This is a genomic window from Mucilaginibacter rubeus (assembly GCF_003286415.2).
Classification (GTDB): domain Bacteria; phylum Bacteroidota; class Bacteroidia; order Sphingobacteriales; family Sphingobacteriaceae; genus Mucilaginibacter; species Mucilaginibacter rubeus_A.
The window spans coordinates 2479875-2537545 of record NZ_CP043450.1 but is presented as its reverse complement, the minus strand read 5'-3'; the positions used below and the strand labels follow the sequence as shown (position 1 = coordinate 2537545).

Here is a 57671-nt window from a genome sequence, read left to right as displayed (position 1 = left end):
TACTGCTATCTCGTTAACAGACCGCGATTCTTTCGAACAGTTGATGTATAAAGCCGAGTTGCCTGACACCGCCGGTCAGCAAACTCCTAACTATAGGTATTACGAATTATTGCTATACCACCATAAACTTTCAGCGCACCAAACAGCGATGATCGCATCTGCCTTGGGCGACTATAACCAGGGCGGGAAGCGTATGGAATTGTTATTGATAGCGGCAATCAACGACATCAGATCCTCTACAAAGGAAACCAACGCAATTTTTAAAGTAGGGTGTGAGCTATACAAAGGCAGGAGGGTAAAAGACGCTTATTTATTTATGCAGGAGGCGCTTAACAATGCAGAATTTTACGGTTCACGGCTCCATAAAATCGAAATATCCTCGGTATTGGCAGATATAGCTGCTAACAAGATACTGTTGGCCGAGAATGAGAAGAATAAATTTCTGGTTTATCTGCTCTCCAGTTTAACGGCCATAGTAGTCATCACTTCAATTTCATTTATAGTTTTTATTCAACTTAAACGCTTGCGCGTAAAAGAGCTTATCATAGCCGATAAAAATAAGCAGTTAGAAAAAAACAATTTGCGTTTAGCCGAAGATGCTCGTATCAAAGAGGTTTATATTGGTTACTTTTTTAATGTATACGCTGAATATATTGTTAAACTTGAAAAGCTAAAACGGAATGTCGAACGGAAAATAAAGACTGAAAAATATGGCGATATCCTGAAGCTTTTAGGTAACGTGGATATTAAAAAGGAACGGGATGAGCTTTTCCGCACTTTCGACCGCGTTTTTCTCCTGATGTTTCCTGATTTCATAACGCTGTTTAACGCGCTTTTGAAACCCGAGGATCAGATATGGCCGAAAGGGGATGAAGTGCTGAATCCGCATTTAAGGATATTCGCATTGCTTCGGCTTGGTATCAGTGATAATGAGACCATAGCCAAAATACTTGAATACACGGTGAGCACCATTTACACTTATAAGATACGTATCAAATCAAAAGCTATCGTCGGTCCAGACGAATTTATAAACCGGATTATGGGTATACAAGTGATCGACAATACATCAACTACTTCAACTGGTGCAGGCGCTCGTTAATGCTCGTAGTATTGTAATACTTTATTCAGGATATTTCCCGGCAGCTTTTAAAGCTTTCCAAACGATGTGCAGGTATGAGATCCTTGTTACCAGCTGTTGAGTGGGAAATAAAAATTTTCGTAGAGATTAGAAGGTTTGGGGCGATAATTATATGGGCGGCGGCTTCTTAGTTATTCTTTTTTTGCTGTGTTTTCTTGACCAAAAGACTCCAACTCGAATTCTCTTTAGATAATATGGTTTCTACTCTTTCTGCAAGTTCCTTTACCGTAGCAGTAGTTGAGTAAGGACCCGCCTTAGAAAGAAACAGAAATTTTTCCTGTTTTAAAGCCTCTGATGTATTCCGGTCTCTGATCCATTTTTCATTAAATTGAAATATGGTCTCTAATCCAGCTAAAAGTGCCAGCATTAAACTGAGAATACTGATTATATATTTTATACTATCATTTTCTTTCAGATATCCGGACATAACCGGAATAGTCAATGCTATTATGATCGTAGTTGTTTTTAATGAATAGAAGTATCTTTTATTCTTTCCGCTTTTACGGCTGAAATATTTTTGCTGCGGATCGAGGCGTAATTCCAGATATTCAGCATCAGTGATATGATCAGGCATGATATTTATGGCTTAAGGTTTAAGAATTGCAGGTATTTCTAACAATGCCGACTAACATGCTCCTTACCCTTGAGTAAATATAGTTATATGTCAGATTAATCCGAAAAGTTTAAAATATATAATTAATTATTTTTTGATTTTTATGATTAATAAACTCTTTCCCTGAAGTATATAGCAATGATCTCATGCTATATAAAATTATTTAAGCTGGTTTCAAATAACCTGTGTTTGACTGTCGTTGAATCGGTAGGGAAGGTAACAGTTTTAAATTTCCATGAAATGGTTCGACCCCAACAAGGTTTAGTCGCAGTGAACAAACACGGAAATTCGGTTGCGCGTTTTTTCTTGTGTCTTTTAACCACTGTCTGTCATTTAGAAAAAGTTAAATGATTTGCTCGTTTTAGCGGTACAGTATGAAAAAACGCCTGCTGAATTTAAGGAGTAGTTAAAAACGTCCTCAAACAACTACAGATAGCCATTCGCATCAAAGTTTTAATTTGCTGAAAACGTTGTGCTCTTCAGTTACGCAAACGTTTGTTTGAAGTTTGGGCCTCACGTTACCGGCAAACTCGAATATAGCTATGATAGCATGAAGTACTAAGCTTTACCGGTTGCCTTAATACTCCATAGTTGCAGGATTTTTGCGGCGTTAAACAAATAACAGACATTTTATGATATTTATTTACTCCAACCCGGCAGCAATCGACTTCCATTAATCAAACGTTTGCGTAGTGTTTGCACTGCTCCTCATGCTCAAAACAGGTGTCTGATAACCTAACTTCCAGTATTCTTAAAGATTTGTTTATGAATCCTTAAGGATTTGATCATGTTTAATTTTATGAAAACGCCTTTGGTTACCTGTTCCGGGGCGTGCCGTCTTTTGGGATACTGAAATAATGGAACATTACAGCAAATTAACTGATGAGAAATTGATACTGCTTTTAAAGGGGAGCGATCATAAAGCTTATGCCCAAATTTATGACCGCTATAAATTTATCCTTCATGCGCACGCAATTAATAAATTGCGCGACCGCGAAGAAGCCAGAGATATTATCCAGGAAGTTTTTACCTATTTGTGGGCTAAGCGTGAACAGATCGAGTTTACCGGAAGCTTGTCGGGCTATTTATATGGCGCTGTCAGGAACGCCATCCTGAATAAAATGTCCCGTAACCGGGTTCATGAAAAATATCATGACGCTATGAAAGCATTTGCATTACATGAACAGGTAGTAACTGACCATCGTGTTAGAGAAAACCTGCTACGGGAAAGTATTGAACGGGAAATTGCTATGCTTCCACCTAAAATGAAAGCGATATTTATAATGAGCAGAAAAGAGTATCTAAGCCACAGGGAAATTGCCTGGAAATTGGAGATATCAGAACAAACCGTAAGTAAACAAATTACCAATGCATTAAAAATTTTAAAAGTAAAATTGGGAATAGTTGTATACCTGTTGGTGTTCTTGCATTTATAAACCAAACAATAAAATATTTTTTTATTTCATCTACCTGTATAGCCCCCTGATCTTTCCTTACCATTAATTAAAGCATCAATAAGCCTTTAGTATAATGGAAGATAAAGAACTAAATGAATTATGGGAACGTTTCAGATCCGGCCAGGCTACTCCGGAAGATAAAGCGTTTTTAGAAAGCTGGTACTTAAAACATAATCAGCAGGCTCCATTTGAGGTAAATGACCATGAACGGGTGGAAGATGTTGACCAGGTTTGGGATAATATTAAAAAGAAACAATCTTCTAAATTCCAGAATGGAAGATATCGGTTAACCGCGGCGGCCATATTGCTGTTTGTATTTACAGGTACTTATTACCTGTTGCACCGAAACGAACAGGATGCAGCACCTCGTATTAGTAAAACTGATGTAAAACCGGGTAGAAACCAGGCCACGCTTACCCTGGCCAGTGGTAAAAAGCTAATATTAAATAATACACTTAGCGGACAGCTTGCCAATGAGGCGGGGGTTACTGTTAGTAAAAACGCTAAAGGTGAACTTATTTATACAACTCAGGCATCCGGCAACGCCAACCAGTCTGCCGGCCGGATCAATACCCTTGCTACTTCCAAAGGCGAACAATACCAGGTGATATTGCCTGATGGGTCACATGTATGGTTAAACGCGGCTTCTACGCTTAAATACCCGGTGGTGTTTACAGGTAAAGAACGGCTGGTGGAGCTGACGGGCGAAGCATATTTTGAGGTAGCGCACAATAAAGCAATGCCCTTTAAAGTAAAGACAAGGCTGCAGCAGGTAGAAGTGTTAGGGACTCATTTTAACATTAATGCTTATGCTGACGAAAAAACAACTGCCACTACTTTGCTTGAGGGATCCGTTAAGGTCACATCAGCGTTAACTAATCAAAAAAGGATCATTAAGCCGGGGGAGCAATCCACCATTAATGGTGATGCCATGAATGTTGAGGAGGTTGACATAGATGAGGCTGTAGCCTGGAAAAACGGCTATTTTCTTTTTAATGATGAAAACCTGGCAAGTATCATGAAAAAGGTATCCAGGTGGTACAATGTGGAAGTGGAGTACAAAGATGCCTCACTACAATCCCTGGTTTTTAGTGGTACGGTATCTAAATACCAAAATGTGTCGCAGGTTATTAAAACGCTGGAACTAACCAATGCAGTTCATTTTACAGTTTTAGATAACAGGATAACTGTATCCAATTAAATCAGCCGAAAATTTATAAAAACTCTGATTAATAAACTAAACCAACCCGAAATGAAACCCCATAAAAAATATCCGTAGTGGAACTGTCAAAACCGGTGATCGGGTAAAAAATACCAGGAGTGTTGGAAGCACTCCCGGTAATGTTATCTGATCAAACCGAACGAGTGTGTTGAATACCATTTCTAACTTAAACAGATACCCAAATGTATAAATTTTACATCGAGATTTTACGTTGGCCGAAGCGCCGCGTGCCCAAATTACTGTTGATGATGAAACTCACCATCCTTTTACTAACCGTTACCATGTTACAAGTAAGCGCCTCAACGTTTGGGCAAAAGCTTAACTTAACGCAGAAGAATGTAACGTTAAAGCAGGTTTTTAAAGCCATTAAGAAACAAACCGGCTATGATGTACTTTATCAGCCCGGCAGGCTTAATGCTTCAGTAAAGATCAATGCCAACTTTGTCAATACCCCTTTGGATGAAGTAATAAAGAACTGCATTGACGGCAAGGCCCTAAGCTATATTTTTTTTGAAAAAACAATTGTTATAAAGGCTGCCGAAAAACAGGCGGGCAATAACTCTACTACCGGTGCAGGCAGTGTGGAGGTTTCGATAATCACTGTTAAAGGCATCGTTATTGATTCAACCGGGCGACCTATACCCGGAGCAACAGTAAAGCTAAAGGACGGCAGCAAAGGAACAATGTCTGATGCTGATGGTAAATTTGAATTGAAAGATGTTCCATCTGCCGGGGTGCTGCTCGTTACATCAATAGGTTATCTTCAGCAGGAAATTGGGGTAAATAACCAAACAACGCTGCGTGTCGTATTAAAAGAGACTTCAAGAGAGTTGTCGCAGGTTGTTGTGATAGGTTACGGAAGCCAGAAAAAAAGCGACGTTACAGGGGCTATTATCTCGGTTTCTAAACAGCGGCTGGAAAATTTGCCGGTCACCAATATCCTGCAGTCAATTGAAGGCGCGGTCCCGGGTATCAATATAACATCCGGTTCATCGGCACCAGGTTCGGTAAGCTCAATTTATGTTCGTGGGCTGCATTCCATTACGGCCAGTAATTCTCCTTTGGTTGTGTTGGACGGAGTGCCTTATAATGGCTCCTATAATGATATCAATACCAATGATGTGGAGTCAGTCCAGGTGCTGAAAGATGCATCGGCTACAGCTATTTATGGTACAAGAGGATCAAACGGGGTAATTATCGTTACCACTAAAAAGGGCAAAACGGGTAAGCCATCGGTTCAGTACAACGCCTGGGCAGGCCCCGAATACATGTCGCACGAGGTGAAACCTATGGGCGGGGCCGAATATGTGCAAAAAAATCTTGATTATGATGAACAGGCTGGTAAAACAGCCGCTCCGGTACCAAACCTGTATGAGCAGGACAATTATAAAAATGGTAAGGAAACCGATTGGATAAAAGCGATATCACAGCAGGGTTTCATTCAAAATCATTCTTTAAACGTATCTGGCGGCACAGCTGATGTTAAGTATTATGTTTCGGGAGATTATACCAAAGAAAAAGGCATCCTGAAAGGATATCAGTTCAATCGCTTTAATGTTCGCGGAAACCTTGATGCTAAAATTACCGACTGGCTGAACGCCGGTACTAATATGTTTTTTAATAATAACAATTATGACGGCGGCAAAAGTAATTTATATATGGCTACCGTGATGAGCCCCTATGGCCAGGAATATAACGCACAGGGAGATTACCAGATCTACCCGATGTATCCGGACGCGCTCTATACCAACCCGTTATTAGGCCTTTACCAACCCACCGTTAGCAAAAACAGAACCTGGAACGGCAATTTTTATGCAGAAATTAAGCCTGCGTTTATTAAAGGATTTAAATACAGGCTAAATACTGGTTATGCTTATAACCCGGCCATGACAGGTGATTATACCGGCAGGAACACGGGCGACGCCATTGGTCACGCTACAATGACCAATGCCGAAAGTAACCATTGGCTTATAGAAAATATTGTGAACTACAGCCGTAGCTTTGGCAAACACAGCATTGATTTTACGGGGTTATACAGCTCACAAAAGGATTATACTTTGAGCAATGCCTTAAACGCTAATACCTTTATCAATGACCTTACCAACTTTTACAATTTAGGTTCGGCACAAATACAGCAAACCACTTCAAGTTATACGCAAAGTACCCTGCTGTCGCAGATGGCACGGATCAATTATTCTTACGCCGGGAAGTATCTGTTTACCGCTACCGCTCGTCGTGACGGTTTTTCGGGATTTAGCGCCGCCAATAAATATGGCACATTCCCATCGGTCGCGGTAGCCTGGAATTTAACCGAAGAATCGTTTATGAAAGGCGTATCAGCAATATCAGCACTGAAATTACGGGCTTCTTATGGTATTTCGGGTAACCAGGAGGTATCATCATACAATACCTTAACAACGCTGGCCTCAACGCAATACATCTATGGTAGTACTACAACTATAGGGTTAAACCCGAGTGCTATAGGTAACGGCAATTTAAAATGGGAGAGTACCAAAGGATTTAACTTTGGTATCGATTTTTCCATTTTAAAAGACCGGATCAGTGGTTCTGTTGATGCTTATGATACTAAAACGTACAATTTGCTATTGTCGCGTAAAATACCTTACATCACCGGTTATACCACTATTTTAGATAATATAGGCCGAACAGCTAACAAGGGGATCGAATTTTCCATCACCAGCCGCAATATTCAAAATAGCGACTTCAGCTGGGAAACTAATGTCAACTTCTCTGCCAACCGCAATAAACTGGTACAACTTTATGGTGATAATAAGGATGATATCACCAATAACCTGTTCCTGGGTAAACAGCTGCAGGCCGTATATGATTATAAGCTGATTGGTGTTTGGCAAAAAGGTGATGACTTTACTGTTGACCCAAGCGCCAAGCCCGGCGATCTGAAATTCGCCGATTTAAATGGCGACGGTAAGATCAACACCGCCGACAAAACCTACCTGGGTTCACGTTTGCCCAAATACATTGCCGGTATGACCAATACTTTCAGGTATAAAAGCTTTTCGCTAAGCGCGTTTGTACAAACGTTTCAGGGCGCGCTTAAACCTAATCCTATTTATGATTATCGGGATCAGGCCGGTCGTATCAATCTGCCGGCCGGGATAGGTTACTGGACCGCGGCCAATCAAAGTAACACCAGGCCATCGTTAAGTTATACCAACTCAAGGCAATACACGTACCCCGTTTCAGGTTCGTACACCCGCATTAAGGATGTTACTTTAAGCTACAGCTTTTCCAAAGAGGTACTGCGAGATTTAAAGATCTCTAACTTACAGGTTTATGCCAGCGGTCGAAATATCGCAACGTTCTCGAAATGGTTAGGCTGGGACCCCGAAACCGATTTTTATAACTATGCAGGCAACCAAAGCAGTTCATTTTACCCGCTGGTAGCCACCGTAGTGCTGGGTGTTAACATTACTTTACAATAATTAGAAATTAGAATCATGAAAAGTATTTATTCATTACTCTTTATAAGTCTGATAGCTGTACTCACATTTAATTCTTGTAAAAAGAGTTTTCTGGATGAGGATGTCAGAACACAGTTTACACCGTCCACCTTAAAAGATGCCCTGAGTTTTGAAGCCGCAGTTGCAGGTTTGCAAAAAACGGTCCGAGATCAGTATGAAGGTGATCAGGGAATTATAGCGCTGATGCAAACCGGTACCGATGTGGCCCGTAACGGGCAAACCACGGCGGCCATGGCGCCATATGAAACCTATTCGCAATTAAATTCGCAGGATGTTGCTGCCCTTGGTTTTTGGCGCTGGGGCTACCAGGTTATCAATGCCTCTAACGTAATAATACAAGCGGCTCAATCCGGCAATACAAGTTTAACACCGGCCCAGGTTAATGGTTATGTGGCCGAAGCCAGGTTTTTCAGGGCATATGCTTATAATTTTCTATCTACTTTGTTTGGCGGTGTGCCGCTTATTACGGTGCCCGTTACCGCACCTAAAACAGATTATGTGAGGACACCCTTAGATACGATCATAAATTTGCAGGTCAGCGACCTTACATTCGCTGCAACAAACCTACCCGATGCAGCGCATGTTGTCGCCGAAGGAAGAATAAATAGTGCTGCGGCCATGCAACTATTGGCGGTAACCTATTTAAGGGCCAACAAACCTGATCTTGCCGAAGCTCAGTTGAATAAGATCATAGCAGGCGGCCTGTATAAGTTAGTCAATAACCGGTATGGGATCAATTCCCTGAAACCTGGTGATGCTTTTTCTGATATGTTTATTTACGGCAATATGCGCCGGAGCCAGGGCAATACCGAAGCTATTTGGGTGATTGAAGAGGCTAATATACCGGGCGGATATAGTCCAACTGACCAGCACCGCAGGGTTTGGGTGCCGTTCTACGTAAACATACCAGGCATGATCGTAGCAGATTCATTAGGCGGGCGTGGAATAGGTAGGATAAGGCCGACCAACTGGTGGACATATAACCTGAACCTGAGCAACGATATGCGTAATTCCAGTTATAATATCAGGCGTAAATATTACTATAACGACCCCTCATCTGCCAATTATGGAAAACTGGCGGTAGTAACTTCCAATACTGATACCATTCAAAATATGTATGCGCACACCACCAAGTGGTACTCGTATACCAATGCCGACCCTTTTGGCACAATTACTTATAAAGACAGGATTTATATGCGTCTTGCTGAAACCTACCTTCTGTTGGCCGAAGCACAATTTAAGCAGGGTAATTTAACAGCGGCAGCCAGCAATATCAACATGCTTCGTACAAGGGCAAATGCCCCGCAGGTACAGACATCAGATATTAATATGGATTTTATTCTGGATGAGCGCGCCCGTGAGCTTATTGGCGAAGAAGATAGGCGCATTACTTTAATGCGAACCGGGACCCTGGTTGAGCGGGTGAAAAAATACAACCCAACCTCGGCCGGCTCGATCAAGGATATCAACATGCTGTTGCCCATTCCGCAATCAGAAATTGATGTGAATAAAGGCGCAGCCCTAACACAAAACCCCGGATATTAAAACTTACATAAGCTGCTGCATTTTGCGGCGGCTTATGTTGATGTATTACAAAGAGAACTAAGTATGATAAAAAAAGCGATCCTGGTTATAGCAATTGCATGGAACTGTGTAAATGCAGCCCATGTAAACGCACAGCAAACGGCAACTACGACACAAAAGCCTATTGCCCTGCAGCATGGCGCGCACCGCATTGGCCGCAGAACAGACGCCGACATGGAAAAATGGCGGGCTTACGGTTTAGGGCAATTTATACATTGGGGCTTGTATTCCATCCCCGCAGGTGAATGGAACGGTAAACAATATAGCGGCGCTGCCGAATGGTTAAAGTCATGGAAGGAAGTTTCTGCCACGGCCTATGATTCATTGATGTATCAATTTAACCCAACCAAATTCAATGCTGAATCATGGGCTGAAACAGCTAAGCAAATGGGGGTAAAGTACGTAACCATTACAACAAAACATCATGACGGCTTTTGTCTGTGGCCAAGTAAGTATACCAATTTTACTGTTGCTAACTCTCCATATAAAAAAGATATTATAGGGCCGCTGGTAAAGGCTTATGACAAGCGGGGTATCGATGTGATATTATACTTCTCTATTATGGACTGGCACAATCCCGACTGGCGGTATGATATTAAAACCCGGGAAGACAGCATAGCTTTTGACCGTTTTAAACAGTTTACCCGCAACCAGCTACTGGAACTGCTTACCCTGTATCCCACAGCCAAAGGTTTATGGTTTGATGGCACCTGGGATAAATCATGGGTGAAACAAGCCGCCTTTGCCGATTCGCTTGAAAAAGAGATGAGGGCAATGCGTCCTGGATTGATCATTGGCAGCCGTTTCAGGGCCGATGAATATGGTAAACGGCATTTTGACTCTAATGGAAATATGATGGGGGATTATGAGCAGGGCTGGGAGCGCAAAATACCGGAGAAGATAGCGGATGTACACGGAAACGACTGGGATTGTGTAATGACCGTGCCTGAAAACCAGTGGGGATATAGCAAGGTATGGAAAGGCCACATTAAAACTACTGATGAATTACTGGAGATGCTGGCCAAATGCGTTTCGCTCGACGGTAATTTCGTGCTCAACTTTGGGCCGAAGCCCGATGGTACTTTAAGAACAGAAGAGCTGGACCTTGCAAAGGGAATAGGTGAGTGGATGGGCATCAATAGTGAAGCTATTTACAACGGTGAATACGCCGGTCTTGTTAAACAGGATTGGGGGTATTACGTTAAAAAAACAGGTACTAATAAAATTTATATGCTGGTATTTAATGTGCCTGTTTCCGGCGCGTTAAATGTTGTATTGCCATCACGTACAGCTATTAGTAAGGTGTATGATCTTGGGAACCCCGGGCAAAATTATGCGCCTGAAGAAATCGGTACTTCAGCTTATTTCATTCACCTGAAGCAGCAAACATTCAAGCGACCTTTTGTAATTGTTTTAGAAACCGCAGATAACAGTAAAAACAGCGGTGCCCAGTATCAAAAGGCCAAAACATAGACTATACATTATATCAAGTTTACATTTATGCGTACTACAAACATCATCCTGTTTTTATTAATAAACCTGTGTTGGGGTTTAAAAGTGAATGCATTTCAAAATGCACAGGATGTTAACAGTTCAAACTCCCCCCGGCAGGTTATACCCTTTAACCAGGATTGGCAGTTTAAAAAGGCAACTTATAAAACCAACATTGCTATTGCAGGCAGCGACTGGGAAAGCGTCAACGTACCCCACACCTGGAATAACAAGGATATTCAGAAAGGGAAAAACTTTTATACCGGCGATGCATTTTACCGCAAAAACCTTGTAGCCCGGCCGGAATGGAAGGACAAACGGGTGTTCATTCGTTTTGAAGGTGTGGGAACTGTTGCCGACGTGTATATTAATAATAAACTGGTAGGTACGCATAAAGGCGCTTATTCAGCATTTTGTTTTGAGATCAGCAACTCGTTAAGATACGATACTACCAATACCGTTTTGGTCAAAGTAAATAACGAGGAGCGGCCGGATATCATCCCTATCAACAACAAACTGTTTGGTGTTTATGGTGGCATTTACCGCCCGGTAAGTCTTATTGTTACCAGTAAAATTAATGTAACCACTACAGATTACGCATCGCCCGGTATTTATATTAAACAGGATGTAAATAATAAAAAGGCGGCCATCTCGGTAACGGCTAAAATTGAGAATAAAGAAAGGCAGGTACAGCAAATTACTGTAAAAACCACCATCCGCGATAAAAGCGGCATCATCATTAAGCAGGTACAGCAACAGCAAAATGTACAGCCTCAGGGAATAAATGTCGTTAATCAGCAACTACAAGTAAATAATCCGCACTTGTGGAATGGCCGGAAAGATCCCTATCTGTATTCGCTTACTACCGCTGTTGTTAAAGATGGTAAAACAATAGATGAGGTGACACAACCCCTTGGTCTCCGCTATTTTTCGATAGTTCCGGGCAAAGGTTTTTACCTGAACGGGCAGCCGTACCGCTTGTATGGTGTTTGTCGTCACCAGGAATGGCAGGACTATGGAAGCGCCCTGAGCAATGCCCAGCATCAAAGCGATCTTGATATGATCTACGAAATTGGAGCCACCTCCATACGTTTTGCGCACTACCAGCAAGCCGAATATATTTATGCTAAATGCGACAGTATGGGTTTTGTGATATGGGCCGAAATCCCATTTGTAAACGCGGTTTCTACGCAGGAGGGGGATAATGCCAAACAGCAGTTAACCGAACTCATCAGGCAGAACTATAATCATCCGTCCATATATAACTGGGGTTTGCATAACGAGGTGTACTCAGGTTCGCCAGATGGTTTTGTGCCGGTTTTAACAAGAGAACTGAACGATATTGCCAAAACAGAAGATCCAGGCAGATTTACGGCCAGCGTAAGCGGTTACGGCGAAATAAACCGGCCCTCAAACCTGGCTGCTGATATACAAGGCATGAACCGGTATTATGGCTGGTACGAAGGGAAGATCCCCGATTTAGAAGATTGGGTTACCGGGCTGGAAAAAGATTATCCAAATTATAAAGTTGTACTTTCGGAGTACGGCACCGAGGCCAATGTTAATCAGCAGCAGGAAAATGTAGGCGATAGCGGTGATCCGTCGAGCCAGTTTTGGCCCGAAACATTTCAAACAAAATTTCACGAGGTACAATGGGGCATTATCGAAAAGCACCCGTACCTGGTAGCCTCATATGTGTGGAATATGTTTGATTTCTCGGTACCATCGGCCAATGGTGGCGGCGTACCAGCCCGTAATATGAAAGGTTTGGTTGCCTATGACCGTAAAATCAAAAAGGATGCGTTTTATTGGTATAAAGCAAATTGGAGCCAGGAGCCTGTACTCTACATCAGCGGCCGCAGAAATACGGACAGGGCAGAGGCGGTAACCACCGTGAAAGTATTTGCCAATACTTCAAACGTTACACTTTATCTCAACGGTAAAAAATTGGATGAGGCAGAAATGGGTACAACTAAATACGATTTTGTATTTAAAAACGTCAACCTGGTTAAGGGCGTAAATAAGCTCAGGGCCGAAGGGTATTTTAAGGGGAAATTGCAAAGTGATTCAATTCAAATAAAGTATAAATTCCCGGATCGCAAATAACAGCCAAAGAAATTTGTTTAGAAGTGCGCCCTGATCTGTTCTTCGGTAAGTGATTCGATCAGACCGATCAGGTCGTACCTCTTGTTATTGGATACCACGTCGATATCCCCCTGCTTCAAGGCGACTTTCACTGTAGCGACTATTTGCTTGTTATTTAACCTGGTACGCTACCGACCAAAAGGTTGCCAATCTTGACGGTGGCGTTTTGATCCCTACCAATAATCTTGTATAATGCCAGCGCAGGGGCGAATTGCAAGCCTCCCAAAATTACCGGGGTACATGGTGCTTACCACCGGTATCGACATCCGGTACGAAACCATGACCAATAACTTAACCAGCGCCATTCTATTTTGAACATGATGTTCAAACGTGGTCCCACATTGCAAAATGATGGATGTAGAATATCCTTGCTAACCCCTCAAGTCGGTCATAGTTACAATGATCATCAACGAAAAAAGGTCGCTCTTTTCAGAACAACCTTTGTCGGATTTTGATATAATCTCATTCAGCGGAGAGTTAGGGATTCGAACCCCAGGAACCTTTCACAGTTCAACAGTTTTCAAGACTGCCGCAATCGACCACTCTGCCAACTCTCCGGCGACAAAAGTACAAATCTGAACCGAATTGCCAAATTTGAATTGCACTTTTTTTGATTTAGTTAAATAATCTATATAAATTACTGATTAACAGAAAGTTAATTTTTAATCTGAGTGACTTTTTTCGTCCGAAAAGTATTAAAACGAGGTTTTACGATGCGAATTGTACGCTTGGAAAGCTCCACGGACGCGTTTAATTCGAATCCGATGATCAAAATTAATGAGTTTATATACATCCAGATCATCACTACGATAAGTGTTCCTATCGATCCATAAACTTTATTATATGACGAGAAATTATTGATGTAGTACGAGAAGCCGAGGGAAGTTAAAACCGCCAACGCTGTAGCCAATATAGAACCGGGGTTTACGAAGTTCCACTTCTTTTTGTGTGCAGGCGCATAACGGTACAAGCAACCTATAGTAACAAAAATAATCACCACGATAATCACCCATCTAAACAGCATCACGGGATATACCCAGAAGTGATTTTCGGAGGCCACGTGAGATTGAATAAACTTAATAATAGATTGTCCCAATATGAGGATAGAAATTGCCAGTAGTAATGCAAAACTTATAGCAACAGTAATACCGGTGGCTACTAAACGGCGTCGGAGCCAGGTCCGCTTATCTTCAATTAACGAAGATTTGTTAAACGCCTTCATCAAGTTGATAACCCCGTTGGTTGCAAAATACAGGGTAGACAGGAAACCGAATGAAAGCAATTTGCCGTTTTGATTGCTCACGATATCAAAAAGGGTTTCCCTGAAGGCCATATAAGCGTTTGTAGGCATTACAGAGGCCAGAACCATCATCAGGTTACCCCTGAAATGCTTAATGGGCACGTAGGGTATAAGCGTAAACAAAAAGATGGTGGCCGGAAAAATGGCCAGCATAAAACTATAAGCCAACGCGTAAGCGCGGTTAATGAGCGAATTATTGGTAATCTCCTTAACAAAGAAATCAATAACAGTATAAAGCGGCAACGGCCTGAAACCGGGGATGATTACAGATTTTGTCCACTCGATGATGTACCTGTAGAACCTAAACCGGAGTAAAAAGCGGTGCAGCCATTTCATTTACCCAAATTTACTTAAAAAAGGGCATTAATCTATCTGTAAAATCTTGCGGCGGCAAACACGGGCGATTGGTTTTCATGTTGATGAATACCAGCAGTGTTTCACCGGTATTAATGAGCTCGCCTTTCGGGTTTGAAAGCTCATACCTGAAATGAATACGAATGCCCGGCAATTTATCCATGATTACCCTGATGCTGATCTCCTCGTCGTACAAAGCAGGTTTCAGGTATTTGCAGTTCAGTTCAAGTACGGGCATCATAATGCCCGACTCTTCCATACCCTTGTAGGTAAGCCCAAGACTCCGGAGCATTTCTACACGGCCAACTTCATAAAACTCGGCATAATTACCGTAGTACATATAACCCATCTGATCGGTTTCGCCATAACGCACCCGTATTTTGGTGGTGTGCTCAAACATTACCTAAGGATGTTACGTTCGTTAAGGGCTTGTTGAAATTTATGCGCGTTAACCAAATGGTCGGCCACATTGGTAGCAAAGGCATGGTAACCCGAAAAATCAGCTTTGGCGCACATATAAATGTAATCGTTCTTTTGATAGTTGAGCACTGCCTTTACAGCATTAACTGATGGCATCATGATAGGCCCCGGAGGTAAACCTTTATGGAGATAAGTATTGTATGGCGAATTGTATGAAAGGTAACGGGTGAGTACACGTTTTATAGTAAAATCGTTCATCGCGAAGATCACTGTAGGATCAGCGTCCAGTGTCATACCTCTTTTTAAACGGTTAAGATATAAACCCGCTACGGCAGGCATTTCATCATCATGCAGCGCCTCGGCATCAACTATTGAGGCCAGGATAGATACTTCCTGCGGAGTCAGATTTATAGCAGTCGCTTTCTGCTTCCGTTCAGCAGTCCAAAAGGCTTCGTAATGATCATACATCCTTTTAAAGAATTTCTCCGGACTTGTGTTCCAGTACATCTGGTACGAATCGGGCATGATCACGGTATACACGTTATCAGTAGTAAAGCCATATTTACTTACAAAACTTGCCGAATCAAGCAGGCGGATAATTGCCATTGAATCGGGTTCTATCTTTTTGGAAATAAAACCGGCAAATTGCTCCTTAAGCCTTAAACCATGAAATTCAACCTTAACAGGCTCCTGAGTACCCGATGCCAGCATATTGATAAGTTTACGGTTACCCAAACCTTCATGCAAACGGTATTTACCCGGCTTTACACGGGTAGTATAATTCATATTACGGGCTGCCCAGGCAAATGATGCCGTGTCTTTAACAATACCCTCATCCTGGATAGTTTTAAATACATCGTTAAAAGTAGCGCCGGTGTGGATATATAAATATTCCTGCTTGCCGGTAACGTTAGGGCCAAAGTACTTAAGATAGTAATTAAAACCTGTAAAACCCAAAAGCACTACGATAACGACTACCAGTGCTATGATAAATTTTTTGAGCATGCCTGATCCTTGTTTTTTCGCGGTCATGATATTGAATAGATAGTGTGTTTTCTTGTATTTATTTTAGTTTTTGAACAGCTATTAATCCGCCGCTTAAATTGCGCACATTACTATAGCCATGCTGTTCTAATATAGCTTGTGCTGTCTCGCTTCTTAAACCAACTTTGCAGATAACGATTATCTCATCGGTTTTGTTGTAGCTTAAACTGTTAAGTGCGCTTTCCAGTTTTGGCAAAGGGATGTTGTTACCTCCTATATTATAAGTGAGATATTCAATAACCTCGCGCACATCAATCAGGTTAAGGTTTTCACCTTTATTTAAGCGCTCAATCAGTTCTGTTGCTTTAATTTGCCGGTGGGGCTGCATCTGTTTTTGTACCTTGTGAAACAGTAAGGTTAATACGTGTACCAATACTTGTTTTGCTCAACGAATCGGTTTTCATTGGGTATTGCGATACAACTACTACGTTGGTCGAGTCGGTAATAGTACCCTGATAAGTAATGATACCTACGGTTAATCCGGCGCCTTTAATAGCAAAACGCGCGGCATCAAGGTCAAGGTTTACCAATTCCGGAATTTCCACTTCGCTTGCGCCTTCGCCATCACCCAAAACGAGGTCAATTCTTGAGCCTTTTGGAATTTTGGTGCCCGGTTTTATAACCTGGCCGCCAAAACGCACTTCAAGGATCCTGTCGCGGGCAATATCCGAGCGGTAAGTAGTATCACCAACTTTTAATCCGTAGTTTGATATCGTGGCGATAGCTTCGCGGTAATTGCTTTGTTCAAGATCAGGCAGTGCTACATTTGGTGCCTGTAGGGTAACCATAGTAAGGTAAATCACACGGTTTTCCTTAACGTTGGTTCCCGGGTCGGGATCCTGCTCAACAATAGTACCGGGGGCTACATCCTGTACATAAACAGAATCTATTTTATAGCCAAATCCCTGCTCTTTTAATATGTCCATAGCCTTATCAATGGTAAGGCCCTTAAGCTTTGGTACGGGTATGCCCGAACCATGGCGGGTATAATAACCAAGACTAAAAAATGCTATTAAAACAACAGCTATCACCGTAACAATAGCCATTAATAAGTTATTCCGGAATGATTTTGATTTTAAGTAAGCCCCAAATTTGCTCATCAGTATATGTAAGGATAAACCTTTTAATTAAGTATCAAACATAGGAATTATTTTGGACATGGGTATCAGGATGTCGGATTTCGGATGTTCGATTTCGGAATTAAAAATTTCAGTATTTTAGAAATTTAGAACTCAAAATTTGAACTTTGGTGTTACTTGCAATGATATTTATTCTAAATTCGGCATCGAAAACAGGTCGCCCTTAACGGCTGCCGATGATAAATCCGAAATCGAACATTCGAAATCCAAAATAGTATGAGTGTAAAAAATATAGCCCTTTTGGCCGGAGGTTTTACCGGCGAATATGAAGTATCCCTTAACAGTGCAAAAAACATTGCCGCTAACCTGGCGTCAAATAGTAACTATAAAGTTTATACCATATTAGTTACCCGCGACAGGTGGTTTTTTGAAGCCAATGACACTACGGTTGATGTAGACAAGAATGACTTCACCATCACCCTTAACCAGGAAAAGATAAAGTTTGATTTCGCTTTCATCACTATTCACGGTACTCCCGGCGAGGATGGTAAGCTACAGGGCTATTTTGATATGCTTGGCATTCCATATAATACCTGCGATGCTACTACATCGGCCATTACCATGAACAAGGCTTATACAAAAGCTATTGTAAATGGCATTCATGGCTTACACACCGCCCATTCTATGCGTTTATTTGAGCGCGATGTACATGATGTTGCCACTATTGCCGCCAATTTGAAATTTCCGCTATTTGTTAAGCCAAACAATGGTGGCAGCAGCGTGGGTATGAGCAAAGTACAAAACATTGCAGGCTTACCCGAGGCATTGAACAGGGCATTTCAGGAAGATGCACAGGTACTGGTTGAAGAATTTATAAAAGGCCGCGAGTTTAGCATTGGCATAGCCCGTTTGCACGGCAAAATAAAAGTTTTGCCTGCTACCGAGATCATTACTTCAAAAGATTTTTTTGATTACGAGGCAAAGTATACCTCGGGCGTAACCCAGGAGATAACCCCTGCAGATCTGTCCCCAGAAAAAGTTCAGGAAATTGCCGGTATAGTTACCGAGGTATACACAAGGCTTAACTGCCGAGGCATGGCGAGGATTGATTTTATTTTGCTGGAAGGCAGTAACGATTTTTATTTCATCGAGATTAACACAACACCTGGCCAATCGGCTGCCAGCTTGATCCCGCAACAAGTTCGGGCTGCCGGCATGGACGTTGGCGAGTTTTATAGCGCGCTGATTGAAGGAGCAGCCTTGTAATTTTGGAATTGGGATTTTCGATTTCGGATTTATTTAGAATTCAAATTAAAGAAGACGCTTTTGATGCGTCTTTTTTAATGTAACAACGTATTCATTTTTTTATCAAAACCCACGATGCTGCAATTTCAAAACTTTAAAAAATCATACGGCAATTATCCTGCCTTAAAAGTTGAGGACCTTAGGCTTGAAGCCGGTATTTATTGGATAAAGGGAGTCAATGGATCGGGTAAAAGCACCTTGCTGAAATCAATTGCAGGTATACTGGCATTTGATGGTGATATTTTGCTTGCCGACCATATCAGCATTAAAAAGCAGCCGGTACCTTACCGTAAACTTGTGAATTTTGCCGAAGCCGAACCAGTGTTTCCCGATTTTTTAACCGGCACAGAAATGATAGCCCTGTTTGCTGATGCTAAAGATGCACCGACAGGCCAGCAAGATCACTATATTAAAAGTATGGGTATGCAAAGTTTTGTTGATCGGCCGGTTGGTACCTACAGCAGCGGCATGATGAAAAAAATATCGCTGTTATTGGCCTTTTTGGGTAAACCGAAGCTGATCCTGCTTGATGAACCTTTAATCACCATTGACACAGCTTCATTAGCCATACTAAACAATTGGATACGGGAAAAACATGAACAGGAGGGAACCAGCTTTCTACTATCCTCACATCAAATATTGGAAGACGGTTCACTGCCAGTATCCGGTGAACTTTTAGTTGAGGATCAAACCCTAAAGTTTATCAGTTAATGAAGCCACTAACCAACATATTGTTAAAAATATTTGCCGGTGGCTTTTTCCGTGTACATGCGGGGATCCTGCTGTTTGTGTTCCTGGCGATGGTTGGTGTGGTGCCACCTCAATACCTGATAGGTTATCACAAAACATTAATGCTGGCTATGGATAGCAGTTCGGCAGTAATGGCAATTGTATTTGTAATCTGGCTTATCTACGCCATCAAAAGCTGGCATTATGTATCCGGGCAGATCTTTGCCGCCGAGCAACACTTCTTGTTTTACAGCAGTAACTCATTAAGTAAACAAAAGCAATTAAAAAGTTGGTTTTGGGCACAGGCGGCGATACTGTCACCAATAATAGTTTATGCATTCATAACAATTGGTGTTGGTTTTGCCAACCATTATTATGTGTTGCCCGTTTGTATTTTCTTATACCTTTTGATACTTAGCTATTTGAGCGCGGTTATTTATGTAAAACAGATCAATAGGCTGATTGACGGCAATAATCAATCGCTATTGTTGAAGCTAAGCAGCAAATGGCATAAACCTTATTTCAGCCTGTACATTTATCACCTGTTTGATAAACGCAAGGTTCCTTATCTGATCACCAAAGGGCTTTCCTGGCTTATCATTACCGGAGTGTTTTATGTATTTGCCGATGTAAAAACTGATGTACGGGTTGCCGGTATAGCCATACTCGCTGTTGTGACCGCGCATATCGTTTTAATATTTGAGGAAAGAAAGTTTGAGGAAAACGCACTTAGCTTCTCCCGTAATTTGCCTTACAGCAGGAAAAGGCGATTCCTGAACTTCATTGGTGTCTATTTTGTTCTGCTACTCCCCGAAAGCATCTGGCTCTTTAGCAGATTTAACCCGTTGATGGCCATAGAGCTATTGTTTTTAGCTTTAAGCGTTGCAATGCTTTTCCATGGCCTGCTTTATTGGTTCGGGCTAAATATGGATAAATACCTGCAATGGATCCTGGGGTTATTTATTGTACTGTTTTGGATTATCATGTTTAAGCTGCTATGGATACTTGTACCGCTAAATATCGCAATAGCTTACTGGCTATTTTATCATAACTATTATAGGTTTGAGGGAGTGGTAAGCGATAAGCTTTAACTCTTAAAGTTCAGCTTTTACCATCCTGTCCCTGCCGCTCATGTCCTTTCTTAATTCGATATTTTTAAATCCTTTATCAGCTAATAAAGCTACTGTTTCGTCGCCCAGGTTTTCATTGATCTCAAAATAAAGCAAACCCTCAGCCATTAAATTACTCAAAGTAAAATCGGCGATAGCCCGATAAAATAGCAGCGGGTCATGCTCGGGGACAAACAACGCGGTATGCGGCTCAAAATCCGTAACGTTAGTATGCATCTGCTTTTTATCCTCAAGCGTAACGTAGGGGGGATTACTTACGATGATATTAAACTTCGGAAACACATTTTCAGGCTTGATATTCAAAATATCGGCATGAATAAAATTAACCTCAACCTCATTTAACTGAGCATTTCCCTTAGCTGTTTGCAAGGCTCCCTCAGATATATCTATCGCTGATACGTCAACATTCGATAAATTCTTTTTCAGGCTAACTGCGATACAACCACTACCTGTACCTATATCCAGAATAGAAAACCCTTCACCTTTAGCCTTTAGCCTTTCACCTGAAATTATCCATTCCACCAGTTCCTCAGTTTCCGGGCGGGGGATCAACACGAAAGAGTTTACCCTAAAAGGTAAACCATAAAACTCGGTGATACCCAAAATGTATTGAACCGGCTTTCCTGTTTTTAGTTCTGTAAGGATGTTCTTGATTTGATCAGCCTGTTCTGTAGTTAGTTCCCTTTCAGGAAAAGCTTTGATGGATGCCCTTGACAAGCCGGTAACTTCTGCAATAACCAACAGCGTAAGGGCTTCTATTTCGTTAATATCGTAAATACCGTTTATCTGTAGCCTGTAAACTTCAAAAACATCCTTAATCGTAATCATGCAACAAAGTAACATAAAAGCTACTTTTGCACCATGCTTGAACATGAAAAATATATGCGCCGCTGTTTGGAGCTTGCCGAATCAGGAGCCGGCTATGTTAGTCCTAACCCTATGGTTGGCGCAGTTGTGGTTCACGATGGTCAAATAATAGGAGAGGGCTACCACCAAAAATACGGTCAGGCCCATGCCGAGGTTAACGCCATTGCGCAGGTTACCCAAAAGTTTGATAACCATGCCGAATTGCTCAAAAACTCCACTATATATGTTTCGTTAGAACCCTGCGCGCACTATGGCAAAACACCGCCCTGCGCCGATTTGATCATTAAGCATCAAATCCCTAAGGTAGTAGTGGGCTGCCGCGACCCTTTTGCCCAGGTTGACGGTAAAGGCATCGAAAAATTACAGGCTGTAGGTATCGAAGTGATAACCGGTGTGCTTGAACAGGAATGCCAATGGCTTAACCGCCGTTTTTTTACCAAAGTGCAAAAACACAGACCTTATATCATATTAAAATGGGCGCAAACCCAGGATGGATTTTTTGCCCCGGACGACGGTAGCCAATTTTGGATCACCGGCCCTGAATCGAAAAAACTGGTACACAAATGGCGCAGCGAAGAAGATGCCATTCTGATAGGCAAAAACACTGCACTGAGCGATAACCCACAGTTAAATGTGCGTTATTGGGATGGCCCATCGCCGAAACGTGTGGTAATTGACCGCCGGCTTGAGCTAAATAAAGGGTTGAATATATTTGACCAATCTGCCGAAACATTGATCTTTAACGAGGTGAAATTTGATTTGGACGGCAAAAACAGGTACATAGCACTTGAAGATTTTGAACGCTTTGTGCCTCAATACATTTTGTACCAGTTATACCTTCAGGATATTCAATCCGTTATTATTGAAGGCGGCGCCCGTACGCTTGAGTCATTTATTGAAGCCGGTTTGTGGGATGAAGCCAGGATATTTACCGGCGATAAAGTTTTAGGAAAAGGTATAAAAGCCCCACAAATAACCGGTATACTTGCGGACGAATATCCTGTAGGCGCCGATCGCCTGCAATTGTTATACAATAAGCCAGTTATATAAATGCTGTTCGTTTTTTTAAGTATTTGCTGTAGTGTTATCGTTTCTATTTTGCTAAAACTGGCAAAACGTTACCATGTAGATGTTTACCAGGCCATCACCTGGAATTATTCAATGGCTATTTTGCTTACCTGGTTCTTTTTTAAGCCTCAGTTAAGTATCATTCAAAACGCCCCTGTTTATAACTATCTTGCTCTGGGCATCTTATTCCCGTCGATATTTGTTATCATGGCTACATCGGTACGCAAAGCCGGTATAGTACGTACAGATGTGGCGCAGCGCCTGTCACTCTTTATTCCTATCCTTGCAGCGTTTGTTTTATTTGGCGAGGCCACAGGCACTGTAAAGGCAATAGGTATTGTACTGGCGTTCATTGCTATTATCTGCTCTGTTCCCTGGCAAAAATCAGCCGGTAACAAAGTTGAAAAAGGTTCGTGGATTTACCTGCTGATCGTTTTCCTGGGCTTTGGAGTTATTGATGTATTACTAAAACAACTTACCAAGGTTAGCAATGTGCCTTTCACTACGGCCATATTTGTGATCTTCATTATAGCCTTTGTGTTAACCTTTATAGGGCTGCTTTACCGGGTATCTATTAAAAAAACAAAGTTCTCCCTGCCTCAAATTATTATTGGCTGGATCTTGGGGATAGCAAACTTTGGCAATATCCTGTTTTATTTAAAAGCCCACCAGGCTTTGGCCAATAGTCCGTCGGCAGTGTTTTCGTCGGTGAACATCGGTGTTATTTTGGTAGGTACGTTGATTGGCATCTTTGTATTTAAAGAGAAGTTGAGCCTGCTTAACAAGATCGGTATCCTTGTGGCTGTGCTGGCTATTGTTATTATTTATTTCCCGCAGACATTGGGTTTTCTGCACCTGTAATATTTCTGAATGCTTTTTGACGATACTTATAAAACTATAGAAAATCCTGCCGAAGGCATTTTTCGAGACCGTGGCAGCAAGTTCCTGGCCTATGCATATCCTATCAATTCTGAAAATGATATCAAGGCCATCGTTACCCAGTTAAAATCGGAGCACCCAAAAGCCAATCACAATTGCTGGGCAATGCGTTTAACTATCGATCGCTCTGTATTCAGGGTTAATGACGATGGAGAGCCGTCGGGTACAGCGGGCCGGCCAATTTTAAACACCCTGCTGTCAAAAGATCTTACCAATATCCTGGTGGTGGTTGTCCGTTACTTTGGAGGCACCTTATTAGGCGTTCCCGGTTTAATTAATGCTTACAAAGTAGCTACTGAAGAAGCGTTAAATCAAGCTGTAATTATTTCAAAAACTGTAAATGACGTGTACACGGTATCATTTGATTACCTGCAAATGAACGATGTGATGCGGATCATCAAAGAAGAAAACCTGATAATACTTGGTCAGGTTTTTGATAATGACTGTAGCATTCAGCTTTCTATCCGTAAAACACAGGTTGAACAAGCCCTTTTTAAAATAAGCAAGGTAAGCGGGACAAAGGTCAAGTACGATCATAGCATCTAACAGTTGTACCCTTTTATTTTACCACTTTGGGCACTGTTTTTGTGCCGATTTAATTCCTTAATTGTGGTGTAATTGTTTTAATTTAGTCGGGTATGCAATCTTTTGACTTAGATAAAACCGACCTGCTCCGCATTAAAACAGCGCTCGAAGCCGATGATGCTGAGTTAGAGAATGTTCTGAAGGAATATCACGCCTCGGAGATTGCTATACTATTTGAAAAACTTCAGCAGGAGGAAAAAGAAAGGATCATCAATATCCTTCCGGCCGACGTTGCTTCGGAAGTTTTATCCGAGATGGACGAGGAGCATGGCCCGGCCGAGCTATTGGTAAACCTCGACCCGGAGAAACGTACCGAAATAGTTGAAGAACTTGACTACGATGATGCCACCGACATCATTTCCCAGCTTGATGAAGAAGACCAACAGGAGATCTTAGAAGATCTTGACCATGAAGATGCCAGCAGCATCCGCGCGTTGATGACCTACGCTGAGGATACCGCAGGTGGTTTGATGAACTCCGAGATCATCAAGGTAAACATCAACATGGATAAGAAGGATGCCCTTGATGAGATCATCCGTCAATCTGAAGAGATGGAGGAGTTTTATACCATCTGCGTGGTCGACAATAATGATATCCTAAAAGGGATCCTTTCTATTAAAACTGTCATCAAAGCCCGCGCCGATGCCCGCATCAGCGATCTCGTAACTACCGATTTTGTTTACGTAAAAGCGGAGCTTGACCAGGAGGAAGTGGCCCGCTTGATCAAGCAGTATAACCTTACCAGTATCCCGGTGGTTGACGACGACATGAAATTGCTCGGTCGTGTTACGGTAGATGATATCATCGACGTAATGGAGGAAGAGAACACTGAGGACATTCTGAAAATCTCCGGTGTATCCGAAGATGAGGAACTAAGTGGTAACTGGGTAGAAGCGGTAAAAAGCCGTTTGCCATGGTTGGTGATCAACCTCGGTACGGCATTCCTGGCCGCATCCATTATCCGTACTTTTGATGATACTGTTGCCAAACTTTCTATCATCTCGGCTTATATGACCATTATTGCAGGTATGGGCGGCAATGCTGCTACACAGGCCCTGGCGGTAACGGTAAGACGTATTTCATTAAGTGACCTTTCGGATAAACAGGCTTATAATACCGTATTAAAAGAGTTTTTGGTAGGTATGATCAATGGCGCCGCTAATGGCATTATCGTTTTTATAGTAGCCTTCTTTTACGATGCCAACCCTATGCTTGGCCTGGTGTTATTTTTGGCCATGACCGGCAACCTGATTATAGCAGGCTTAACAGGGGCTTCTATTCCGCTGATATTAAAAAGGGTAGGGATTGACCCGGCGGTAGCATCGTCTATAATTATCACCACTTTTACAGATTGTATTGGCTTTTTGCTGCCCCTGTATCTTGCCACCAAGTTGCTGCTAAAGAATTAAAGCCGGGTAGCCTTAAATATTTAAAACCTTGTTATATAGTTAGTTTCTTTTCGGGAACTATCAAAAGTTCTATATTTATAAATAATCTTTGAATATTTGCGTGTTTACAATAACTTAATAACATTGTTGGGACGAATTTAATCTGAAACTGATGACAGAAGTTAGACATAACTGGACTAAAGAAGAAATAGCTGAAATATATCACACGCCGTTGCTGGATCTTGTGTACAAGGCAGCCACAATCCACCGTGAAAATAAGGATTATGCCGAAGTGCAGATCAGCTCGTTGATCTCTATCAAAACAGGCGGTTGCTCTGAGGATTGTGCTTATTGCCCGCAGGCTGCACGTTACAATACAGGTGTAAACGTGCATGCCATGATGCCTAAAGATGAAGTAATTGCCGCTGCCGAAAAGGCAAAAGCAGGTGGTGCATCACGCTTATGTATGGGTGCCGCATGGCGCGAAGTACGTGATAACCGCGATTTTGATAAGGTTATCGACATGGTAAAAGCGGTTAATGAATTGGATATGGAAGTTTGCTGTACCCTGGGTATGCTTACCGAAGGCCAGGCACAACGTTTGGCCGATGCCGGTTTATACGCCTACAACCATAACCTTGATACTTCTGAAGAAGACTATAAACGTATCATTACCACCCGTACATACGACGAGCGTCTTAAAACGCTTGAACACGTGCGCAAAGCAAAAATTACCGTATGCAGTGGTGGTATCATCGGTTTAGGCGAAACTGTAGAAGACCGTGTGTCTATGCTGAAAACCTTATCAAATTTGCCTAAACACCCGGAATCAGTGCCAATTAATGCCCTGGTACCTGTAGCAGGAACTCCGCTGGCCGATCAGCCTCGTGTGTCTGTTTGGGATATGGTACGTATGGTTGCTACTACCCGTATTATCATGCCTAAAACAGTAGTGCGTTTATCTGCAGGCCGTACCGAAATGAGCACTGTTGAGCAAGCATTTTGCTTTATGGCAGGCGCCAACTCTATTTTCGCAGGAGAGAAATTACTTACCACACCAAATCCGTCATTTGACACCGATATGGCTATGTTTGAATTGCTTGGTTTATCGCCGCGTAAAGCATTTAAAAACGGCCGCCCTAACGAAGTTAAAAAAGAAGAGGTCGAAGTTGCAGGCTAAAACTGTATAAGTATAAAATATAAAAGCGACTGTCTTTGGTAAGACAGTCGCTTTTGTTTAGGGTATTATTTCCGACTGAAATTAGTACTGATATCCCCAACTATTCCTTTCAATTCTCCTTTGTTATCAGCCTTATCAAACCTGTCAAAATATACAAATCTTGTATTACCGATAGATTTTAGCTTGCCTGAATTTTCGGATAAGTCAAAACGATCATACCAGGTGATATAGACACCGCCAATAGATTTCAGTTTGCCGATATTATCCGGGCCATCCAGGCGGGTGTAATAGGTAAACAACGTATTGCCTATTGATTTTACCTTACCAATGGCTGGGAACTCATCAAATTGGTCATATAAAGTAACAGGAAGACCATCTATTGATTTCAGTTTTCCAAATTTATCAGCCGGATCAAACCTGTCATACCATTTAATGCTTACATTGCCCACGCTCTTGATTTTGCCCTGGTTATCCATATCAAACCTGTCGTAATACGTAAACCGGGTTTGTCCTATAGATTTTATCTTTCCCTGGTTATCCATATCGAACCTGTCATAATAGGTGATTCGTGTATTGCCAATGGATTTTAGTCTGCCAATATTATCAAACCCATCATATTGTGTAAGATATTCTAAGTGACTATCGCCTGAAGATATCGGTATAATACCTTTAATCAGCAGATAAAGAACAATTTCGTCATTAGTTATATCTGTCCTTTTTATGTATTTAGTTCGGGAAGAAGCTTCAACCTGGAGATTGTCGCCCGCGTTGATCTGGGCTTTGCAAAGTGTACTCAAGCTTAAAAACAAAGTCAGCGTCAGAAAAGGTTTAGATAGCATATTAAGATTTGGTTGAAATAAGCAACGGATACCCGCTGCTTTTGTATGATGTTAAACCATGACAATGGTTTAATTGAAAAACTGAATAAATAAAAAAGACGCGTTTTCGGCGCGTCTTTCTAAATATTGTAAGCAATCTTAATTAATCGCGCATGTTAATGTATTGTAAAGGCTGACCAAAATCGTCGGCACGGCAAAGGCTAATAACCGCTTGGAGGTCATCAATTTTTTTGCCTTGCACGCGAACCTGGTCGTCCATGATAGAAGCCTGTACTTTGAGGCCGCTGTCTTTTATCTTTTTTACAATCTTTTTGGCAGCTTCCTTGTCAATACCTTCTTTGATTTTAATCTCCTTGCGGATCATGTTGCCTGATGCGTATTGTTCTTTGCCAAAATCCAGGGCTTTAGGGTCAAGATGTTGTTTAACCATACGGCTTATAATGCTGTCTTGTATGGCTTTAAGGCGCATATCGTTTTCGGTAACAATAGTTACTTCGTTGGTCTTTTTATCTAAATCGATAGTGCTTTTTGAATCGTTAAAATCATAACGATTAAGGATTTCTTTCTTGGCGGTATTTATCGCGTTATCAAGCGTTTGACCGTCTATTTTGCTAACTATATCAAATGTAGGCATACGTGGTATATTGGTGGTAAATGTTTTGCAAAACTAATATATTGTTAACACAGATCGCAATTTCGCAACAAATTGTTTAATTTCTGCAATAAATAATGGTGAACGAAAACAGGTTAATTCCTCATGAGTTAATATTAAGTTAACAAATAAATAAGCAGATTTGTAACATCTGGCTGTAAAGCAAGAAATTCTTATGGATAAACAGGCTCCCTTAATTAACAGAGAAATAAGTTGGTTATATTTTAACGATAGGGTTTTGCAGGAAGCTGCCGACCCGACAGTCCCGCTGATTGACAGGATCCGTTTTTTAGCCATATTTTCATCTAATCTCGATGAATTTTACCGTGTAAGGGTAGCCACATTAAGCCGTTTAGCAGCCCTTAACGAAAAGTCGAAAGAGATATTAGGTTACAACCCCAAAAAGGTACTTAACCAGATCAAGAACATCGTAGTAAGGCAGGAGCGTAAGTTTAATAACCTTTACGAAAATATTATTGTTAAGCAACTGGCCGAAGAGAAGATCTTCATCCTGAACGACAAGCAACTTAACGTAACCCGTGGTACCTTCGTAAAAAATTACTTCAGGGAGAAACTGTTGGCAACATTGGTGCCTATCATGCTTAATGATACCCTGCCGCTCCCTGAACTTAGGGACAGGGCAGTTTACTTTTTTGTAAAGCTTACCACAAATAAAAAAACACGGTTTGCGCTTATTGAATTTCCGGATAACCTTTCGCGCTTTGTTAAATTGCCCGATACCAATAACCTGAAGTTCATTATTCTGCTTGATGATATTATCAGGTACAGCCTGGAGGATATCTTTTTCATTTTTGAACACGATAGCATCGAGGCATATTCCATCCAGCTTACCCGCGACGCGGAACTTGACCTGGATAAGGAAGTGAGTGAAAAGTTTGTGGACTCCTTAGCCAAAAGCCTTCAGAAACGTAAAAAGGGCAAACCGATGCGCCTGCTGTATGATTCAGACATGCCTATGGACATGCTGAAGTACCTGGTGAATAAAATGGGATTACATGGCGAAAGCCTTATTCCGGGCAACAGGTATCATAATTTCAAAAACTTTATTTCGTTTCCCAACGTGGGCGGGCCGGAGTTGGAGTACAGTAAGTATATACCTCTGCCGGTTTCAGACCTCTCGTTCGGCAAAAGCCTAATCGACCTTATTGCCAAGAAAGATTATTTGGTTAGCACTCCTTATCAGTCGTACGACTATGTGATCCACTTTTTACGTGAGGCCGCTATCGACCCAAAAGTAAAAGAGATTAATATTTCCGTATATCGCTTAGCCGAAAATTCACGGGTAATTCACGCGTTGATCAACGCGGCCAAAAATGGAAAAAAAGTAAACTGTTTGGTGGAGTTGCGCGCCCGTTTTGATGAGCAAAACAATATCCACTGGAGTAACAGACTGGAAGAAGAGGGCGTAACTGTACTTTATGGTGTTCCCGGCTATAAAGTGCATTCAAAAATTTGTTTGGTGAGCCGTACCGAAAAAGGCAAACTGGCTTATTATGCCTGTCTTTCAACCGGAAACTTTAACGAAAAAACCGCCCAGATCTACGCAGATCATACCTTGCTTACAGCAAACAAAAAAATTACCGACGATCTGGTAAATGTTTTCAAAGCAATTAACCGCGGCCAGTTAGCTAAAGGCCTAAAAAGCCTTATCGTATCGCCCATCGATTCAAGGCCTGCTATTTACCGGTTGATTGACAACGAGATTAAAAATGCTAAAGCAGGCAAACAGGCATACATGATCCTGAAAATGAACAGCCTTGCCGACGAGGATATGATCAACAAACTTTACCAGGCCAGCAACGCCGGTGTAAAGATCAAGATGATCATCAGGGGCATGTGCTGTTTAATAGCCGGGGTAAAAGGCTACAGCGAAAATATTGAAGTGATCAGTATTGTAGATAAGTACCTTGAGCATGCACGTGTACATATTTATTGCAACGGGGGCAAGGAGCTGATCTATCTTACCTCGGCCGATTTTATGTCCCGCAATATTGATAACCGTGTTGAGGTTGGCTTCCCCATATATGACGAAAAGTTACAAAAGGAGATAAGGGACATTATTGATATCCAACTTTCTGATAATACGAAAGCCCGTGAGATCAATAGCCAGAACACCAACAAGTACCACAAAACAAATTCGCCCGAAAGCCACAGGGCTCAAATTGAAATATATAATTATCTAAAAAATAAAACCAAATAACATTGAGATACGCCGCCATTGATATAGGTTCAAACGCCGTGAGGCTGTTAATTGCCGACATAATTCAAAACACCGGATCGGTGTCATTCAAAAAAAATACCTTGATCCGCGTTCCGTTGCGTTTGGGAGATGATGCTTTTATACAACAACACATCTCGGAGAAAAAAACTACGGAACTTGTTAAATCAATGGTTGCTTTCCGCAACCTGATGGATGTATATAAGGTTACAGATTATCTGGCCTGCGCAACATCGGCTATGCGCGAAGCCAAAAATGGGGAAGAAGTTGTTAAATTGATCAAAGACGAAGCTAACATTGACATTGATATTATTCATGGATCAAAAGAAGCCAGCATCATTTATGCCAGCCACGCCGAGCAAAATATCGATAAAAGCAAAAACTATTTGTACATTGATGTAGGCGGCGGCAGCACCGAGCTTTCGTTGTTTTCGGCCGGGGAGCTTATTGTTTCCCGTTCATTTAACATTGGCACCATCCGCATTTTAGATAACCAGGATACCGAAGAAACCTGGAATGAAATGAAGGACTTTGTACGCGACAATACCCGTAACTTTAAACAATTGTCAGGTATCGGTACCGGCGGCAACATCAATAAGCTATTCAGATTGTCTGAAGAAAAAGAAGATATGCCCCTAACTTTTGCCAAACTGAGGTCTTTATATACCTACCTGAGTTCGTTTTCATTAAAAGACAGGATCAACGTACTCGGCCTTAACCAGGACAGGGCCGACGTTATTATCCCTGCATGTGAAATTTACCTTACCTTAATGAAGAATGCCAACATCAAAAATATCTACGTACCACGGGTAGGTTTAGTTGACGGAATCATTCAAACTTTAATAGAAAAAAATCTCCAATAAAGGGGTTAAAATTATTTTAAGAAATTGTTTAAAAATTAAAAAAGTGTTACTACATTTGTAGTGCCCTCTCAAGGGCATGTTTTTCATAGGTAGATGTAGGGTCGGGTACAAGTTATTCGACCCTTTTTTGTGCCCCTAACTTTTTGCGTGTTTGGGTTGTTGAAGGAGTAATTATGAAGAAAAAGATAGTTGTTGCAGTTACGGGTGCCAGTGGTTCAATATATGCCAGCCTGCTACTAAAAAAGCTAAATGAATTACGGCATCAAATAGCCGAAGTTGGTGTTGTAATGTCAGACAATGCCAAAGATGTCTGGAAATTCGAGCTTGATAACGAAGATTATACACAGCTCCCTTTTAAGTTTTATGCCAAAAATGACTTCATGGCTCCGTTTGCCTCAGGCTCGGCCAAGTTTGATACCATGGTAGTAGTGCCTTGTTCAATGGGAACACTCGGCCGGATAGCGGGAGGGATCTCCGATGATCTCATAACCCGTGCAGCGGATGTGGTCCTGAAAGAACGCCGCAAATTGATTCTCGTAGCGCGCGATACGCCGCTTAACCTTATCCATATACGCAACATGGCCACGGTTACTGAAGCGGGAGGGATCATCTGCCCGGCAATTCCTTCATATTACAGTAAGCCTCAAACCATCGAGGAACTGGCTATGACGGTAGTGAACCGGGTGATTGACCTGATCGGGTTAGAGAGCAAAAGCTACGAATGGAAGGGAATGTGAGCCTCCGCGATTATTGCAGGCGATGAATTATTGTTAAATTCATATTATGAACCTTAAATACATTTTTCCTGCAATCATTGGTTTTATTTTGATATCTGGTAACGGCTTCGCTCAGGTTAACAAAGCAAGCGTTAAGCAACTGGCCTTTATGGCCGGTACCTGGACACAAAAGCACGAATGGGGAGATATGGAGGAATTTTGGGGTGAGCCGATGGGAGAGAGCATGATAAGCAGCTTCAGGGTAGTTAAGGATGGCAAAGCAGTATTTTACGAGTTTGTGGTTGTTGAAGAACAAAACGGCGTACCCGTTTTTAAAATGCGGCATTTTAACCACGGCAGCATAGGATGGGAAGATAAAAATAAGCCGCTGTTATTTTACCTCACCAAAATTCAAAAAAACAAAGCAGAATTTGAGCTAAAAGATAAGTCGGTTCATATTACCTATCAACTAACTGCACCTGATAAGCTGGACGTAACGGTAACTGAAAAGGATAAAAAAGGAAAATGGCAAAAGGATGTTTTTAACTATATCCGAAAGAAATAGTTTCTTAATTATACCCTTCTGCCAACTAATATTTTGAAGGATAGCTATTAAACTAATCCCAACACTTTACTTGTTCTTGCCCTGGTTTCGTCGCTTAAAGCTTCATTATTAGCTAACGATTGTCCATAAGAAGGGATCATTTCTTTAAGCCTTTGCTGCCATGCATCGGTTTTGATATGATTTTTAAAGCAACGTTCAATAAGCTGGATCATGATAGGCACAGAGGTTGATGCGCCTGGCGAAGCACCTAATAAAGCTGAAATACTGCCATCGGCAGAAGTTACAACTTCAGTACCAAACTCAAGCACACCGGTATGTTTAGCATCCTTTTTAATAACCTGTACACGCTGACCGGCAATATCCAAGTCCCAATCTTCGGCTTTAGCTGTTGGCATATAATCTTTAAGCGCATTCAACCTGTCGGCAGGTGATTGCATTACCTGAGAGATAAGATATTTGGTTAGAGGCCAGTTATCGCGCCCTACAGCAAGCAGAGGTAGTATATTGTTTAGTTTAATAGATTTGAACAAGTCAAGCAACGAGCCTTTTTTAAGGAAGCGGGTCGAAAAACCAGCGTATGGCCCAAAAAGCAGCGCACGTTTACCGTCAATCATACGGGTATCCAGGTGAGGTACCGACATTGGCGGCGAACCTACAGATGCCTTACCATAAACCTTAGCTTCATGTTGTTTTACTATCTCAGGCTTATTACAAACCAGCCATTGGCCACTTACAGGGAAGCCGCCAAAACCTTTACTTTCTGCAATGCCCGATTTTTGCAGCAAGTGCAAAGCACCGCCGCCTGCACCAACAAAAACAAATTTGGCATTCAGCTTTCTTTTGTTACCGGTTGCTTTATCTTTTACGGTTACTTTCCATGTACCATCAGCATTGCGTTTAAGGTCTTTAACATCGTGGTTAAGACTTACATTTACGTCAGCTTTCTGTTTAAGTTCATCTATAAGCGCACTGGTAAGGCTACCAAAGTTTACATCCGTACCAATATCCATAAATGTTGCAGATACCTTTTCATCAACATCGCGGCCTTCCATAACCAGCGGGATCCATTTTTTGATCTGAGCTTTATCCTCAGAATATTCCATCCCTTTGAAAAAGTGATGTTTTACAAGGGCCTGTTGGCGTTTTTTCAGGTACTCAACATTTTCAGCTCCCCAAACAAAACTCATGTGAGGCACTTTGCGGATAAAATTTTGAGGATCTTTTATCAGGCCCTTCCCGATAAGATGGGCCCAAAACTCTTTGCTTGTTTCAAATTGCTCGGCAATTTTGATCGCTTTTTTTATTTCAACGCTACCGTCCGGAAGTTGTGGTGTATAATTCAATTCGCAAAAAGCGGAGTGACCGGTACCGGCATTGTTCATCGGGGCCGAACTTTCAGCCGCTATGACATCCAGGCGCTCAAAAATCTCAATCGTCAGATCGGGCTGCAGTTCTTTAAGCATTACACCCAGTGTCGCGCTCATAATACCTGCGCCAATTAAAACCACATCAACTGTTAAATTTGAACCTGTACCGTTATTAGTCATCTTAGTATTATAGCCTGCAAAGCCTGCAGTGTTATTTATTACAAGGTAAACCCCGTTTTTGAAAATTTGTTATGATGGTTTAAGTCCTGTCGGGCAACTAACCGACCGGGGCAAAATAAATCAGGCAATTTTAAGAATTTTTTATAGAAAAACTGTCCTTTAGTGCCCCAATTAATGCAATAAAATCTATGTTTAAATTGTTTAAACTTAATTTATAGATTCAAACCACATTTGGTATATCCAAACACATCAACACAAAACAGTTAAAATGATGTATATAAATAAAGTGCTAATTTATAAACCATGAATCTGTTTAAACCATGTATTTATTTTTGTGTTTTGGCCATGACAATATCGGCCTGTAAACAAAGCAAACCCAAGCCTGTATCAAATGATATTTCAAAAACAACAGTAACGGTAGCCGGTAAAAAAGACAGCGTCATCAACAACCCGCGTAAAAAATATGGAGCAGCAACTGTAGCCGAACCTTGTGTCAAGTGCCTGCTGGCAGTTATACAGGATAGTAAAAGCTATAAAGAAAATACAGAAGGCCTTTCGGCACAGAATATAAATTATACCATTAACTGGGTTAAGGCATCGGCCCCAGCATTAACGCCTGATACAAGCAACAAAACCAATGGCATAAGGATAGATGTCAAGAAAGATGAAAACGGAGAGGATACCCGTTTATGCTCGTATGTATATAACAACAGCAGCGGTACCATGTACCTGCTCAACAACCAAAACAAGTATGAGCACGAAATTTCAAGTATCACACCTGCTATCCTCAAAAAAATCCGGAATAGCTGTTACTGGGGCGTAGCCTCGCGATAATGCTTAAACGTATTTACCTTTTACGTTTTTCATCATTTTGTACGCCCCTTTTAATACATTAATAAGCGCGTCGGTTTTCATAGGCTTGGCAATGTAATCATCCATGCCTTCGCTTATGCACATATCGCGATCATCCGGACCGGCATTCGCGGTCATTGCAATGATGAAAGGTTGTTTGAAGGCATACTGCCTGATATGGCGGGTTGCCTCAAAGCCATCCATCTCTGGCATTTGTACGTCCATAAATATCACGTCGAAAGTTGGGTTAGCTTTTAATTTTTCAAGGGTATCATAACCATTATGTGCCAGTTCAAAATCATAGCCAAGCTTCTCCAGCATCCGGCTGATCAGTTTTTGGTTAACCGTGTTATCCTCGGCCACCAGGATACTAAGTGGATGTTCATTGGCAAAGTTGGCATCAAAAAGCTTATCCGGTTTGGTTTCTACAACCTGAACTTGTGTTTTACCCTGAAACTCGGCCTGCAAACTTTTACCTAATTGAGATTGCTTAACTGGCTTGGTTAAGATAGCAGAAAACAAACCGGGATATTTCTTCTTTGAACCATCGCCAATAGAACTCAGCATAATCACCGGCAAGTTTTTGTAATTATCTTTTATCTCTCTGGCCAGCCCAACGCCATCCATTTCCGGCATTTCCATATCGGTTATAACCAGGTTAAAGCCGTTGTTGGCACCTAAAATATCAAGTGCTTGCCTGCCGGATGCAGCAGCTACCGTTTGTATGCCCCATTGTTCAAGTTGGGTTTGCAGAATGAAGCGGTTGGTTTTATTATCATCAACAATAAGTACTTTTTTGCCTTCAAGTTCATCAGCATTAAAAACAATAGGGATTTGTTTCGATTGCTTTTTGCTTATTGCCGACTTAATGGTAAATACAAAAACAGAGCCTTCGCCAAAAACACTTTCAACCCAAATTTCGCCACCCATTAATTTTACCAGGCGCTCACTGATCACCAAACCCAAACCTGTACCGCCATATTTACGCGTAGTAGATGAATCAACCTGCGAAAACGCGTTAAATAACGTTATCAGTTTATCTTCAGGAATGCCAATACCAGTATCCATTACGCTAAATCCGATTTCAATTTCTTTATCACCAATATTTTTAGATAAAAAAACCTTGATAAATACCTCGCCGTGTTCCGTAAACTTGAGTGCGTTACCCGTCAGATTGGTTAATACCTGCTTCAACCTCAAACTATCGCCAATAATTTGCTGGGGGAGGGCTGGGTCAATCTGGTAAACCAGTTCCAGCTCACGCTTGGCAGCATTTTGCGAAAAAATGTCCATCACCTCTTCAATGCACTGGCGCAGATCGAAATCTTCCTGCTCCATTTCCATTTTTCCTGATTCAATTTTGGAGAAATCAAGGATGTCATTGATTACGTTTACCAAACTATCACCGCATGAAATGATGGTATCTGTATATTCACGCTGTTCGGTATTCAATTCGGTTTCGCCCAGCAGGGAAGCCATGCCAATAACGCCATTCATGGGCGTCCTGATTTCGTGGCTCATGGTAGCTAAAAATATACTTTTAGCCTGGTTGGCTTTATCGGCTTCCTCTCGGGCTTCGCGCTCCTGTTCCTTCTGCAGCTGCAATTCTTCTGACTGTGCCTGCAACTCTTCATTCAGGGCCTGTAACTCTTCCGATTGATTTTGAAGTTCAACATTCAGTGTCTGCAGGTTTTCAGACTGCGCTTTCAATTCTTCCGATTGCTGCATAACCTCGGCCGTACGTTCGGTAACCTGTTCTTCAAGCAGGTTCTTTTGTTCTATTATGGCTTTTACCCTAAGCCTGTGCCAGGTATAAACAACCACTATTGTAACTAAAACAAGCAAACTTATAAACCACCATGTAAGCCAGAAGGGTGGAAGAACAGTAACATTAAGGCTCACCTCCCTTAACGACCATTTACCATCTGCACTGCGACTTTTTACCCTGAACACATAATTACCTGCCGGCAAATTAGTGTAGGTTGCCGTGTTTTTATTCCCAACATAATTCCAGCCTTTATCAAATCCTTCAAGCTGATAAGCATATGACTCTTTATTGCTTAAACTGTAATCCATCGATACATACTCGAATGATATAACCGATTGATCGTGTGTTAATGTTATGGACTTGGTTTCCGCGATGTCTTGCTTTAAGGGCGACGGATCATCATTGTTTTGTGCTACATGGATAGATTTATTATAGATCTGAAAATCGGTAAGCACCAATGGAGGATCGTAAATACTGTTCCTTATTCCTGCCGGATCGAACATGTTAAACCCGTTAACGCCACCAAAATACATGATACCATCATGAGCTTTTACTGCAGAGTGAGGCTTAAACTCTTCTGCCTGTAAGCCATCGGCAATAGTGAAGTTTCTGAATTTATTGGTATTAGGATTATACCTTGAAATCCCCCTGTTGGTACTGATCCATAAATTACCGGCTGCGTCTTCTTCAATAGCATAAGTGTAGTCGTTTGGCAGGCCATCTTTTGCTTTAAAGTTTGTAACCTTACCGGTAACCGGGTTTAACTTGTAAATACCACTATAAGTGCAAATCCAGATATTACCCAAATGATCTTCAAAAAGATCAAGTGCCGTATTATTGCCAAGCGCGCTGTTCAGTTTTTCGTATTGTACCGGTTTAAATGAATTGGTGGTGGCATCATACAGGTTTACACCACCATCATTAGTACCTACCCAAAGGTTGCCTTTTGAATCGCCGAGCAATGAATTGATATTATCGCTACTGATGCTTTTAGGATTGCCGGTATCATGGCGGTAATGAATAAACTTGTTGGTTTTAGGATCAAACAGGTCAAGCCCAGTGCCAAGGGTACCAAACCATAGTTTTCCATCAAGGGTTTTAGCTATAGCGTAAATGTTGTTACCACTTATGCTTGTACTGTCATCCGGGTTGTGTTTAAACGATTTGAAAGTACGGGTCTGCGGGTTCATCATGCTTACCCCATCGCCCCAGGTACCTATCCACAGGTTGTTTTTAGCATCTTCCTGAATGGTTAAAACATAATCACCACATATGTTGCTATTACTTCTTTTATAATATTTAAACTCACCCTTTTCAGGGTTAAACAGATTTAAACCGCCACCGTCTGTGCCTACCCATATGTTGTTCTTTTTGTCTTCATATACACTCAGCACAAAATTGTTGGACAAGCTAATGGATTGCGCGCCATGTTGATAGTGAGTGAAGTTTTCACTTGTTTTTTTATAAAAGTTAAGCCCCGATGCAAAAGCGCCTATCCACATATTCCCGCTTTTATCTTTCAGGATCACGTCTACCGAGTTATTAGCGATACTGCTGTTATCTACATCATCTTCCTGGTGGTTATTGAATATATTGAGGGCGTAATTGAAAATATTCAGGCCGCCGTTTTCCGTGCCGATCCATAAATCATGATTACTATCTTCCGCAAGGCATTGTACACTATTATATGAAAGCGAATTCTTGTTGTTCGGATCGTTTTTATAATGGGTGAAAGTTTTGTCGGCCGGGTTAAACAGGTTAAGCCCGCCATCACTAACACCAACCCATAAACGGTGGCCGCTATCTTCTAAAATTGCATTAACCTTATTTGCCGAAAGGGATGAGGATTTATTCTCATCATGAACAAAACGCGTAAAATTATGGCTTTGCGGATTGTAAAGGTTCAGACCGCCATAAGTTGTGCCTACCCATAATTTATCCTGACTATCTACATATACAACCCGCACATTATTATCGCTTAAACTGCTGTTATCTGCTTCATTATAGCCGTAATGAGTAAATTTCTTTTGAGCGATGTTAAACTGATCAAGTCCTTCCTTTTGATTGCAGATCCACAGGTTGCCACTTTTATCAAGGGCTATCTTAACCAGGATGTCACTTGCAATTGAGTTTTTGTTATTGGGATTGTGACGGTAATGGACAAAACGATCAAGTTTGCGGTCGTACATATTTAAGCCGCCGCCGCTGGTGGAGATCCACAGATTTCCGTTTTTGTCTTCAACTATATCCTGAACAAAGCTGTTACTGATACTGTTATTGTCGCCAATAATATTCTTAAATATTTTGAATTTGTTACCGTCATAGCGGTTAAGGCCATCACGTGTACCTACCCATATAAAGCCGCGGCTATCCTGTATAATGCAATTAATGTTTAATTCGGAAAGCCCTTCGCGACTGCCAATATGTTGAAAATGAATAGGGCGGCTTTGTGAGAACACGCATAACGAAATAGCTTGCAACAACAAAACAAGGTAACACTTATAGCTATTCATTAAAATATTTTTGGGCAACTTGAAGAAGTGGTTTTAAACGTGCTTTATTAGCTGCATTAAATTAAACAAAATTTACCGTTTATTAAATATCAGCTAACATAATTTAGTAGTTAAACGACTTTGCTGCAAATTTTGTTATGGTATTTTACCGAAACAAACCTTTACTTTTGCCCCATGCAGCAACAGCCCAACAACCCTTTACATGGCAAAACACTTGAGATGATACTCAATGAACTGGTAGCTCATTTTGGCTGGAAAGAATTGGGTATACGGATCAGAATCAATTGCTTTAATGATAACCCGAGCGTAAAATCAAGCCTTAAGTTTTTGAGAAAAACCGATTGGGCGAGGAAGAAGGTGGAAGACTTGTATCTGGAGATAGTATGATATTACTAAAGTTAAGACTTACGAAGTTTTAAAAACTTCGTAAGTCTGGGCAGAACTTAAAGGTGGAGTTTCTTACCCGTGCTTTTTCTTCTTATTCATTTTAGCCTTGGTACTGGCGCTCAGGTTATATGTTTTGGCGTTTGATGCCTTTTTTTCGTGGAAAGCCTCACCAACACCTGCCGGTTTTTTATCTTCTTTTGCATCCGCTTTCTTCGACTTCGATTCGGTTACAATTACCAAGTCTTCAGGCAGCTCAGCTACCGGGATCTTATGTCCAATTAGCTGTTCAATCTTTTTTACCTGCCCCAACTCAATATCGGTAGCAAAGGTCATGGCCAGCGTTTCTTCCTCGCTATCAGGATCATGATTTACTATGCGACTAATAAACAACTCGTTATCTGCTGGCAAATCAAACTGAATCAGGAAAGGAATATCACTTAGATTAAGCTCTTCCTCGTTTTCGTTAGTAACGATCAGGATTCTCGTAGCCGGATCAGCTTTAAAATCTTCAATGTTTTTAAAGCCCTTCGTGTCGAAGAACTTTGGGTTTAAGTATGCTACACCTGTACGTAAGCGACTTTTAAGGCTTTGGAAAAGCTTTTCGGCGGTTGTTTGAGTATTCACAAACACAACGGTTTTTGTAAACAACTCTTCATCATACATAAACAAATTGAGCAGATTTAGCTTAGTGCCAAAGTTGGGCACATTGTATAAAAGCTGCTCGTGCGTTTCGATAACAGTATCACTTAGTTCGTCAACCTCAATTATAGCAGGATCTCTCATGAACGGATCAAGCATTTTTTCCAGTTTAGCGTGAATAACCTCGGTAAACACAAGGTGCTGTGCTTTATCAATACTGTTCGCAAGTTCAACAACGGGTAATTGTAAACCCTTTTTTACTATCTGGTCGGCATCATCAACTACCAGCAGGTCAACTTTATTTAAATTCAAAGCCAATTTGAGGTAAATGGCCCTTGCCCTGTCGGGGGTTGCCACAACAATATCGGCGCCATCAGCTAAGTCATCCATCTGGCTTTCAAAGCCGGGGGTAACATATAAACCAACTATGCGGATGGATTTATTTTTATTGAGACGGTCAAACTGTTCAATAACCGCAAATACGTTCTCTTTTTCAGGCACAAGTATCAACACACGCGGAACACCTTCCGGAGCATAGTTGAAGCGGTTTAAAACGCCTAACACATAGGTAGTGGTTTTTCCACTGCCTTCGGGGCCAATAGCTATAATGTCCTGCCCACCAATTATACGGTTGATGGTTTTTAGCTGCAACTCTTTAGGGTTTGTAAAACCTACTTCATTTACAGAACGTAACAGTTGCTTATTAAGCTTCAATTTATCAGACCACGCCATCAGGATACTTATTAAAAATTAAAATGAGGGTGCAAAAATACCAAATTACCGCGTCATATTTTTAAAAATCAGCAGATAAGCATTATAGGGGATACCAATCAGTACTGTTAAGTAATGAAAAAGCCGACCGCGGTTCGAGATCAAGATAGCGATAAGTTACTTTTGAAAGGTATAAGCCTTGAGGATGGGCGGGGATAATGATTTTGGGTGTTTGTTTGTTGGCAAGATAAAATTCAAATTCATCTGTACTCATCTTCCCCTGGCCAATTTCAAGCAAGCGCCCTACAGTAATTCTGATCATCTTGTACAAAAAACGATTGGCGGTAATATTAAACCTTAATTTACTGCCATTGCCATCAATATAAAGCCCGGCAGATTTCACGTGACAAATAGTATGCTCTATTTTATCGGGCGTTTTACATAGGGCGCGGTAATCATTATAATTTGGCAGAATAGATACAGTCTTTTTCATGGCATCCAGATCAAGGTCCTGATCGGGATAGTGCGAGCTGAAACGGCTCAGGAACGGATCTTTATAATTATGGATGAAATAATCATATGATCGGATCACACCATCAAAACGGGCATGCGGATCGCCCTGCATCGGGATAATATCAAATACGGCGATATCATCAGGAAGCAGTTTATTTAGGCGAAACAACAGGTCGAAGTCTAAATTATCATCGATATCGGCATGAAAAAAATACTGACTTGCATGTACTTTCGCATCGGTACGGCCACAACCATTAATGGCTACGGGGTGTTTCAGGATTTTTTCGAGGGCTGTTTCAATTACCTCCTGTACAGTAATTGCTTTTGAAAGCTTCTGCCAGCCCGAATACCTTGCACCATGATAACCGATATGAAAAAAGTAACGCATTATTATTTATAAGTATAGTTTTCAAAAATGCAGATTATTTTAAGAACACCGCATAAAACAAAAGCCCAATGTAGTTAAACACCGGGCTTTATGTATATAAAAACAATTGTTTATACTTTTTTAGGCGGAAGATCAAATGCAATGGCATTATGCTCAAAATGGCCTTTGTGAGAGCCATCACAGAATGGTTTATTTGCAGATAACCCGCAACGGCAGATAGATACCACTGTACGGCCTTGCAAACCGTAAGCATTACCTTGCATGTCCACAATTTCAAAATCGCCCTCTATTTTAACCGAACCGTTATTATTAATGGTAAGTTTAGTTTTCTCCATGTCTTAAATTTTGCGCAAAGTTAAAATATGGCATCAGCCTCAACGGGTTTATTTGTTATTTAGAAGTGTTCCTGATTGGATAAAACAGGGGAAGATATTCTAATTAAAAGATTGGTTAAACGCAACCAAAACCTGTAAGAAAACATCCCTGTCGAGTGCGAAAGAAGCAGGGTGTTCAGGTTTTACAGGTTTGCCGTTTTTTATTTTGAGTGGAAACAGGGCGATAAAATCGCGAATAGTAATTTCATACCTCAGCATAGGGTCATGACGGTGGATCTCTTCCAGCCTCATTTCAAAAAGGGAAACGCTCAGCGGGTCTGCAATCATATATCAAAACTAATGTTTGTTTATCTCAACGCGGTAGAACATCAACCATAAATGACAAACTTATGATATGTAAAAATGCCTTCAGCAATCGATTCCGCATAAATTTGTGAAACAGGCTACCGCCTTTTACATCATAAAATATACACTATGGAATACAGACAATTAGGAGCATCCGGGCTGCGGGTACCTATCTTAAGTTTCGGCACGGCCACATTTGGCGGCGGCAACGAGTTTTTCAAAGCCTGGGGCAACACCCAGGTTGATGAGGCAAAAAAGCTGATTAATATATGCCTTGATGCAGGAGTTAACTTATTTGATACGGCTAACGTTTACTCGCAAGGTACCTCTGAAGAAATTTTGGGAAAAGCCTTGGAAGGCATTCGTAACGAGGTGTTAATTTCCACCAAGGCTACATTTACCATGGGGCAGGGTGTTAATGACTTCGGTTCATCCCGCTACCACCTGATCAAATCGGCAGAAGATAGTCTTCGTCGTTTAAATACCGACAGGATAGACATTTACCACATGCACGGTTTTGATGCCAATACACCTGTTGAAGAAACATTAAGAGCGCTTGATGACCTGGTAACCAGCGGCAAAGTACGCTACATTGCCTGCTCTAATTTTTCGGGCTGGCATTTGATGAAATCACTTTCGGTGTCTGAAAGATATGGATGGAGCCGTTACGTAGCCCACCAGGCATATTACTCACTGCTTAACCGCGAATTTGAATGGGAACTGATGCCATTAGGGATCGATCAAAAGGTAAGCACCATTGTATGGAGCCCGCTATCATCAGGCCAACTAAGCGGTAAATTCAGGAGAGGAGCGCCAATTCCGGAAAGTTCCAGAACGGTTCAGGGCGGCGCGCATGGCCCGGCTACAAACTTTGATCATTTATATAACATTGTTGACGCGCTTGATGAAGTTGCCGAAGAAACCGGTAAATCTGTAGCACAGGTGGCGCTGAACTGGTTATTACAGAGGCCAACAGTGGCTAACCTGGTAATTGGTGCACGTAACGAAGAACAACTTAAGCAAAACCTTGGTGCTATAGGGTGGAATTTAACCCTCGATCAGGTAAAAAAACTGGATGCCGCCAGCGAAGTTGATCCGATATATCCGTACTGGCACCAGCGCCAAAATTTAAAACTGGTTCCGTTGCCGATACAATATTAAGTACCGAACATAGGTTTTATAACCTTGATTTAAAAAAGCTTACGTAAAACTACGTAAGCTTTTTGCGTTAAATACGTATCACTACGCTGGTTAAATTGCATGTATTGGTTTAATTTCAACCCGTCGAGTAATAAAACATTCGTTTTATATCATCTAAACTTATCGTAATTAAACCCTGCAACCTATGATCAAAAAACAGTACCTTAAAGAAACAGCTATAGCCGCGACCCAACAAAAGGGCAGCGCCTCAAACAATCAGAAAGAAGTAGCTAAAATTCAAAGTTGGCTTAACTTGTATGCTGTTACCAATCCTGCAGCAGGAACGGCAACAGGAATAGACAGTAGCTTTGGCCCGGGAACAGAGACGGCAGTTAAAAATTTCCAGAAAGCAAAAGGTCTTCCGCAAACAGGCATCGTTGACAGTGGCGTTTTCGCAGCCTTATGCCAACCTATGGTAAATGCTTTCAAGAGCCCTGTTGCCGGTACCGGATTAAGAGAATTGATTGTAAATACAGCAATGCAGCACCTGGCCAATGCTCCGTTTGAACTTGTAATTAAAGGCCAGAGCAACAGCGGCCCATGGGTGAGGGCATATATGGATAATAACGAGGGTACCGAATGGTTTTGGTGTATGGGCTTTGTACAAACTATTATTGATCAGGCCGCAAGTCAGCTTGGAAAAGATTTCCGCACGCTGATGCCACTTACCTACAGTTGTGATACTGTAGGAACTACCGGCATTAGCAAAGGCTTATTAAGCCGTGTTGCAACAGTAAGGGCCAACCCTTCTATCGTTAAGCCCGGCGACATCTTCCTGGTTCAAAAAACGCCTAACGATTGGTTTCATACCGGGCTTATTACTGCTGTACACGGCGATTTGTTTGATACCATTGAAGGAAATACAAACACCGACGGAAGCAGCAACGGAAATGGCGTATATAAAAGGGTACGTAACTTCCAAACCTCAAAACTGGATGTATTTTCAATACAGCCACTTGTATAACGCCTATCCTGCAATTAATACCCCCTTGAGCCCCTTCGCCGGGGCTTTCTGTTTTTTTGGAGCTTAACGCTAATTGAACGACTATACTAATCATTCAATGCTTTAATACAGGCTTTCGGCCTTAAGCCTTCCGCTTTAAGCTCTATTAAGTAACAGTTAAATTACAATTGCTTCATAAAAAAATTGCCCGATAGCTTTAGCCCTTTATAAATCTTAGCTAATTTGCGGCGCCGCCCGCCGGGGTACGCATATTAAAACCCAATTAACCTGTTTTGAAAAATGATTAACCGTAGAAAGTTTATTCAATCAACCGCCGTTGCGGGTACAAGTTTTCTGCTTGCGCCTCAACTATCAAAAGCTGCCGGATTTTTTAAGGGATCGCCCAATGAAAAAGTAGTATTAGGCATGATGGGTACCAATAGCCGTGGCCTGTACCTTGCCCAAAGCTTTGCCAAACTGCCTAATGTGGAGATTGGATATATCTGCGATGTGGACTCAAATGTAGTTGCTAAAACGATTGACGCGATCTACAAGCAAACAGGAAAAAAACCGCAGGGTTTAACCGATATCCGCAAAATGCTGGAGATAAAGGATATTGACGCGGTTGTAGTAGCTCCTCCTGATCATTGGCACGCCCCCGCGACTATCATGGCCTGCCAGGCGGGTAAACACGTATACGTAGAAAAACCATGCAGCCACAACCCGCACGAAGGGGAAATGGCCGTAGAAGCTGCAAATAAGTACAAACGCCTGGTTCAAATGGGTAGCCAGCGCCGTTCATTTTCTAACGTGCAGGCTATGGTAAAGGAATTGCATGACGGTGTAATCGGTCGTACTTATTATGCTAAAGGCTGGTATACCAATCATCGCGCAAGCATTGGCAAAGGCAAACAGGTACCTGTACCTGCCAACTTAAATTATGATTTATGGCAGGGCCCGGCACCAAGAAAGCCTTATCAGGATAACCTGATCCACTATAACTGGCACTGGTTCTGGAACTGGGGCACAGGCGAGGCTTTAAACAATGGCACGCATGAACTGGATGTAATTAGATGGGGATTGGGTGTTGATTATCCTAACAAAGTGGTATCAACCGGTGGGCGCTTCCATTTTGATGACGACTGGCAAACTCCCGATACGCAAAATATCCTTTATAACTTCCCTAATAACACTGCTGCAGAATGGGAATGCCGTAGTTGCAATGGTTTCGAAATTGAAAAATTAAGCAGGGGAGTTGTGTTTTATGGTGATAAAGGAACCTTGTTTTATGACAGTGGTAACAGCTACCGGGTTTATAATGGCGACAACAAACTGGTAAAAGAAATTAAAGACGATACTAAAGTTGACGGCACCAACAAAGTAAGCCCTACAGAAGCGTTGGACGGCTTCCACATGAAAAACTTTGCCGATTCGATTCGCGGAACTGATAAATTAAACTGCCCGATAGAAGTTGGCTTCAAATCAACACTGTTACCGCAATTAGGCAATATCTCATATCGCGTTGACCGGGTGCTGCACATTGATCCGAATAATGGTCATATCATTAATGATCCCCAGGCACAAAAGCTTTGGAGTCGTGAGTATGAAAAGGGTTGGGAGGTAAAGGTATAATGCCTGTTTTTTTATGTCATTGCGAGGAGGAACGACGAAGCAATCTCGTAATTATACATGTCGAAAAGACATTGGCTACGAGGTTGCCACGCTATCGCTCGCAATGACATTTATTTATGAATAATTAGAAAATATCAATCATGAAAAAAATAATCTACCCTGCAATTATGCTATTAGCGTCGGCGGCATTAAGTCCGGCAAGTGCGCAAACCAAGTTATTTGATGGTAAAACGCTCAAAGGCTGGAAACAACTTGCCGGCTCTGCCGACTATAAAGTAGAAGACGGGGCCATAGTTGGTACCACCGTGCTTAACTCTGGTAATTCATTCTTAGTTACCGAAAAAGAGTATGGTAACTTCATACTGGAACTGGACGCTAAAATCGAAAGCGAACTGAGCAATTCGGGCGTGCAAACCCGCAGCCATTACGATCCGGAAGGCAATAAAGGTAAAGGCAAAGTGTATGGCAGGCAATTTGAAATTGACCCATCATCACGCAAATGGACCGGCGGTATCTATGATGAGGGTAGGAGAGATTGGCTGTATCCGCTTGATCTAAACCCAAAAGCTAAAGACGCGTTTAAAGTTGGCGAATACAATCACATCAAAATTGAATGCATTGGCAATGAAATGAAAACGTGGGTAAATGGCGTACCTGCCGGCGATGTGGTTGATACTGTTGACAGCAAAGGCTTTATCGCCTTACAGGTACACGCTGTTAGTGAAGAAAAACAAGCCGGCAAAAAAGTGTATTTCAAAAACATTAACCTGAAAACCACCAATTTAAAAGCCACACCATTTCCAAAGGATGTATATGTAGTTAACCTTACGCCCAACAGCATAACAACTGCCGAAAAAGCAAACGGCTGGAAACTATTGTATGATGGCAAAACCAATACAGGCTGGCATGGTGCAACCCTTAAAGCGTTCCCTGAAAAAGGCTGGGAATATGCAAATGGCACCATGCATGTGTTACCGTCTGCCGGTCAGGAAGAATCAGGTGGAGGCGATATCGTTACTAATGATAATTACAGCGCTTTCGACCTGTCGTTTGAATTTAAGCTTACACCAGGCGCCAACAGCGGTGTTAAATATTTTGTTACCCTGTCTGAAGTTACCAAAGGTTCGGCAATCGGCCTGGAATACCAGGTGCTTGATGATAAACTGCACCCTGATGCCAAACTTGGCCGTGATGGCGACCGTACTTTAGCATCGCTATATGACCTCATCAAAGCTAATAAACAAGAACGTTTTGTACACCCAATAGGAGCGTGGAATACTGGCCGCGTGGTGGTATATCCTAACAATCACGTTGAGCATTATCTAAACGGTGTTAAAGTATTGGAATATGAGCGTGGTTCAAAAGCTTTCCGCGATTTGGTAGCTATCAGTAAATACACGATCTGGAAAAACTTCGGTGAAGCTCCTTCCGGCCATTTATTGTTACAGGACCATGGCAACGAAGTGTTTTTCAGAAGCATAAAAGTTAGGGAACTGAAGTAAGAGCCTAAAGCAGAAAAGCATTAATAAGTGCGTCATTGCGAGGCACGAAGCAATCCCCGATTAGCAGAGCAGCTATAAAAGTTGACCCTGTGCAGTTTGGGATTGCTTCGTGCCTCGCAATGACGTTTTTCATTAATAGGGCGCTTACAACGAGCTCCTTAACCTCACCGTAAACGGCACAGCAAAATGCTCATGGCAATTGTTCAGCGCAAACTCGGCCGCTTTGCTGCCCATCAATTTAAAATCGGTTGAAATGGTGGTGATACCATCAAGAATAATTTCCTTAAGTGCGGTTTCGTTGTAAGAGATCACACCTACATCCTTGGCTACTTTTAAATCGGAGGCGAGGATCTTTTTGATGAGTTCAACGAGGTCGTCTTCTGTAAGACTGATGTATACCGTGTTTTTCTGAATAGACTCGGTGGATAGCGTTTCAACTATATCATATTCAAAAGCGTATTGTCGACAAAAATTCAGGAAACCTTTCATGATCTCTTTAGAATGATAGGTTTTACCGGGGAAGATAAGTTTGAGCGTATGGTATTTGCTCAGGCTTTCCAGCATGCTTTTCAGTGCCTCGTAAACATCTGTAGCAAAGTTTTCATAAATAGCCGCGAATTTGCCGCTTACTCCAGGCACCATGTTATCCAGTAAGATCAATTTATCCTTAGGGATAGTGTTAATGATCTCATGGGCTTTGGTTTCATTATCCAGGAAATGCGGAATAACGATGTATTTGGCATAGTCACTCTGGATACTTTCGGTAATGATCTTTTTGAAAAAATAGAAATCGTTATTGTAGATATAAAAATCTATGGCTGCCTGTTCGCCTATAGTAGCAACAAAGGCATCATAGATGATTTTCTTGTGCGCACTAAGCTTATTGAATAGCAGAAATATTTTAAGCGGCTTCTGAAAATCGGTATTCGATATAAAAAACCCTTTACCAGGTACTGAGCTTACAATTCCTTTCTCTTTCAATTCCTTGTAAACACGTTCAATAGTATTGCGTGAAGTATCCAGCGCATAACTCAAATCATTGATAGACGGAAGCATATCATCCTTCACAATCTGCCCGCTTTCAATAGCCCTGATAATGGCATTAGATAGTTGCAGGTACTTAGGCGTAATCGAATACTCGTCTATTGATAAGATCTTTAAATAATTCTTCACAACACAAATGTAATATTTGACAGCACATCTTTATCAATCAGAACCCTGATTCTCCTGATTTCACGATTCACTTGATTTAAGGTATAACATCATGAAATCCTGAAATCAAGTAAATCATGGTTAAGCCTTCTTCTTAAACGCATAATATAAATACCCCAGAGCCGGCAATATAAACAAACTACCAACCAGCAGGCCAATCCCCAGATCATCAATACTATTGCTGTTAGCATGCTCTGTAAGCAACGACATCGAACTGCCATCTTTAAAAATAACAAACCTTGGGAAGCGCGAGAAACCAACCGATATCAGGATCATACAAACCTGGAATGCAGCCAACACCCTGATCCATTGCCTGTTTTTCCGATGCGATATGATCAGATAAAGCACTACCAATGAAATAGTTGCTGCTATTACCGCAACTAAACTTACCGGGTTGCCAAAAATCCAGTTGGCCAGATGAACACGCTCGAAATGAGAAGCTAAGAATACCAGCGCGCCGCAAATCACAGCAGCAATGTTCATAATTTTCGCTTTACGGATGTAACGCTTAATTTCGTCTATATCTTCCGTTTCACCAACTATATAAATAGCAGCAAGGAAGCCGCAAAGTGCAACCGTAAAGAAGCCAACTGATACCGAAAACCAATTAAACCAGCTAAAAATGTAAGCATGGGCAAAATCTGTAGCTTTAGGATCAATCTGTCCGGATAGCGCACTCCCTGCAATAATGCCTAAAAATAAAGGGGTAACAAAGCTTGAATAAACAAATATGTGCGTATAAAATGCCTGTGTTTTTTCGTCCTTAACAGCATCATAATTCCGGAACGAAAATGCGGTACCTCGGGCTATTACACCAAGCAGCATGATTAACAAAGGAATGTGCAGGTAAATACACATTTCGCTATAAATTACAGGAAAACCCACAAACAGCACCACCACGGTAATAATAAGCCACATGTGATTGGCCTCCCAAATAGGGCCGATGGCCTGGTACATGATTTTACGGGTACGGTGTTTATTGTCAGTTGATGTAAAAAGCTCAATTATACCCGCGCCGAAATCAGCCCCGCCCAATAAAAAGTAAAGGGTAATGGCCGCGAACAGGAAAAGGATTACAATATAAAGCATCATGGTCAGGCGGTTTTACGGTCATACAATTCTGGCACCATCTGGATCTGCCTTTTTAATAAAAATATAACAGCCACGCTCAGCGTAAAATAAATAAAGCTGAACAGGTAAAACGAATACTGGATTCCAGGCATAGGTGTAACCGCTTCGCTGGTTCGCATAACACCCTGTATGATCCAGGGCTGGCGACCAACTTCGGTCACCGTCCAACCGGCTTCAAGAGCGATAAAACCAAGCGGGGTTGCCCAGATGAACGTTTTCAGGAACCAGGATTTAGAAAGCAGATCTTTCTTCTTCCAGAGCTCATAAAAGTAGATGATCCCTATCAGCATCATCAAAACACCTATACCTACCATAATTTGAAAAGCGTAATGGGTAACAGCTACCGGGGGCTGATTTTTCACCGGAATTTTATCCAAACCATTTACAGGCGTTTTGAAATTATCATGGACCAAAAAGCTTAACAAGCCCGGGATTTCTATGCCGTAATTAACTTTTTTTGCCGCTGTATCTGGTATACCACCTATAACGAGCGGTGCATATTCCTGGGTATGAAAATAAGCTTCCATTGCGGCCAGTTTTGCAGGTTGCCGTTTAGCTGCGTTTTTAGCCGACAGGTCGCCACTGAACGGTTGTAAAATGGCAGCAGCAGCGCCAAAAATGATAGCGATTTTAAAAGCCTTGGTATGGAAAAGCACATTCTGTTTGCGGTAGATCATGAGCGCATGAATGCCAGCCACAGCAAAACCCGTAGCTGAAAAAGCCGCTATGATCATATGCAGCGATTCTGAAAACCAAGCCTTGTTGAACATGGCTTTTACAGGATCAATATTAATATATTGCCCGTTCACAAAGTCGAAACCGGAGGGGCTGTTCATCCATGAATTGGCAGCTACTACTAAGATGCCCGATGCGACACCACTTACACCTACGATGATCCCGGCTGTCCAATGTACCCAGTTGTTTAGTCGGTTCCAGCCATACAGGAACAAGCCCAGCGCTATTGCCTCAATAAAAAAGGCTACTCCTTCAAGGGAGAATGGCATCCCGAAGATAGGCCCGGCATGCTTCATAAAACCAGGCCAAAGCAACCCGAGTTCAAATGAAAGCATCGTGCCGGATACGGCGCCGGTCGCGAAAAATATAGCCACGCCCTTGCTCCAGGCAACAGTAATATTTTTATAGACGGGATCCTGCGTTTTTATCCATTTAAAGTGGGATATAGCCATAAAAACAGGCATCACCATACCGATACAGGAATATATGATATGAAACCCTAACGATAAGGCCATTTGGGATCTGGCCGCTAAAAAATCATCCATACGTATTATAATTAAATAATGGCTGAAATTAAAGCTTAATGTAACAAATATGTAACTAAATGCTTATCGATATTGAATTTAAAATGAAAATACCAATCCAAAGAAATTGGATTAATGGGGATTATTTAGTAAAAAAATGTCATTGCGCGGAACACAACTCACAGGTTACAAAGTGACCAAGTAAGTCTCTCTGTAAGTTTGGGATTGCTTCGTGCCCCGCAATGACGATTGTTAAGAAAGAACGGAAAAGAACTATCCCTTCTTCGCTGTAGATCCCCTGATGATCAATTCTGGTTTTATGCTGATAATCTTAGGTTTAACTGAAACCTCAGTATTGGCATTCTCCTGAAAAAACAGGTTACCGATGGTTTTGCCCATATATACACTAAACTGATCTATAGAGGTTATAGACGGACTGGTGATCTCTGTAAACGCTTCATTGGAGTAACCGCAAATACCCAGCTCCGAAGGAACTTTGATATCCATCGCATTAGCTACTTCCAAAACGCCCAGTGCTGAAAAATCCGAAGTGGAAGCGAATATCGCATCAGGAGGCTGGGGGAGGTTAAGCAGTTTGCGTGTGGCTTCGGCACCGAGTTCTTTTGTCCAGGCGTTTTCTACTACCAATTCATCAATAACGGCAACCTTGTGGGTTTCCAACGCCCGCAGATAACCAGTTTTTCGCTGGCGGAAGATGTTCAGGTTTTGTGGGCCTTCAAGCAGAGCAATACGCTTGTAGCCATTTTCTATCAGGTGTGATACCGCCTCGTACGAAGCCTGCTCATTGTCGTTGATCACTTTAAGGGTTTCCAGCTCTTCGGCAACACGGTCAAACTGGATCAGTTGTATGCCGTGGTCGAGCACATTCTGCAGATGCTGATAATCATAACTATCGGCCGATACAGAGATCACGATACAATCCACATGCTGATTAATAAGGGTGTTTACGCATTGAATTTCCTTATCATGTACCTCGCCTGATTGGCAAATGATCAGGTTATAGCCTTTTTGATAGGTTGTTTCCTCAATCCCGGCTATTACATTGGCGAAAAAGTTCTGGTTGATGCGGGGTACCACAACGCCAATGGTTTTTGAATGCCCCTTTCGCAGATTGGAGGCAAGCGTATTACGTTTATAATTGAGCTCGTCGGCGGTTTTAATGATCAGCTCGCGGGTCTTTTCATTTACCTGGCTGCTGTTGTTCAGCGCCCTTGATACCGAGGATGCAGTTATGCCGAGCTTGGCGGCAATGTCATAAATGGTTGTGCGTTTTACTTTCTTCATTGGTGAGTGCAATTTGGAAAAAATATTTTACGCAATCGATTGCAATTTTTATTTATTTATTTATTTTCGTTGCGTTAAGTTACCAATTAATAAATACAACCAAAAAATCACACAAAAATCTGAATAGGCTATGCTATTATTAGGGATTGATATAGGTACTTCGTCGGTAAAAGTAAGTGTTGTGGACGCTGCTACACAAAACACAGTTGCGTCTGCGCAATATCCCGATGAGGAGTCACCAATAAAAGCATTGCATGCCGGCTGGGCCGAGCAATCGCCGTCCATGTGGTGGCAACAGGCACAAAAGGCACTTGAGCGCTGCCATGCCAAAGGTGGTTATAATTCAAAGGATATTGCTGCAATAGGCATAGCATATCAAATGCACGGCCTTGTGCTTGTTGATAAAGATCAAAACGTATTGCGCGATAGTATCATTTGGTGCGATAGCCGCGCTGTTGAAATAGGCGATAAGGCATTTGCCACAATTGGCGAAGAACACTGCCTATCTCATCTGCTCAATTCGCCCGGTAACTTCACGGCCTCAAAACTGGCCTGGGTAAAAGAAAACGAACCAGAGATCTATAATAAAATTGACAAAATCATGCTACCCGGCGATTATATCGCCATGAAACTTACCGGCGAGATCACCACATCGGTATCAGCACTTTCTGAGGGGGTATTTTTCGATTTCAAAACCAACGGCATCTCTAAAGAAATCATTAACTACTTTGGTTTTGATGAGAATTTATTCCCCGTTATCAATCCTGTGTTTTCATCGCACGGAACATTGCAGGCATCGGTTGCCGAAAAACTGAACTTAAAGGCGGGTATCCCGGTTACTTATAAATCAGGCGATCAGCCTAACAACGCGTTATCACTAAATGTCCTTAATCCCGGCGAAGTAGCGGCTACCGCAGGCACCTCTGGTGTTATTTATGGGGTAAATGATCAATTGGTTTACGATCAGCAATCCCGCATCAATACTTTCGCTCACGTTAACTATACCAACGAACAAAAGAGGCTTGGCGTATTGCTGTGCATAAATGGCACCGGCAGTTTGTACCGTTGGGTAAAAAACACATTCGGTACAGGCTATAGCTACAATCAAATGAATGCCGAAGCCGAAAAAGCCCCATTAGGTGCCGATGGCTTACAGGTGCTTCCTTTTGGCAACGGTGCCGAGCGCATGTTAAACAACAAGCAGGTAGGCGCACATTTCCAAAACATCGATCTTAACCTGCATACACCTGCCCATATTTTCAGGGCTGTGCAGGAGGGTATAGCCTCGTCATTCCGTTACGGTTTTGATATTATGCGGGGGAATGGCATGAACCCAACTGTGATCCGCGCAGGTAAAAGCAATCTCTTCCTGAGCGATCTGTTTACACAAACATTTGTAAATGCTACGGGCGTACCCGTCGAGCTTTATAATAATGACGGCAGCGTTGGCGCGGCCTTAGGAGCAGGAATCGGCGCAGGCATTTTCAAATCGCCATCTGAAGCATTCAGCAATATCAAAGCTATTAAACTGGTAGAACCAACAACAGATCAGTTTGAACCTATTTACCAGGAGTGGAAAACTTTGCTTGATCTTAGGCTGAAAGCTTAAGGCCGAAGGCACAAAGCTTTTTATAAAAACCAATTAATAATTCAACAAGAAAATCAATAATTCACTAATCCGATAATTCAATAATTAAAACAATATGAGCATAGTAACAGGCGAAAAGGAATTTTTCAAAGAAATTGGCCAGGTAAAATTTGAAGGCCTTGAATCAGATAACCCGCTGGCGTTTCGCTGGTATGATGCGAATAGGGTAGTAGCCGGTAAAACCATGAAAGATCATTTGCGTTTTGCAGGAGCTTACTGGCATTCGTTCTGCGGTACCGGTGCCGATCCGTTTGGCGGCGCTACGCATGTTTTCCCATGGGATGAAAAAGCGGATGCCGTTGAGCGCGCTAAAGATAAAATGGACGCTGCGTTTGAGTTTCTTACCAAAATGAACCTGCCATATTACTGTTTCCACGATGTTGACGTGGTTGACTATGGTAACGATGTTGCTGAAAACGACCGTCGTTTACAGGCTTTGGTTGAATATGCTAAACAAAAACAGGCTGCCAGCGGTGTAAAACTGCTTTGGGGCACTGCAAACCTGTTCAGCCACAAACGCTATATGAACGGTGCTTCAACCAATCCTGACTTTCATGTATTGGCCCATGCAGGTGCACAGGTAAAAGCAGCGCTTGACGCTACAATTGCCCTGGGTGGTGAAAACTATGTGTTCTGGGGTGGCCGCGAAGGTTATATGAGCCTGCTTAACACCAACATGAAACGCGAGCAGGAGCATTTAGCTAAGTTTTTACATACCGCTAAAGATTATGCCCGCAAACAAGGCTTTAAGGGCACTTTCTTTATCGAGCCAAAACCATGTGAGCCAACAAAACATCAGTATGACTATGATGCGGCCACAGTATTGGGCTTTTTACAGAAATACGATCTCATCAATGATTTTAAATTGAACCTTGAGGTTAACCATGCTACTTTGGCCGGCCATACTTTCCAGCACGAATTGCAGGTTGCTGCTGACTCAGGTTTATTAGGTTCGATTGATGCTAATCGTGGAGATTCGCAAAACGGCTGGGATACCGATCAGTTCCCGAACGACATCAATGAGATCACGGAATGTATGCTGATCATCCTTGAGGCTGGCGGTTTCCAGGGTGGTGGTATTAACTTCGATGCCAAGATCCGTCGTAACTCAACCGATCCGGCAGACTTGTTCTATGCCCATATTGGTGGTATGGACCTTTTTGCAAGGGCATTGGTAACGGCCGACAATATCCTGCAAAAATCAGAATACAAAAAATTACGTACCGAAAGGTATGCCTCATTTGATTCAGGTACAGGAAAAGATTTTGAAGCGGGTAAGGTTTCTTTGGAAGATTTGCGTAACTATGCGATAGCTAACGGCGAACCAAAAGTGACAAGCGGTAAACAAGAATACATCGAAAATTTGATAAATCGATATATATAGTTTATAATTGTCAATCATACATATTAAACCCAAAGACAAACCAAAACAATGAACCTCAAAACCCTCTCGAATGGCGATTATGCTGTTTTCTTTATCTACTTTATAATTGTTGCCAGCTATGGCTGGTGGGTGTATAAGCGTAAACACAACGCCGATGCCACTTCAAAAGACTATTTTTTGGCCGAAGGGTCGTTAACCTGGTGGGCCATCGGAGCATCGTTAATCGCTTCAAATATCTCTGCCGAACAATTTATAGGTACAAGTGGGTCTGCGTTTAAAATGGGCTTAGCTATATCTACTTACGAGTGGATGGCTGCTATTACCCTTATCATTGTGGCGGTTTTCTTTATCCCGGTATATCTTAAAAATAAGATCTTTACCATGCCACAGTTCCTGCACCAGCGGTACAACGGAACAGTAGCCATGATCATGGCTATCTTTTGGCTGCTGCTGTACATTGTGGTTAATTTAATGTCAATCCTTTACCTTGGCGCCTTGGCCATCAGTGGTATCTCCGGTTTGGATATACACCTGTGTATCTGGTTGCTTGCTATATTCTCGGCGGTTATTACGCTGGGAGGTATGAAGGTTATTGGATATACCGACGTTATTCAGGTAGCTGTACTTATACTGGGTGGTTTAATGGCATCTTATCTCGCACTTACGTTGTTAAGCGAAAAAGAAGGTACCACAGGCTTACTGAACGGTTTCAAAATTCTGCACAGCGAAGCTACTGACCACTTCCATATGATCTTCAAAAAGGATAATCCAAACTATATGGACCTGCCTGGCTTATCAGTATTGATAGGTGGTATGTGGATCACCAACCTTAACTATTGGGGCTGTAACCAGTACATCACCCAAAGGGCTTTAGGTGCAAACCTAAAAACCGCCCGCGGTGGTATCTTGTTTGCTGCATTCCTTAAATTGCTGATGCCTGTTATTGTGGTGTTGCCGGGTATTGCAGCTTACCTGTTATATCAAAAAGGTATGTTCCACCAGGAAATGGCGAGTTCATCGGGTGTATTGGATCCTAACAAAGCATATCCATCGTTGTTAAACTTATTGCCTACCGGCTTAAAAGGTCTTTCATTTGCCGCGTTAACTGCCGCAATTGTAGCCTCGTTAGCAGGTAAAGCAAACAGTATCGCTACTATCTTTACGTTAGATATTTACAAAAAAGCTATCAACCCTGAAGCTACCGATAAGAAACTGGTTAACCTGGGTAAGATCTCTGTTCTTGTAGCCTTATTATTAGGTATCCTGTTATCTGAGCTTATCGGTAAAGCCTTAATGGGCGAAGGTAAACAAGGCTTCCAGTACATTCAGGAATATACAGGCTTTGTATCTCCGGGTATTTTTGCCATGTTCATTCTTGGTTTCTTCTGGAAAAAGGCTACATCAAACGCGGCTTTATTTGCAACCGTTGGTGGTTTCATCTTCTCATGTTTCTTTAAACTTTGCCCAAGGTTTATTGATCTGAGCTTCCTTTCTCCATATGGCTTTTCAAAGTTGGCACTACAGGATGATAAGGTAACCCAGCTTTATGAAATCCCTTTCCTTGATCGTATGGGCTTTGTATTTATCATCTGCGTTATCGGTATGTACATTATATCCAAAATTGATCAGGCCAGGGGCGTTACTACAAATGGTCTTGAAATTGAAAGTTCGATGTTTAAAACCTCAAGAGGATTTTTAGCCGGTGCACTAATTGTAACAGGTATCGTAGTAGCATTGTACTCTATTTTCTGGTAGCATAAATTTTACCAATAGCTATAAAAGGCGATGGGTTTAGTACCTGTCGCCTTTTTTTTATTATAATAAATGTGTTTTAACGTTGAACGAAAACGTTTGCGTGGATTGTTTAGGCTTATTACTTCCAACTTGCCTATATGATGTGTAATTTGCCCCTTACAAGTATAAACTATAATACCATTGAGCCCGGTATTACATCTGTTAATAACCAATGAAGAATTTTTTAGACCAGGATTTTTTACTCCAAACTAAAACGGCGCAGCGATTATACCATGAGTTCGCAAGTC

General features: G+C 41.8%; 49 protein-coding genes and 1 tRNA gene (2 of these 50 cut by a window edge). 30 read left to right on the top strand and 20 right to left on the bottom strand.

Translation table 11 applies throughout. From position 1 onward, the window contains the following. Positions 1-1099, top strand: the 3' portion of a protein-coding gene (locus tag DEO27_RS10425) for a DUF6377 domain-containing protein (protein WP_146749956.1). It extends 530 nt beyond the left edge of the window; the window shows 1099 of its 1629 coding nt (coding positions 531-1629); the start codon falls outside the window, past its left edge; the stop codon is at positions 1097-1099. 166 nt (positions 1100-1265) lie between these two features. Here DEO27_RS10425 and DEO27_RS10420 read toward each other — a convergent pair whose 3' ends face one another. Beyond that, entirely contained in the window at positions 1266-1712 is a 447-nt protein-coding gene (locus DEO27_RS10420) for a DUF4231 domain-containing protein (protein WP_112566772.1), read from the bottom strand. An 896-nt stretch (positions 1713-2608) separates the two neighbouring features. Here DEO27_RS10420 and DEO27_RS10415 point away from each other — a divergent pair. The 7 genes from DEO27_RS10415 (at position 2609) to DEO27_RS31850 (ending at position 13468) form a co-directional block, all read left to right on the top strand. Then, positions 2609-3187, top strand: coding sequence for an RNA polymerase sigma factor (locus tag DEO27_RS10415; RefSeq protein ID WP_112566775.1), 579 nt, complete (start codon positions 2609-2611; stop codon positions 3185-3187). A gap of 94 nt (positions 3188-3281) precedes the next feature. After that, positions 3282-4409, top strand: a complete 1128-nt coding sequence (locus tag DEO27_RS10410) for a FecR family protein (protein WP_112566778.1) — start codon at positions 3282-3284, stop codon at positions 4407-4409. Between the two features lie 203 nt (positions 4410-4612). Further along, on the top strand, positions 4613-7894 hold the full coding sequence (locus DEO27_RS10405) for a SusC/RagA family TonB-linked outer membrane protein (RefSeq protein WP_112566781.1): 3282 nt from the start codon (positions 4613-4615) through the stop codon (positions 7892-7894). A 15-nt stretch (positions 7895-7909) separates the two neighbouring features. Continuing rightward, on the top strand, positions 7910-9478 hold the full coding sequence (locus DEO27_RS10400) for a RagB/SusD family nutrient uptake outer membrane protein (RefSeq protein WP_112566784.1): 1569 nt from the start codon (positions 7910-7912) through the stop codon (positions 9476-9478). 63 nt (positions 9479-9541) lie between these two features. Further along, positions 9542-10990 carry an alpha-L-fucosidase gene (locus DEO27_RS10395; RefSeq protein ID WP_112566787.1) on the top strand — a complete coding sequence of 483 codons (1449 nt, stop codon included), beginning with the start codon at positions 9542-9544 and terminating at the stop codon, positions 10988-10990. Between the two features lie 27 nt (positions 10991-11017). Then, positions 11018-13114 (top strand): glycoside hydrolase family 2 protein, encoded by a 2097-nt coding sequence (locus DEO27_RS10390; protein WP_112566790.1) that lies wholly within the window; start codon positions 11018-11020, stop codon positions 13112-13114. A gap of 231 nt (positions 13115-13345) precedes the next feature. After that, positions 13346-13468: a hypothetical protein gene (locus DEO27_RS31850; RefSeq protein WP_262714165.1), complete on the top strand. Its 123-nt coding sequence runs from the start codon at positions 13346-13348 to the stop codon at positions 13466-13468. A gap of 155 nt (positions 13469-13623) precedes the next feature. Here DEO27_RS31850 and DEO27_RS10385 read toward each other — a convergent pair. The 6 genes from DEO27_RS10385 to DEO27_RS10360 form a co-directional block, all read right to left on the bottom strand. Continuing rightward, positions 13624-13710: transfer RNA gene (locus DEO27_RS10385), tRNA-Ser, on the bottom strand. A 98-nt stretch (positions 13711-13808) separates the two neighbouring features. After that, on the bottom strand, positions 13809-14789 hold the full coding sequence (locus DEO27_RS10380; RefSeq protein ID WP_112566793.1) for a YihY/virulence factor BrkB family protein: 981 nt from the start codon (positions 14787-14789) through the stop codon (positions 13809-13811). Between the two features lie 10 nt (positions 14790-14799). Then, positions 14800-15207: an acyl-CoA thioesterase gene (locus DEO27_RS10375; RefSeq protein ID WP_112566796.1), complete on the bottom strand. Its 408-nt coding sequence runs from the start codon at positions 15205-15207 to the stop codon at positions 14800-14802. Beyond that, the gene (mltG, locus tag DEO27_RS10370; protein ID WP_112566798.1) at positions 15207-16259 is read right to left on the bottom strand and encodes an endolytic transglycosylase MltG; all 1053 of its coding nucleotides are present in this window, start codon (positions 16257-16259) and stop codon (positions 15207-15209) included. The genes DEO27_RS10375 and mltG overlap by 1 nt, the downstream gene beginning before the upstream one ends. Before the next feature lie 31 nt (positions 16260-16290). Then, positions 16291-16599 carry a rhodanese-like domain-containing protein gene (locus DEO27_RS10365; RefSeq protein ID WP_112566801.1) on the bottom strand — a complete coding sequence of 103 codons (309 nt, stop codon included), beginning with the start codon at positions 16597-16599 and terminating at the stop codon, positions 16291-16293. Further along, positions 16577-17371, bottom strand: a complete 795-nt coding sequence (locus DEO27_RS10360; RefSeq protein ID WP_112566804.1) for a PASTA domain-containing protein — start codon at positions 17369-17371, stop codon at positions 16577-16579. Before DEO27_RS10360 ends, DEO27_RS10365 begins: the two co-directional genes overlap by 23 nt. A gap of 255 nt (positions 17372-17626) precedes the next feature. Here DEO27_RS10360 and DEO27_RS10355 point away from each other — a divergent pair, with 255 nt between their 5' ends. The 3 genes from DEO27_RS10355 (at position 17627) to DEO27_RS10345 (ending at position 20475) form a co-directional block, all read left to right on the top strand. Next, complete coding sequence (locus DEO27_RS10355; RefSeq protein ID WP_112566806.1) at positions 17627-18616, top strand: D-alanine--D-alanine ligase; 990 nt, start codon at positions 17627-17629, stop codon at positions 18614-18616. A gap of 114 nt (positions 18617-18730) precedes the next feature. After that, positions 18731-19366 (top strand): ABC transporter ATP-binding protein, encoded by a 636-nt coding sequence (locus DEO27_RS10350; RefSeq protein ID WP_112566809.1) that lies wholly within the window; start codon positions 18731-18733, stop codon positions 19364-19366. Then, the gene (locus DEO27_RS10345) at positions 19366-20475 is read left to right on the top strand and encodes a hypothetical protein (RefSeq protein ID WP_112566812.1); all 1110 of its coding nucleotides are present in this window, start codon (positions 19366-19368) and stop codon (positions 20473-20475) included. The genes DEO27_RS10350 and DEO27_RS10345 overlap by 1 nt, the downstream gene beginning before the upstream one ends. Before the next feature lie 3 nt (positions 20476-20478). Here the strand turns inward: DEO27_RS10345 and prmC are convergent, their stop codons facing one another. Further along, the gene (gene prmC / locus DEO27_RS10340; RefSeq protein ID WP_112566815.1) at positions 20479-21342 is read right to left on the bottom strand and encodes a peptide chain release factor N(5)-glutamine methyltransferase; all 864 of its coding nucleotides are present in this window, start codon (positions 21340-21342) and stop codon (positions 20479-20481) included. A 33-nt stretch (positions 21343-21375) separates the two neighbouring features. Between prmC and ribD the strand changes: the two genes are divergently transcribed. The 5 genes from ribD (at position 21376) to bioB (ending at position 26541) form a co-directional block, all read left to right on the top strand. Beyond that, complete coding sequence (ribD, locus tag DEO27_RS10335) at positions 21376-22431, top strand: bifunctional diaminohydroxyphosphoribosylaminopyrimidine deaminase/5-amino-6-(5-phosphoribosylamino)uracil reductase RibD (protein WP_112566818.1); 1056 nt, start codon at positions 21376-21378, stop codon at positions 22429-22431. Then, positions 22432-23310, top strand: coding sequence for an EamA family transporter (locus tag DEO27_RS10330; protein ID WP_112566821.1), 879 nt, complete (start codon positions 22432-22434; stop codon positions 23308-23310). 9 nt (positions 23311-23319) lie between these two features. Beyond that, entirely contained in the window at positions 23320-23934 is a 615-nt protein-coding gene (locus DEO27_RS10325) for an IMPACT family protein (protein ID WP_112566825.1), read from the top strand. 92 nt (positions 23935-24026) lie between these two features. Continuing rightward, a complete protein-coding gene (gene mgtE, locus DEO27_RS10320; RefSeq protein ID WP_112566828.1) occupies positions 24027-25382 on the top strand; it encodes a magnesium transporter in 1356 nt (451 codons plus the stop codon). Positions 25383-25533: 151 nt separating this feature from the next. Next, complete coding sequence (gene bioB, locus DEO27_RS10315) at positions 25534-26541, top strand: biotin synthase BioB (protein ID WP_112566831.1); 1008 nt, start codon at positions 25534-25536, stop codon at positions 26539-26541. 65 nt (positions 26542-26606) lie between these two features. Here bioB and DEO27_RS10310 read toward each other — a convergent pair whose 3' ends face one another. After that, positions 26607-27380 carry a hypothetical protein gene (locus tag DEO27_RS10310; protein WP_112566834.1) on the bottom strand — a complete coding sequence of 258 codons (774 nt, stop codon included), beginning with the start codon at positions 27378-27380 and terminating at the stop codon, positions 26607-26609. A gap of 142 nt (positions 27381-27522) precedes the next feature. Then, the gene (locus tag DEO27_RS10305) at positions 27523-28014 is read right to left on the bottom strand and encodes a YajQ family cyclic di-GMP-binding protein (protein WP_112566837.1); all 492 of its coding nucleotides are present in this window, start codon (positions 28012-28014) and stop codon (positions 27523-27525) included. 193 nt (positions 28015-28207) lie between these two features. On the opposite strand from DEO27_RS10305, the gene ppk1 reads away from it, so the two are divergent. The 4 genes from ppk1 (at position 28208) to DEO27_RS10285 (ending at position 32415) form a co-directional block, all read left to right on the top strand. After that, the gene (gene ppk1, locus DEO27_RS10300) at positions 28208-30253 is read left to right on the top strand and encodes a polyphosphate kinase 1 (RefSeq protein WP_112566840.1); all 2046 of its coding nucleotides are present in this window, start codon (positions 28208-28210) and stop codon (positions 30251-30253) included. 2 nt (positions 30254-30255) lie between these two features. Beyond that, complete coding sequence (locus DEO27_RS10295) at positions 30256-31134, top strand: ethanolamine ammonia-lyase reactivating factor EutA (protein ID WP_112566843.1); 879 nt, start codon at positions 30256-30258, stop codon at positions 31132-31134. 173 nt (positions 31135-31307) lie between these two features. Then, positions 31308-31871 carry a UbiX family flavin prenyltransferase gene (locus DEO27_RS10290; RefSeq protein ID WP_190295369.1) on the top strand — a complete coding sequence of 188 codons (564 nt, stop codon included), beginning with the start codon at positions 31308-31310 and terminating at the stop codon, positions 31869-31871. Positions 31872-31917: 46 nt separating this feature from the next. Continuing rightward, the gene (locus DEO27_RS10285; RefSeq protein ID WP_112566847.1) at positions 31918-32415 is read left to right on the top strand and encodes a DUF6265 family protein; all 498 of its coding nucleotides are present in this window, start codon (positions 31918-31920) and stop codon (positions 32413-32415) included. 47 nt (positions 32416-32462) lie between these two features. On the opposite strand, the gene DEO27_RS10280 is transcribed toward DEO27_RS10285, so the two are convergent. After that, positions 32463-33962, bottom strand: a complete 1500-nt coding sequence (locus DEO27_RS10280) for a malate:quinone oxidoreductase (RefSeq protein ID WP_112566850.1) — start codon at positions 33960-33962, stop codon at positions 32463-32465. Positions 33963-34265: 303 nt separating this feature from the next. On the opposite strand from DEO27_RS10280, the gene DEO27_RS10275 reads away from it, so the two are divergent. Further along, a complete protein-coding gene (locus tag DEO27_RS10275; RefSeq protein WP_112566853.1) occupies positions 34266-34796 on the top strand; it encodes a hypothetical protein in 531 nt (176 codons plus the stop codon). Between the two features lie 3 nt (positions 34797-34799). Here DEO27_RS10275 and DEO27_RS10270 read toward each other — a convergent pair whose 3' ends face one another. After that, a complete protein-coding gene (locus DEO27_RS10270) occupies positions 34800-39095 on the bottom strand; it encodes a two-component regulator propeller domain-containing protein (protein ID WP_112566856.1) in 4296 nt (1431 codons plus the stop codon). A gap of 174 nt (positions 39096-39269) precedes the next feature. Between DEO27_RS10270 and DEO27_RS10265 the strand changes: the two genes are divergently transcribed. Then, entirely contained in the window at positions 39270-39482 is a 213-nt protein-coding gene (locus DEO27_RS10265; protein WP_112566859.1) for a VF530 family DNA-binding protein, read from the top strand. A gap of 72 nt (positions 39483-39554) precedes the next feature. Here the strand turns inward: DEO27_RS10265 and DEO27_RS10260 are convergent, their stop codons facing one another. The 4 genes from DEO27_RS10260 to DEO27_RS10245 form a co-directional block, all read right to left on the bottom strand. Continuing rightward, positions 39555-40853: a DEAD/DEAH box helicase gene (locus DEO27_RS10260; RefSeq protein WP_112566862.1), complete on the bottom strand. Its 1299-nt coding sequence runs from the start codon at positions 40851-40853 to the stop codon at positions 39555-39557. Between the two features lie 82 nt (positions 40854-40935). Further along, a complete protein-coding gene (locus DEO27_RS10255; protein ID WP_112566865.1) occupies positions 40936-41733 on the bottom strand; it encodes a tRNA pseudouridine synthase A in 798 nt (265 codons plus the stop codon). A 110-nt stretch (positions 41734-41843) separates the two neighbouring features. Continuing rightward, positions 41844-42068 carry a CDGSH iron-sulfur domain-containing protein gene (locus DEO27_RS10250; RefSeq protein WP_090525766.1) on the bottom strand — a complete coding sequence of 75 codons (225 nt, stop codon included), beginning with the start codon at positions 42066-42068 and terminating at the stop codon, positions 41844-41846. Positions 42069-42167: 99 nt separating this feature from the next. Further along, entirely contained in the window at positions 42168-42395 is a 228-nt protein-coding gene (locus tag DEO27_RS10245) for a hypothetical protein (RefSeq protein WP_112566869.1), read from the bottom strand. Between the two features lie 147 nt (positions 42396-42542). On the opposite strand from DEO27_RS10245, the gene DEO27_RS10240 reads away from it, so the two are divergent. The 4 genes from DEO27_RS10240 to DEO27_RS10225 all read left to right on the top strand — a co-directional run bounded on the left by DEO27_RS10240 (position 42543) and on the right by DEO27_RS10225 (position 47690). Continuing rightward, positions 42543-43574, top strand: a complete 1032-nt coding sequence (locus DEO27_RS10240) for an aldo/keto reductase (RefSeq protein ID WP_112566872.1) — start codon at positions 42543-42545, stop codon at positions 43572-43574. 184 nt (positions 43575-43758) lie between these two features. After that, positions 43759-44577, top strand: coding sequence for a peptidoglycan-binding domain-containing protein (locus DEO27_RS10235; protein ID WP_112566875.1), 819 nt, complete (start codon positions 43759-43761; stop codon positions 44575-44577). 279 nt (positions 44578-44856) lie between these two features. Continuing rightward, complete coding sequence (locus DEO27_RS10230; RefSeq protein ID WP_112566878.1) at positions 44857-46188, top strand: Gfo/Idh/MocA family protein; 1332 nt, start codon at positions 44857-44859, stop codon at positions 46186-46188. A gap of 140 nt (positions 46189-46328) precedes the next feature. After that, positions 46329-47690: a DUF1080 domain-containing protein gene (locus DEO27_RS10225; RefSeq protein ID WP_112575566.1), complete on the top strand. Its 1362-nt coding sequence runs from the start codon at positions 46329-46331 to the stop codon at positions 47688-47690. Between the two features lie 144 nt (positions 47691-47834). Here the strand turns inward: DEO27_RS10225 and DEO27_RS10220 are convergent, their stop codons facing one another. The 4 genes from DEO27_RS10220 to DEO27_RS10205 all read right to left on the bottom strand — a co-directional run bounded on the left by DEO27_RS10220 (position 47835) and on the right by DEO27_RS10205 (position 52597). Beyond that, positions 47835-48863: a GntR family transcriptional regulator gene (locus tag DEO27_RS10220; RefSeq protein ID WP_112575565.1), complete on the bottom strand. Its 1029-nt coding sequence runs from the start codon at positions 48861-48863 to the stop codon at positions 47835-47837. Between the two features lie 120 nt (positions 48864-48983). Next, positions 48984-49994, bottom strand: coding sequence for a cytochrome d ubiquinol oxidase subunit II (locus DEO27_RS10215; protein ID WP_317132982.1), 1011 nt, complete (start codon positions 49992-49994; stop codon positions 48984-48986). Between the two features lie 2 nt (positions 49995-49996). Continuing rightward, positions 49997-51313, bottom strand: coding sequence for a cytochrome ubiquinol oxidase subunit I (locus DEO27_RS10210; protein WP_112575564.1), 1317 nt, complete (start codon positions 51311-51313; stop codon positions 49997-49999). Between the two features lie 252 nt (positions 51314-51565). Further along, a complete protein-coding gene (locus tag DEO27_RS10205) occupies positions 51566-52597 on the bottom strand; it encodes a LacI family DNA-binding transcriptional regulator (protein WP_112575563.1) in 1032 nt (343 codons plus the stop codon). 130 nt (positions 52598-52727) lie between these two features. Between DEO27_RS10205 and DEO27_RS10200 the strand changes: the two genes are divergently transcribed. From DEO27_RS10200 to uxaC, 4 genes are all read left to right on the top strand, one after another. After that, a complete protein-coding gene (locus DEO27_RS10200; RefSeq protein WP_112575562.1) occupies positions 52728-54206 on the top strand; it encodes a xylulokinase in 1479 nt (492 codons plus the stop codon). 94 nt (positions 54207-54300) lie between these two features. Next, positions 54301-55629, top strand: a complete 1329-nt coding sequence (gene xylA / locus DEO27_RS10195) for a xylose isomerase (protein WP_112575561.1) — start codon at positions 54301-54303, stop codon at positions 55627-55629. A 48-nt stretch (positions 55630-55677) separates the two neighbouring features. After that, positions 55678-57384 carry a sodium/sugar symporter gene (locus DEO27_RS10190; protein ID WP_112575560.1) on the top strand — a complete coding sequence of 569 codons (1707 nt, stop codon included), beginning with the start codon at positions 55678-55680 and terminating at the stop codon, positions 57382-57384. A gap of 211 nt (positions 57385-57595) precedes the next feature. Next, positions 57596-57671, top strand: the start of a protein-coding gene (gene uxaC, locus DEO27_RS10185; RefSeq protein WP_112575559.1) for a glucuronate isomerase. Its footprint extends 1325 nt past the window's final position; the window shows 76 of its 1401 coding nt (coding positions 1-76); its start codon is at positions 57596-57598; its stop codon lies off the right edge, out of view.

Bases quoted from the DNA above. Each gene is read 5' to 3' on its own strand.
- DEO27_RS10420 (WP_112566772.1), bottom strand. From the start codon at position 1,712: ATGCCTGATCATATCACTGATGCTGAATATCTGGAATTACGCCTCGAT.
- DEO27_RS10415 (WP_112566775.1), top strand. From the start codon at position 2,609: ATGGAACATTACAGCAAATTAACTGATGAGAAATTGATACTGCTTTTA.
- DEO27_RS10410 (WP_112566778.1), top strand. From the start codon at position 3,282: ATGGAAGATAAAGAACTAAATGAATTATGGGAACGTTTCAGATCCGGC.
- DEO27_RS10405 (WP_112566781.1), top strand. From the start codon at position 4,613: ATGTATAAATTTTACATCGAGATTTTACGTTGGCCGAAGCGCCGCGTG.
- DEO27_RS10400 (WP_112566784.1), top strand. From the start codon at position 7,910: ATGAAAAGTATTTATTCATTACTCTTTATAAGTCTGATAGCTGTACTC.
- DEO27_RS10395 (WP_112566787.1), top strand. From the start codon at position 9,542: ATGATAAAAAAAGCGATCCTGGTTATAGCAATTGCATGGAACTGTGTA.
- DEO27_RS10390 (WP_112566790.1), top strand. From the start codon at position 11,018: ATGCGTACTACAAACATCATCCTGTTTTTATTAATAAACCTGTGTTGG.
- DEO27_RS31850 (WP_262714165.1), top strand. From the start codon at position 13,346: ATGCCAGCGCAGGGGCGAATTGCAAGCCTCCCAAAATTACCGGGGTAC.
- DEO27_RS10380 (WP_112566793.1), bottom strand. From the start codon at position 14,789: ATGAAATGGCTGCACCGCTTTTTACTCCGGTTTAGGTTCTACAGGTAC.
- DEO27_RS10375 (WP_112566796.1), bottom strand. From the start codon at position 15,207: ATGTTTGAGCACACCACCAAAATACGGGTGCGTTATGGCGAAACCGAT.
- mltG (WP_112566798.1), bottom strand. From the start codon at position 16,259: ATGACCGCGAAAAAACAAGGATCAGGCATGCTCAAAAAATTTATCATA.
- DEO27_RS10365 (WP_112566801.1), bottom strand. From the start codon at position 16,599: ATGCAGCCCCACCGGCAAATTAAAGCAACAGAACTGATTGAGCGCTTA.
- DEO27_RS10360 (WP_112566804.1), bottom strand. From the start codon at position 17,371: ATGAGCAAATTTGGGGCTTACTTAAAATCAAAATCATTCCGGAATAAC.
- DEO27_RS10355 (WP_112566806.1), top strand. From the start codon at position 17,627: ATGAGTGTAAAAAATATAGCCCTTTTGGCCGGAGGTTTTACCGGCGAA.
- DEO27_RS10350 (WP_112566809.1), top strand. From the start codon at position 18,731: ATGCTGCAATTTCAAAACTTTAAAAAATCATACGGCAATTATCCTGCC.
- DEO27_RS10345 (WP_112566812.1), top strand. From the start codon at position 19,366: ATGAAGCCACTAACCAACATATTGTTAAAAATATTTGCCGGTGGCTTT.
- prmC (WP_112566815.1), bottom strand. From the start codon at position 21,342: ATGATTACGATTAAGGATGTTTTTGAAGTTTACAGGCTACAGATAAAC.
- ribD (WP_112566818.1), top strand. From the start codon at position 21,376: ATGCTTGAACATGAAAAATATATGCGCCGCTGTTTGGAGCTTGCCGAA.
- DEO27_RS10330 (WP_112566821.1), top strand. From the start codon at position 22,432: ATGCTGTTCGTTTTTTTAAGTATTTGCTGTAGTGTTATCGTTTCTATT.
- DEO27_RS10325 (WP_112566825.1), top strand. From the start codon at position 23,320: ATGCTTTTTGACGATACTTATAAAACTATAGAAAATCCTGCCGAAGGC.
- mgtE (WP_112566828.1), top strand. From the start codon at position 24,027: ATGCAATCTTTTGACTTAGATAAAACCGACCTGCTCCGCATTAAAACA.
- bioB (WP_112566831.1), top strand. From the start codon at position 25,534: ATGACAGAAGTTAGACATAACTGGACTAAAGAAGAAATAGCTGAAATA.
- DEO27_RS10310 (WP_112566834.1), bottom strand. From the start codon at position 27,380: ATGCTATCTAAACCTTTTCTGACGCTGACTTTGTTTTTAAGCTTGAGT.
- DEO27_RS10305 (WP_112566837.1), bottom strand. From the start codon at position 28,014: ATGCCTACATTTGATATAGTTAGCAAAATAGACGGTCAAACGCTTGAT.
- ppk1 (WP_112566840.1), top strand. From the start codon at position 28,208: ATGGATAAACAGGCTCCCTTAATTAACAGAGAAATAAGTTGGTTATAT.
- DEO27_RS10290 (WP_190295369.1), top strand. From the start codon at position 31,308: ATGAAGAAAAAGATAGTTGTTGCAGTTACGGGTGCCAGTGGTTCAATA.
- DEO27_RS10285 (WP_112566847.1), top strand. From the start codon at position 31,918: ATGAACCTTAAATACATTTTTCCTGCAATCATTGGTTTTATTTTGATA.
- DEO27_RS10280 (WP_112566850.1), bottom strand. From the start codon at position 33,962: ATGACTAATAACGGTACAGGTTCAAATTTAACAGTTGATGTGGTTTTA.
- DEO27_RS10275 (WP_112566853.1), top strand. From the start codon at position 34,266: ATGAATCTGTTTAAACCATGTATTTATTTTTGTGTTTTGGCCATGACA.
- DEO27_RS10270 (WP_112566856.1), bottom strand. From the start codon at position 39,095: ATGAATAGCTATAAGTGTTACCTTGTTTTGTTGTTGCAAGCTATTTCG.
- DEO27_RS10265 (WP_112566859.1), top strand. From the start codon at position 39,270: ATGCAGCAACAGCCCAACAACCCTTTACATGGCAAAACACTTGAGATG.
- DEO27_RS10260 (WP_112566862.1), bottom strand. From the start codon at position 40,853: ATGGCGTGGTCTGATAAATTGAAGCTTAATAAGCAACTGTTACGTTCT.
- DEO27_RS10255 (WP_112566865.1), bottom strand. From the start codon at position 41,733: ATGCGTTACTTTTTTCATATCGGTTATCATGGTGCAAGGTATTCGGGC.
- DEO27_RS10250 (WP_090525766.1), bottom strand. From the start codon at position 42,068: ATGGAGAAAACTAAACTTACCATTAATAATAACGGTTCGGTTAAAATA.
- DEO27_RS10245 (WP_112566869.1), bottom strand. From the start codon at position 42,395: ATGATTGCAGACCCGCTGAGCGTTTCCCTTTTTGAAATGAGGCTGGAA.
- DEO27_RS10240 (WP_112566872.1), top strand. From the start codon at position 42,543: ATGGAATACAGACAATTAGGAGCATCCGGGCTGCGGGTACCTATCTTA.
- DEO27_RS10235 (WP_112566875.1), top strand. From the start codon at position 43,759: ATGATCAAAAAACAGTACCTTAAAGAAACAGCTATAGCCGCGACCCAA.
- DEO27_RS10230 (WP_112566878.1), top strand. From the start codon at position 44,857: ATGATTAACCGTAGAAAGTTTATTCAATCAACCGCCGTTGCGGGTACA.
- DEO27_RS10225 (WP_112575566.1), top strand. From the start codon at position 46,329: ATGAAAAAAATAATCTACCCTGCAATTATGCTATTAGCGTCGGCGGCA.
- DEO27_RS10215 (WP_317132982.1), bottom strand. From the start codon at position 49,994: ATGATGCTTTATATTGTAATCCTTTTCCTGTTCGCGGCCATTACCCTT.
- DEO27_RS10210 (WP_112575564.1), bottom strand. From the start codon at position 51,313: ATGGATGATTTTTTAGCGGCCAGATCCCAAATGGCCTTATCGTTAGGG.
- DEO27_RS10205 (WP_112575563.1), bottom strand. From the start codon at position 52,597: ATGAAGAAAGTAAAACGCACAACCATTTATGACATTGCCGCCAAGCTC.
- DEO27_RS10200 (WP_112575562.1), top strand. From the start codon at position 52,728: ATGCTATTATTAGGGATTGATATAGGTACTTCGTCGGTAAAAGTAAGT.
- xylA (WP_112575561.1), top strand. From the start codon at position 54,301: ATGAGCATAGTAACAGGCGAAAAGGAATTTTTCAAAGAAATTGGCCAG.
- DEO27_RS10190 (WP_112575560.1), top strand. From the start codon at position 55,678: ATGAACCTCAAAACCCTCTCGAATGGCGATTATGCTGTTTTCTTTATC.